This is a genomic window from Vibrio sp. ArtGut-C1, from assembly GCF_002105475.1.
Classification (GTDB): domain Bacteria; phylum Pseudomonadota; class Gammaproteobacteria; order Enterobacterales; family Vibrionaceae; genus Vibrio; species Vibrio diabolicus.
On the sequence record NZ_NCTH01000019.1, the window covers coordinates 57,672 to 100,312 of the forward strand.

A 42,641-nucleotide genomic window follows, 5' to 3' on the forward strand; every position below is an offset into this window, starting at 1 on the left:
CTTAAGCTCGGCAATGTCGATATGTTCGTCGTAAAATGGTTGATGCCAGGTGTGGTTATAGGTGGTTTTGTCGGTGCCAATATTGCTGAGTGGATCCCTACGCACTACTTGCCGAAAGTATTTGGTGTCATTGTTCTTTGCCTGTCAGTACAAATGTTCCGTTCCATTAAAGTTACGAGCAGTAAACCTATGCCGAGCAGCCCGGTGACCGTTGCGTATGGCACGGGGATTGGCGTTGTATCAAGCCTTGCAGGTATTGGTGGTGGTTCACTATCGGTCCCATTTTTAAATAAACACGGGATAGAAATGCGTAAAGCGGTAGGTTCATCTTCCGTTTGTGGTTGCGTGATTGCTATTTCTGGTATGATCGGTTTCATCTTACATGGCTATAAAGTGGAAGGCTTACCTTCATACAGTATTGGCTATGTTTATCTTCCCGCATTATTAGCTATTGCCATGGCCTCGATGCTCACAACAAAAGTGGGTGCGAAGCTGGCAACTAACCTTCCAACTGCGGTATTAAAAAAGATATTCGCGGTGTTCTTAATGTTTGTAGCAGCGACCATGCTGCTCTAAGTTTGTACCCAAGTCATTCTCGCTGAACCAAGCATCTAGAGGTTACTTGGGTATATTTATTTTGTTGTGATAAGAAGAGAATGATTTATGTCTCAGGGATATATTGAATTTCCCAATATTGATCCGGTTTTAATCTCTATTGGTCCTGTTTCGGTTCGTTGGTACGGTTTGATGTACCTTGTGGGCTTTATGTTCGCCCTATGGTTGGCGAACCGACGTGCGGATAAGCCGGGAAGTGGTTGGACACGAGAACAGGTTTCTGATTTGTTGTTCGCAGGCTTCCTTGGCGTGGTGATTGGTGGCCGTGTTGGCTACGTGCTTTTCTACAATTTTGAGCTTTTCCTGGCTGACCCTTTGTATCTGTTTAAAGTGTGGACCGGTGGTATGTCTTTCCACGGTGGCTTACTGGGTGTGATTACCGCGATGTTCTGGTATGCACACAAAAACGGGCGAACGTTCTTCGGTGTTGCCGACTTTATCGCGCCGCTTGTGCCATTTGGTTTGGGTATGGGGCGTTTAGGTAACTTCATGAACAGCGAATTGTGGGGCCGAGTAACAGATGTACCTTGGGCGATCGTTTTCCCAAATGGCGGTCCACTGCCACGTCATCCATCGCAGCTTTATGAAATGGCGCTTGAAGGTATCGTACTTTTCTTCATCTTGAATTGGTTCATCAAGAAACCTCGTCCTCTAGGTTCTGTTTCAGGGCTATTTTTAGCTGGATATGGTACATTCCGCTTCCTAGTTGAGTACGTGCGCGAACCAGACGCTCATTTGGGTTTATTCGGTGGCTTTATTTCCATGGGACAGATTCTATCCCTGCCAATGGTGGTTATCGGTGTCCTAATGATGGTTTGGGCATACAAACGTGGTCATTACAAAGACGAGTTACCACAAAAGACGAAGTAAGGTATTGGTGTGAAACAGTATTTAGATTTGTGTCAACGCATCGTTGACCAAGGTGTTTGGGTTGAAAATGAGCGTACAGGCAAGCGCTGCCTGACCGTAATCAACGCGGATTTAACCTACGATGTTGCGAACAATCAATTTCCGTTGGTCACCACACGTAAAAGTTTTTGGAAAGCAGCCGTTGCAGAGCTACTAGGGTACATTCGTGGTTACGATAATGCGGAAGATTTTCGTAAGCTGGGCACGAAAACCTGGGATGCCAATGCCAACCTAAATGATGCCTGGTTGAATAACCCATACCGTAAAGGCGAAGACGACATGGGCCGTGTCTATGGGGTTCAAGGGCGCGCCTGGGCGAAACCTGATGGTGGTCATGTTGACCAGCTACGTAAGATAGTGGATGACTTAACGCGTGGTGTTGATGACCGCGGTGAAATCTTGAACTTCTACAACCCGGGTGAGTTCCACATGGGGTGCTTGCGTCCTTGTATGTACAGTCACCATTTTTCATTGCTGGATGATACGCTTTACCTGAATAGTACTCAGCGTTCGTGTGATGTACCGCTTGGCTTAAACTTCAATATGGTTCAAGTTTACGTGTTCTTGGCGATCATGGCGCAAATCACGGGCAAGAAACCTGGTCAGGCATTTCATAAGATTGTGAATGCGCACATTTATGAAGATCAGCTTGAACTGATGCGTGATGTTCAGTTGAAACGTGAACCATTAAAAGCGCCGACGTTCCACATCAATCCAGAGATTAAATCTCTAGAAGATCTGGAAACATGGGTCACACTGGATGACTTTTGGGTTGAAGGATACGAGCATCACGACCCTATTCGTTACCCATTCTCAGTGTAACCAGTGTTGTTCTTCAAGATATGAAAAAAGCTCCGAATGGAGCTTTTTTGCTTTTTCGTACTTTGAAGGTATTACTTGAGTGCACTGACAATATAGCGGTGAATAGGGTTGGTCTGCTTCGGTGCAGACAGCGCCGGGCTAATAAACTTGGGTTGGGTGAATATTTGCTTGCTCACTAATGAGCGGATAAGCTCAAAATACTTCAGTTCTGTTTTTCCACATAGCAACAATGAAAAGTCATCGCCCAGTTTATCGTAGGCATTGAGCACCTCTCGGAACCCCCTGAGGTACAAGTAATCCTTCGTCAAACCGCCTCCTCGATACACACGAGCAGTCGTTGTAAATGCTTGAAGGTCAGACGTTTTATACTGTTCTTTTAATAGCATGAACGTATGGCGGAAATCGCGATCCTTGATCATCGACTCTACCGCCAGGACTCGTAAGGCTAATGTTCTTAGGCGTTTGATACTGAAATGTCCTGACAGATATTCACACAATATAGCCAGCCCTTCTTGGGTGTTGGTATTGGCTGGGCACCCTAAGCTCAGGACCTTTAGCGGTTGTTGACGACCATTAAGCGTAGTAAGAAGGTGTACACCCATTTCATGATGTGCGAGAGCCTCTAACTCATCGGTCGTGATGTATGCTGCGTGGTTAATTTTGACTCGAGACCCCGAAACGAGTGCGTTTGCTAACATCCCATCCAACACCTGTATTTCACACTCGTATCCATTACGTTGAGCAAAGTTTTGCATGAAGTGTGCTATCGCACGGCTATCATGCTGCGGTTTGCTCTCTTCTTCCGTGGGAAGGTGTAAAATGAAATGGGCGTTGGCAATATCTTTGGCGCTCGGCTCTCCGTAATAGCGCAAGGAGTTATAAAGAAACTCTTTTGTACCGATAGTATTCACTTGATCCAATTTATCTGCGTAAGACTGAATCACATCCGCGTACAGCTTTTGTAATTGGGTGTCTTGAATATTTTCTAAAGGCAGTTCATACAGACGTCGCTTTGCGCTGTGAGTATCTAGATTGGTAGTTGAGTATTGGAAGTTAGGCTCTTGAGAGTATTTGTTCTTAATAAAGCGCTCTCTTTCCTGAGCATAATTGAGAGGATTCACGCTACTGAGGATATCAATATCAGCAACCAGTTGAGTTAGGTTTTCGTCTATTGCGAGTAGCTGATCAGAAATAGTGCCATTAAGCTGCGTCATGTTGTCGACTCCAAATGAGGTAGCCCAGCATAAGTATGCTGGTATGGCTCAAATTATCACCAGACAACGAATTTGAACAGCGTCATTAACGCAAAAAAGGCCCCACAATGTGGAGCCTAAACAATAAGCGATGGTATGTAAGTTATTGTTATGTCGTTAGGGCTAAGATCGCGCCTGGTAAAATAACGAATACAGACATTAGGTAGCCACCGACAACAGCTTTGTTCTTGATAGCCATTTCAGAAATCATCTCAGCGCCTTTCACTGGAATTTCACGTAGGAACGGAATACCAAAGATAAACAGCGTTGCCATGATATTAAATACTAGGTGTACCAGAGCGATTTGAAGCGCGAATACCGCAAACTCACCCGATACGGCTGTTGCTGCTAGTAGCGCCGTAATACAAGTACCAATGTTTGCACCTAGCGTGAATGGGTAAATATCACGAACTTTAAGAACGCCTGTACCCACAAGTGGAACCATCAAGCTAGTTGTTGTTGATGAAGATTGTACCAACACAGTCACGATTGAACCCGATACAATACCGTGAATAGGACCACGACCAATCGCGTTTTTCAAAATTTCACGTGCGCGGCCAACCATTAGGCTCTTCATTAGCTTACCCATTACCGTAATTGCAACGAAGATTGTCGCAATACCCAAAACGATAAGCATGATGCCACCAACAGTATCACCGAATGTTGAAAGTGGCTCTTTGATTGCACCCACAACTGGTTTTGTTATTGGCTTAATGAAGTTGAAGCCTTTAATGCTCATATCGCCAGTAGCAAGTAGTGGAGAAACAAGCCAATGAGAAACTTTCTCTAAAATGCCGAACATCATTTCCAACGGAAGGAAAATAGCAACAGCAAGTAAGTTGAAGAAGTCGTGAATAGTTGCGCTTGCAAATGCACGTTTGAACTCTTCTTTACAACGTACGTGACCAAGAGAAACAAGCGTATTGGTCACTGTGGTACCAATATTGGCACCCATCACCATTGGAATCGCGGTTTCTACTGGTAAGCCACCTGCAACCAAACCTACAATAATAGACGTTACAGTACTTGAGGACTGAATTAAGGCTGTTGCCACCAAGCCGATCATTAGACCTGCAACAGGGTGAGCGGCAAACTCAAATAGCACCTTAGCTTGATCGCCAGTTGCCCATTTGAAGCCACTACCAACCATAGATACTGCTAGAAGAAGCAGATACAACATGAATGCCAAGTTAGCCCAGCGTAACCAACGAGCAGTGCTCGAAATTGGCGCCACTGTTGAAGTAGCTTGGTTCATCATAATTTTCTCCGTTGACCTTTCAGTTCATTTTTCGGTCTGTAGTTGAAACTGCGGGCGATGTTAGAGAACAAATATTTCAGTAATATTACAGATTTCTTGCTGTGAGTAATTTTTATTGTTCTTTTTGATAGTGGTGTGATTAGGGAAAAGTGAAGGTTTTTAACTGTTTGAATTTAATGAATAAATTTGGCTTTCGTTTTGTGTGGTTATTGCGTTTTCTTTAGAAAGAAAATGCGCCTCAGTTCAAATTTTATGACAGTGTTAATTTTATATATTCGGTAAAACTTATGTTTTTGTAATGTATTGTATGGTTTTGTCGAGTTTATTGTTTGTCTCTGTCACATTTGGTATAAAAAGCATCACTTTCTTTTCGGGACTTGATCATGTCACATCTAAACTACAACCATCTATATTATTTCTGGATGGTGTGCAAACAGGGCTCTGTAACTAAAGCGGCCGATGCGCTTTTCCTGACACCGCAAACCGTGACAGGGCAGATTAAAGCGCTTGAAGAACGCATGAAAGGAAAGTTAACCAAACGAAATGGTCGTACAGTTGAGCCAACTGAGTTAGGGCAACTTGTTTTTAAGTACGCCGACCGAATGTTTGGTTTGAGTTATGAGATGTTAGATATCGTCAATTACAGCCAGCACTCGAACATTCTGTTTGAAGTTGGCGTAGCCGATGCGTTATCTAAACGCTTGGTCAGTAAAGTACTAATGACGACTGTCCCGGAAGATAACAGTATTCATTTACGCTGTTATGAGTCAACCCACGAATTGCTACTTGAACGACTGTCTCAGCACAAGCTGGATATGATCCTCTCGGATTGTCCCGTTGACTCAACTCAAAGCCCTGGCCTTTATAGCAAAAAGCTAGGTGAGAGCAGTATGAGCTTTTTCGCCTCTTCTGAAATTGAAAATGTGCGTTTCCCTGAGATTCTGGAACAGAAAAAGCTTTTGATTCCTGCAAGCCGAACAGCAATGGGGCGTAAGGTTATTCAGTGGTTTGATCGTCAAGGTCTTCAGCCTAATGTGTTGGGAGAATTTGATGATGTTGCGTTGATGAAGGCTTTCGCACGGTATCACGATGATGTGATTTTCTTAGCGCCGACCGTATACATGTCGGAGATTGAGGACGACCGAAATCTACAGCTAATTGGTCATGTCGATGGGTTAAAAGAAGAGTACTACGTGATTTTTGCGGAACGAATGATCCAACACCCAGCGGTAAAAAATGTTTGTGATGCTGATTTCAGTCAAATGTTTGAGTAAACCCGTATCGTTGCGCAAATAAATAGATTACTATCAATAAAAATATAATTCTAAATAATACCTAAGTAACTCAAGATACTTGTTTTAGTGAGCAAAACTATTAATTATTGATGGCGCATCAATTCTTCACTTTGGTGGATAATATTGGTGTATCACTAACAACTAAATTAGAGGTTCTAATAATGAAGACTCTGGAAGTGTATCTTGATTTTCTTAGATATATAAATCAGTGCAACACAACAAGCTGGCCAGGGTTGGAATAAGTAAGTTGTAGCTAGAGGTCCAACACATGAATCTACAAGAAATGGAGCAGAACTCCGCAAAAGCCGTCGTGTTGCTCAAAGCGATGGCAAACGAGAGACGCCTACAAATCCTTTGTATGCTGCATAACCAAGAGCTGTCCGTGGGAGAGCTGTGTGCAAAGTTAGAGCTAAGCCAGTCGGCATTATCTCAGCATCTTGCTTGGCTTCGCCGTGATGAGCTAGTCACGACAAGGAAAGAAGCACAAACCGTGTACTACACATTGAAGAGTGATGAAGTGAAAGCGTTAATAAAAACACTGCATAGTCTTTATTGCGCTGAAAGCGCTTAGCGTTAATTACATATACCTAATATATCGTTCATTTTAGGCTGTGAATCTAACTCGTTGGAATATTTGAGAGTGGCGTTAAACTTTTGATGGTAGAGTTGTTGCGCATCGACCAATTTGCTTTGTTCTCAAGTGTTTTATTGGTGCTTTCCAGTTTGAGCTTTATAAGGTAAATAAGCTGATGCCTTTGAATAGGCGTGCAGAAAAAAGAAAAGCTGGCATTGCCAGCTTTTTTATTAAGAAAATTTTGTAGATATAAAAAAACCGACACAAGGTCGGTTTTTTCTTCACTGTAAAATCAGGACTCTATTAAAGAGCTTTGATTTGTGCAGCGAAACGAGACTTATGGCGAGCTGCTTTATTCTTGTGAATAAGGCCTTTAGTTGCCATGCGGTCTAGGATAGGTGTAACTACAGCGAATGCAGCAGTTGCAGCTTCTTTGTCGCCTGCTTCGATAGCAGCAACAGTTTTCTTCATGTAAGTACGCATCATTGAGCGACGGCTAGCATTGTGCTGACGACGTTTCTCAGCTTGGATAGCGCGCTTCTTAGCAGATTTACTATTTGCCAAGGGTCTAACTCCCAAAAACTTAGTTCTGTGACAATTTAAGGGCGAGGAATATCCCTCATTTGCGCTTAAATGTCAAATGATTTGTGCAAAAACCGATCTAAGCCAAAACAAATTTTGGTAAGAGAGGTTATCGCGGTTAAGATGGCGGGGATTCTAACAGCATTTTTATACCAATGCTAATAATTATCCGCGAAAGGCACACTTATTCCTTACAACCCGCGGATAGATTTTTGACGTCTATTTACAGCACCTGTCAGAGAAACAGTATAGGGTTAGCTGTCTTATGGTGATATTCCGAGGTTACAGTGAGTAAACGACTACTCAAGTCTGGCATGATCGTCAGTGCTATGACATTTATTTCCCGCGTTCTTGGCCTAGTTCGTGATGTTGTAGTGGCAAATTTAATGGGGGCAGGAGCAAGCGCAGACGTCTTTTTCTTCGCCAATAAAATCCCTAACTTTTTACGACGTTTGTTTGCTGAAGGAGCTTTTTCCCAAGCGTTTGTACCTGTTTTAACGGAAAGTCATGCTCAAGGTGACATGGACAAAACTCGGGAACTGATTGCTAGAGCGGCGGGTACGTTAGGGGTGATAGTCTCGATTGTTACCATTTTAGGTGTCCTAGGCTCCGGCGTGGTCACTGCAGTGTTTGGTTTTGGTTGGTTCCTTGACTGGATGCATGGTGGCCCGGCTGCAGCAAAGTTTGAGCTTGCTAGCGTGATGCTCAAAATCACCTTTCCCTATTTATGGTTCATTACCTTTGTCGCTCTATCGGGCGCTATCCTCAATACATTAGGTAAATTTGCGGTCTCCTCCTTTACCCCTGTTTTCCTCAATGTGATGATTATTTTGGCGGCGTGGTTTATCTCGCCGCAAATGGAAATGCCAGAAATAGGGCTTTCTATTGGTGTTTTCTTAGGTGGTTTGGTCCAGTTCTTATTCCAAATTCCCTTCCTTATTAAAGCAGGCGTCATGGTTAAGCCAAAATGGGGCTGGCGCGATCCGGGTGTAGTGAAAATCCGTACTTTGATGATCCCCGCTTTATTTGGCGTATCGGTCAGTCAGATTAACCTGTTGTTTGATACGTTCATCGCCAGTTTTTTGCAAACCGGTTCGATCAGCTGGCTGTATTACTCAGACCGTTTATTGGAATTTCCTTTAGGCTTGTTTGGTATTGCGATTGCGACTGTGATTTTACCCGCGCTTTCACGTAAGCACGTTGACGCACAAAGTGAAGGCTTCGCGCAAACCATGGATTGGGGGGTGCGCATGGTGATCTTGCTTGGCCTTCCTGCAATGCTTGGTCTGATGGTACTGGCAAAACCTATGCTGATGGTTCTGTTTATGCGAGGTGAATTTTCTCCTCAAGACGTACATCAAGCATCATTGTCGCTTTTTGCCTACGCTTCAGGTTTGTTGAACTTCATGCTGATTAAGGTGCTCGCGCCAGGTTATTACTCGCGTCAAGATACTAAAACGCCAGTAAAGTACGGCATCATTGCGATGGTGACCAACATGGTATTTAACGCAATTTTTGCGTACTTTTATGGTTACGTTGGTTTGGCTATCGCGACGGCACTTTCGGCGTTTGTGAATATGGCATTGCTGTATCGTGGTCTACATATCGCAGGGGTATACCAAATCACCAAACGAACCGTCTTCTTTATTATACGTTTGGTTATTGCAGGTGCGGCGATGGTGGCTGCGATCTTATGGCAATTGGAAGACATGTCAGTGTGGCTCGATTGGAGCTTTGCTCACCGCAGCGGTGTACTAGGAATGTTGATCGCTCTAGGAGCCGTGGTTTACCTAGTGGTTCTATTTTTAACTGGTGCACGCTTAAAAGACCTAAAAGCTGGGACAGACTAAGGGTGATTAGTATATAATCCGTCAGTTTCACACAGTGTAAAGTAAAAACAGAGGCAGAAAGCAGTATCCAATGGAACTGATTAGAGGCATTCACAATATCACCCCGCGACATCATGGTTGCGTGCTGACTATTGGCAATTTCGATGGTGTCCATAAAGGCCATCAACAAGTATTGCAGCAAGTGTCTGAGCAAGCGGACAGGCTATCATTGCCTTCTGTTGTGATGACCTTTGAACCTCAGCCGATGGAGCTGTTTGCCAAAGATAAGGCACCTGCACGGTTGACGCGATTACGCGATAAGTTCGTGCAATTGAGTAAGCTCGATATTGATCGCTTGCTCTGCGTCAATTTCAATCGTCATTTTGCAAGTTTAACCGCGGAAGAATTTATCCGTGACTTGTTGGTCGAGCGTTTGGGTGTTAAGTTTCTTGTCGTTGGTGATGATTTCTGCTTTGGCAAAGGCCGTACAGGTAACTTTGCAATGCTGCAGGAAGCGGGGGAAAAGTACGGTTTTGATGTCGTGAGTACCCAGAGCTTTTGTTTACAACAATTACGTGTCAGCAGTACGGCTATCCGTCAAGCACTGGCGCGTGACGATTTGCATTCCGCGCAACAGATGCTGGGAAGAAACTACAGCATCAGCGGTCGTGTTTCTCACGGAAGAAAGCTGGGAAGAACGATAGGTTTTCCTACTGCGAATATTCCTTTGAAACGCTGTGTTTCTCCGGTCTCCGGAGTCTATGTTGTTCAAGCGCTTGGCTTAGGAAATAAGCCAATTGGTGGTGTCGCTAATATTGGTCAAAGACCGACTGTCAATGGCGTTCGCCAGCAGTTAGAAGTACACTTATTCGACTTTCATGCCAATTTATATGGCAAGCAACTAGAAGTGGAACTTTTGCATAAACTTCGAGATGAGCAAAAGTTTGAGTCGTTTGAAGCACTTAAACAACAAATCGAATTGGATGCTGAAGCAGCAAGGGTGTGGCTGCGTCGGCTTAAGCGTTGAGCGGTTTATTCCACCGTTCAACATAATGTCTAATTTTCGCCCAATATAACGGAATTAAGAATCGATGAGTGAGTATAAAGATACCCTGAACTTACCTGAAACAGGGTTTCCAATGCGCGGCAATCTGGCCAATCGTGAGCCAGAAATGCTTAAGCGTTGGTACAAAGAAGATCTTTACGGTGAAATCCGTAAAGCTAAGAAAGGCAAAAAGTCATTCGTATTGCACGATGGCCCTCCTTACGCAAATGGTGACATTCATATTGGTCACGCACTAAACAAGATTCTTAAAGACATTATTATTAAATCCAAAACACTTTCAGGTTTTGACGCACCTTACATTCCTGGCTGGGATTGCCACGGTCTACCTATTGAATTAATGGTAGAGAAAAAAGTAGGCAAGCCAGGCCAAAAAGTGACGGCAGCAGAATTCCGCGAGAAATGTCGTGAATACGCAGCAGGTCAGGTTGAAGGTCAGAAAGAGAGCTTCAAACGCCTTGGTATCATGGGTGAGTGGGACAAGCCATACCGCACTATGGATTTCGCAACTGAAGCGAACATTATTCGTGCTCTTGGTAAGATCGCAAGCAATGGTCACCTGCTAAAAGGTTTCAAACCTGTTCACTGGTGTACAGACTGTGGTTCTGCTCTTGCTGAAGCGGAAGTAGAATACAAAGATAAAGTATCGCCATCTATCGACGTTCGTTTTAAAGCGGCTGACGAAGCGGCACTGTTGTCTAAGTTTGAGCTGACTGAAGGTCATGAAGGCCACGGTGACGTGTCTATCGTTATCTGGACAACAACACCTTGGACACTGCCAGCAAACCGCGCAGTATGTCTACGTGATGATCTAGAGTACGTGCTTATCCAAACAGAAGGCGACAACGCTGAGCGTATCATCGTTGCTGCTGAGCTAGCGAAAGACGTAATGGACCGTGCGGGTATCGAGCACTTCCACAACCTTGGCTTTGCTAAAGGTGCGGACCTAGAGCTTTCTCAATTCCAACACCCATTCTACGATTTCACTGTACCGGCGATCCTTGGTGATCACGTTACGACTGATTCAGGTACTGGTGTTGTTCACACTGCTCCTGGTCACGGTCAAGAAGACTTCGCGGTTGGTAACAAGTACAACCTAGAAGTAGCAAACCCAGTTGGCTCAAACGGTGTTTACCTACCAGATACAGAGCTATTTGCTGGTCAGCACGTATTTAAAGCGAACGATGCAGTAGTAGAAGTACTAAAAGAAAAAGGTGCACTACTACACCACCACGCTTACGAGCACAGCTACCCACACTGTTGGCGTCATAAGACTCCAATCATCTTCCGTGCTACACCTCAATGGTTCGTTTCTATGGACCAAGCTGGCCTACGTGCTAAAGCATTAGAGTCAATCAAGAATGTAGAGTGGATGCCTGAGTGGGGTCAAAGCCGCATCGAAGGTATGATCGAAGGTCGCCCTGAGTGGTGTATCTCTCGTCAACGTACTTGGGGTGTGCCAATTGCTCTGTTTGTTCATAAAGAAACAGCAGAACTTCATCCAAACACGCTAGAGCTGATCGAGAAAGTCGCTAAGCTGGTTGAAGAGAAAGGCATCCAAGCATGGTGGGATGTAGATGCCGCTGAACTACTCGGTGCTGACGCTGACCAATACGAAAAAGTACTCGATACGCTAGACGTATGGTTCGATTCAGGTGTCACTCACTTCTCCGTTGTTGATGCTCGTGAAGAGTACAACGGCAACAGTGCAGACCTATACCTAGAAGGTTCTGACCAACACCGTGGTTGGTTCCAGTCTTCTCTAATTTCATCTATCGCGATGAAAGACGAAGCGCCTTACAAACAAGTACTGACACACGGTTTCGTGGTTGATGGTCAGGGTCGTAAGATGTCTAAATCTATCGGTAACGTGGTTGCGCCAAAAGACGTAACTAACAAGCTAGGTGCTGACATTCTTCGTCTATGGGTTGCTTCAACAGACTACACTGGTGAAGTTGCGGTTTCGGATGAAATCCTAAAACGTAGCGCAGATGCTTACCGTCGTATCCGTAACACAGCGCGTTTCTTCCTTGCTAACCTAAGCGGCTTCAACCCTGAAACAGACATCGTTCCTGTTGAAGAGATGGTTGCGCTAGATCGCTGGGCAGTTGGTCGTGCGCTAGCAGCACAAGAAGAGATTGTTAAAGCATACGAAGAGTACAACACACACGGTGTGACTCAGCGTCTAATGCAATTCTGTTCGATCGAAATGGGCTCTTTCTACCTAGACGTAATTAAAGACCGTCAGTACACAGCAAAACGTGGCGGCAACGCTCAACGTAGCTGTCAGACTGCACTTTACTACATCGTAGAAGCGCTAGTTCGTTGGATGGCGCCAATCATGTCGTTCACTGCAGATGAAATCTGGAACGAAATGCCAGGCGAGCGCGACAAGTTCGTATTCACTGGTGAGTGGTTCGACGGTCTATTCGGCCTTGCTGAAGGTGAAGAGCTGAACAATGAATTCTGGGCTGAGATCCAAGCGGTTCGTGGTGCAGTAAACAAACTTCTAGAAGATGCGCGTAAAGAGAAAACCATCGGTGGTGCACTACAAGCTGAAGTGACTCTATTTGCTGATGACGCTTTAGCGGCGAAGATCAACAAACTTGAAGATGAACTGCGCTTTGTTCTACTAACCTCTGCGGCGAAAGTTAAGCCTCTAGGTGAGAAGACTGATGCAGCACAAGCCACGGATATCGAAGGCTTGTTTGTTGAAGTAGCAGCAGCTGAAGGCGAGAAGTGTGATCGTTGTTGGCACCACACGCCAGACGTAGGCACAATTGAAGGTCACGAGAAAATCTGTGGTCGTTGTGTATCTAACGTAGAAGGCGAAGGTGAAGTACGTAAATTCGCGTAATTGCCTAGAACGACTGAACTTTTTTTAAAATTCACAGCCCCAGTATTTACTGGGGCTGTTTGTAGGTAAAGTAATGAGTGAAAAAGCACTGTCTTTAAAGCAATCTGGTATTCGCTGGTTATGGTTAGCGGTGGTTATCTTTTTAGCTGATATTGGCATTAAGTATGTTGTAATGAACAACATGGGATATGGCTGGGCAAACCGCATAGAAATTTTGCCATTCTTTAATCTTTTGTACGTGCATAACTATGGTGCTGCTTTTAGCTTTTTGAGTGATCAAGCGGGCTGGCAACGTTGGTTATTTACAGGTATTGCTTTTATCGTTACGGGTCTTTTGACTTACTGGATGAGTAAACTACCAGCGAAAGAGAAATGGAATAATATTGCTTATGCCATGATTATTGGTGGCGCAGTAGGTAACGTATTCGACCGAGTAATACATGGGTTTGTCGTGGATTATTTGGACTTTTTCTGGGGTAATTATCACTGGCCAGCGTTCAACCTTGCAGACATGGCGATCTGTATTGGTGCCGCGATGATTATTCTTGACGGTTTTCGAAAGAAAGACGAGGCGAAAGCCTAAGTAGTGGCAGTGTATATTGCGAAAAGTTGAATAACCCTAAGCGTCGCCCGTTGATTCGAGCGACGCTTTTTATTATGTTGGAGCGCCAATCAGCATATCAATGTATAAAAAGACCAAGCTGACAGCGTAATAACCCAAGAACAAGGAAGCAGTAACGTGACAACAATAACCAATGAATCTGTAGTAACCCTTCACTTTACGATTAAAATGAAAGACGGATCGGTTGCGGATAGTACTCATAACATGGGTAAACCAGCGAAATTTGTTATGGGTGATGGCAGCTTGAGTGAAAACTTTGAGCAGTGCTTGATAGGCCTCGAAACAGGCGCACAAAAAGCGATTGAGCTAAAAGCAGAAGACGCGTTTGGCATGCCAAACCCAGACCATGTACACCATATGGATCGCACTAAGTTTGTAGGTGATGCAGAAGTAGAAGTGGGTACAATCATGGCGTTCAGTGGTCCTGATGGCATGGAAATCCCGGGCATTATTACAGAGATTGCTGGCGATTCAGTCACTGTGGACTTCAACCATCCTCTAGCGGGACAAGACGTGACTTTCGAAGTTGAAATTTTGTCAGTAGAATAGCGAACCCAATAAAGATAATTTCCATGAGCAATGAAATGAAAATCCTATTAGCTAACCCACGCGGCTTTTGTGCTGGTGTAGACCGTGCGATTAGCATCGTAGAGCGTGCGCTAGAGATGTATCAGCCACCGATTTATGTTCGTCATGAGGTGGTGCATAACCGTTTTGTGGTTGAAGGGCTAAAACAACGTGGCGCTGTCTTCGTTGAAGAGCTGCATGAAGTGCCAGACAACAACATTGTGATTTTTTCTGCTCATGGTGTATCGCAGGCGGTTCGTCAGGAAGCCAAGCAGCGAGATTTGACGGTATTTGACGCGACTTGCCCGTTGGTAACCAAAGTGCATATGGAAGTAGCGCGAGCAAGCCGCCGCAATATGGAAGTGGTTCTGATTGGTCACGCAGGTCACCCTGAAGTCGAAGGCACAATGGGGCAGTACGCGAGTGAAACCGGTGGTATGTACTTGGTTGAAACCCCGGCCGATGTTGAGAAACTGAAGTCGATCGTGAAAGATCCATCTGATCTTCATTACGTAAGCCAAACGACACTTTCTGTAGATGAAACTGCCGATGTTATCGAAGAACTACGCCGCGTCTTCCCAGATATCCAAGGACCTCGTAAAGACGATATCTGTTACGCGACACAAAATCGCCAAGATGCCGTACGTGAATTAGCGGGTGACGTAGATGTGATGGTTGTTGTGGGTTCTAAAAACTCATCAAACTCTACACGCCTTAAAGAGCTAGCTGAAAAGCTAGGGACACCTGGCTACTTAACCGACTGTCCGGAAGATATCAAACCTGAATGGTTCGAAGGCAAAACAAAGGTCGGCGTGACTGCGGGGGCATCTGCTCCGGAAGAGCTCGTTAATCAGATTCTAGAGCGAATCAAAGAACTCGTCGGTGCCGAAGCGGTCGATGAAGTACTTGGTCGTGAAGAGAATATGTTCTTTGAAGTACCCAAAGAACTGCAAATCAAGCAAGTGGATTAATCTCCATTTATCGAATATTCAAAAGGCGACCAGTGGGTCGCCTTTTTTACATCTCTCTCAGTTCATTTAGGTAATCACGAATTTGGTCTTTTCCTAAACCATCGATAATCATATCGGACATCTTCGTGATTCTTCGCTCAAGCGACTGAGCAACCCTTTCGCAATGTGCGTACACCTCTTCATCAGAACCTTCAGTCGGAAAGGCATCGACTTGCCAGTTTACTCGAACGCCCCCCGCAAGCCATTGAGGAGCTGCCTCTTGATGTAAAGAGTCACAGAGAATAATAACGATGTCAGGAAGAAACTGAGTTCGCTCCTCCCATGAATGTGTGTGGATATGTGGAATGGGAAGTTGGTGGTCATCTAAATATTTTTGCACCACCGGGTGAACTTTGCCTGTGGGATGAGAGCCACCGCTGGCGACACTAAACTCTGCTGGCAGGATATGGGTTGCGATCGACTCAGCGAGCACACTTCGTCCAGCATTGTGCTTACATATGAACAAAACTTTATACATCATCGCCTCGTCTTTTCGGAGCGTCTTATTTATACGCTAGCGGAAACTCAGCGGTGATGTGTGAACTTTTTGTGTTAGTGGCTAATGCCCAGCATCTCTTTGAGCACTTTAAGGTAGCGGCGGCTTACTGGTATCTCAAAGCCAGTTTTGGTGATGATTTCTGCTAATCCGTTTTCCAGTAATTTGATTTCGCTGATGGCCTTAATGCTGACTAAGTATTGGCGATGACAGCGTACCAGTGGGGTTTTCTCTTCTAGCGTTTTTAATGTTAGTTGAGTGCTCGCGGCTTGGCTGGTGGAACGTACATGCACGCCGCTGATGTCACTGTATGCACATTCTACCGTGTCGGTGGCCATGATGACGATACGGTTGTGCCCGATGCACGGAATCTGATCTAAAGTATCGGGCGTAATAGCAGACAGCTGTTGAGTTAGGGCGGATTGACTAATGACTTTATTTAGCCGTTTGACCGTTTTGGTTAAACGGCATGGGTCGACAGGTTTGAGCAAGTAATCAAAGGCGTTGTCTTCAAATGCTTGAATTGCATACTGGTCGTAAGCAGTGACAAAAACCACATAAGGCATGGTTTCTGGATCAAGCATTCCAAGTAGTTCAATCCCAGTGACTTGAGGCATTTGGATATCGAGAAACACCACATCAGGTTTGAGCTCGTTGATTTTTTTTAGACCAAGGATCGCGTTTGAGGCATTGCCCACTACTTCAACTTGGCCTGTTTCATCCAATAACTCTGTCAGCTCTTCACGAGCAAACTGTTCATCATCAATGACGAGTGCGGTTAACATCCAACATTACCTTTATTGCTTCAGCGTGCTTTTATGATTTTGGGGGAATGATAAAGCTCATTTTAGTAAATTGATGTGGCTCGCACGTAATTTTTAGCGATGCATCACGCCCAAATTGATTAGTGAGACGTTTGTCGACAATTTCTAAACCTAGCCCGGAGTGGTTTTCTTTTGGCGGTTCAAAACTGCCTGCATTGTCTTCGACAGTAATCAAATGACCTTGTGGGTGTGCTTCACTGTATATATGAACTTTACCACCTTCAAGCATGTTTGAAATGCCGTGTTTAATGGCATTCTCAACCAAAGGCTGGAGTGTAAAGCTTGGCAATTTGATGTCCAGCAATTCAGGTTGAATATCGATTTCAACCTCTAAGCGGTCCGTAAAACGAGCTTTTTCGATGCTCAAGTACGAGTTCACATGTGCAAGCTCTTCCTTTAGCGTCACGGTATTAATGTTCTGCTTTAAATTGCTGCGGAAGAAGTGCGATAAATTTTGGATTAGCTCGCGCGCTTTGTCAGGATCACGACGAGTAATCGCACTAATAGTATTGAGTGCATTAAACAAAAAGTGTGGATTCACCTGAGCGTGAAGCAGTTTGATTTCTGCTTGAGCGAGTAAGGCTTGTTGTTGTTGGTAATCGCCATACAGGATTTGGCTAGAGAGAAGCTGAGCTATCCCTTCCGCCATTGACATGTTGGCCGTGGAGAACAATTTACGCTTCGGTTCATACAGCTTTATGGTACCAATGACCTCTTTTCCCGCACGTAGTGGGATGATCAGCGCGGAGCCAAGTTTGCAGTCTTTTGCGATGGAACATTGGTATGGACGTTCTGCGCCATCAAGATAAATGATGTCGTTTTTCTCCATGGAGTCTAATGTGCTTTGCGATGAAATCGGCGTGTTCGGTTTATGGTGATCATCGCCAATGCCCACAAACGCTAAGATTTTTTCTTGGTCGGTAATCGCGACAGCGCCCACTTTTGTTTCTTCGTAAATAATACGTGCTATTTTCTCTGCGTTTTCGGTGTTGAAGCCGTTGCTTAGAATTCCCACTGAGCGATCAGCAATGGTGAGTGCTCGACGCGAAAACGTCGCAGAAAACTTTTCAAAGATCGCTTTTCTGTCTTGCAGGATACTCATGAACAACGCCGCACCAAATGAGTTTGCGATGATCATAGGTGCTGCAATGGCGGACACCAGTTCATAGGCTTGATCAAAAGGTTTCGCGACGGCGAGCAGCAAAATCATTTGCACCACTTCTGCAACAAACGTGACGCTGAATACAACGCTTGGATTAAACAGCAATGCGCCTTTATTTCGCTTGATAAGATAAACGTGGAGCAAGCCACCAATTACACCCTCGGCGGTGGTTGAAATTGCGCAGGCGAGGTCAGTAAAGCCACCAAGAGAGTATCGATGGATGCCACCAGTAAATCCGACGGCGAAACCTACAACAGGTCCACCAAACAGCCCGCCCATGACCGCGCCGATCGCTCGAGTATTGGCAATAGCGTCGTTGATATGCAGACCGAAATAGGTGCCGAGAATACAAAAGCCAGAGAAAAGTACGTAACAAATTAGGCGGTGGCTTAAGCGCGAAGAAATACTCAGCAAAGGTAAGATGATTGGCGTTTTACTTAGCATGTAAGCCAAAACTAAGTACACACACATCTGTTGTAAAAGGGAGATGACCAGTTCCATAGTGAACCTAACCTAGAATCAATGTTGTTATTGTATACCTAAGTAACCTTAAGATGCTTGGCTCAGAGAGATAAGAACAGCTAAGTAAATGATGCTGCGCTGTGCTTTCTGAATCTTAAAGTGACTTGGGTATAAAACAAAAAGAGCCTGCAATTGGCAGGCTCCTATCTTAGTCACTCAGATGTGACGAGTATTACGCTGTTTCTGATACGGCTTGTGGTTTCTCTTCGTCAGCCAGTTCAGTTTCTCCTTTACCCTTAGAGGTTTTGATAACGTAACCTGTCACAGCTAGGGCAAACACAATACCGACGATAGTTGATAGTTGCATTGGCAGACCAAAACCTAGCGAGCTGTTGTTTAAGATGAACGTGACACATACCGTGGTCATGAAGATAGCAGGGATAGTGGTAATCCAGTGCAGCTTGTTGTGACGTAGTAGGTAAGCGGACGCAGTCCAAAGCATCATTACTGCTGTTGTTTGGTTAGCAAAACCGAAGTAGCGCCAGATAATGCCGAAGTCTACTTGAGTTAAGATACCGCCGATAACGAACAGTGGAAGTGCCATCAGTAGGCGGTTACGTAGCGTCTTTTGTTCCATGTTGAAGTATTCAGCAAGGATCAGACGGCTTGAACGGAATGCTGTATCGCCAGACGTAATTGGTAGGATAACCACACCTAGGAACGCAAGGATACCACCGAACACACCAAGCAGACCAAATGATGCGCTGTATACCACGTTACCAGGACCACCGTTTTTCACAGCTTCTGATAGTGCGTCTAGAGAGCCGAAGAAAGACAGAGCGATAGCACACCAGATTAGCGCGATAACACCTTCACCAATCATTGCTCCGTAGAAAACGAAACGACCGTTTTTCTCGTTTTCCATACAACGCGCCATCAGTGGAGACTGAGTCGCGTGGAAGCCAGAGATAGCGCCACATGCAATAGTGATGAACAATGCAGGCCATAACGGCATGTCATTTGGGTTGAGGTTAGAGAACATGTCCGAAACTTGGAAGTCACCCATTACTGTGTGTTCGCTAGAGAAAGCAACGGCTGTCATTAGGCCAACAGACATAAAGATGAGTAGGGCGCCAAACAGTGGGTAGAAACGACCAATGATTTTATCGACAGGAACAATCGTCGCAATGATGTAGTAAGCGAAGATAGCGATAACCATAGTAGTCATGCTTACGCTCAAGCTTGTTTGATCATTGATGAGGTTAGTAATCATGCCTGCAGGAGCAGAAACGAACACTACGCCAACAAGAAGCAGTAGGACAATGGCAAAAATATTCATAAAGTGTTTTGCGCCATTACCTAGGTAGCGACCTGTGATAGTAGGTACAGATGCGCCGCCGTTACGCACTGAAAGCATGCCAGAGAAGTAATCGTGTACTGCGCCAGCAAAAATACAACCGACAACAATCCAAAGCATTGCCGCTGGACCGTATAGTGCACCCATGATTGGGCCGAAAATTGGACCAACACCAGCGATGTTAAGTAGCTGAACTAGATAAACTTTCTTTGTTGACATTGGAACGAAGTCAACACCGTCCGATTTGGTGTGAGCAGGCGTTTGGCGTTTTTCATTGATGCCGAAAATCTTCTCGACGAAAGCGCCGTAGATGAAGTATCCGCCGATTAGGGCTGCGACACAGGTTAGAAACCACATCATAGCAATTGTCCTTGGTCTTAGTTGGGTAGGGTAATTTTGTAATCTCAGGATGCATGTTATGCGTCACTAGTGTTAAATGCATTCGGTTAGTAGATGAGTGGTCGAATAGAGCACTGAGTGGTCGATATACTGCTTGAGCGGTTTTTAAAAATGGCGAACGGTTGATTGCAGTAGTGAGCGGCTGATTTGAGGCTTCAGTGGTTTAATCTGCAAGCTAAGCGGCAAACGCCAATAATTAGTGGTAAGCTTATTTTTGAAAACAATTACTTAAGGAAGAACCATGAAAAAGGCAACGTTAGGTTTGGCGCTGGCTTTACTTGCAGGATGCGCTGCAACGACGGAAGATCTTGCCAAGTCAGGAGATTGGCATCAGATCGGATATCAAGATGGTGTAGCCGGACATACATCACGCACGATGAGCGAGCTGCGTGAGTTGGGTAGCGTTAAGCAAAGTGACTACGACCAAGGTTATTTAGAGGGGCTACGTGAATACTGTAACCCTGCTTTTGCGTATCAAATGGGGTTATCTGGTCAGTATTATGAAGGAGTTTGTGAAGGTACTGAGCAAGCACAAAAATTCCGTATGGAATGGCAGCGTGGCTGGAGTGAGTACTCAAATTAATAGTCAATAAAGCCGCTGTGATACCGTCGGCATAACATAATTGTGGCAAAATTCGACTTATTAAACTATGTTCATATTGCTTGATAGTGAGCGCAGAAAAAAGGAATCACATTATGTCAACGCAAATGGCTGGTGGCTGGAGTCCATTTAATGAACTCAAAGCAGAGGATAAAGAAGTATTTGCTAAAGGTATCGAGGGGTTTGTCGGCGTCAAATACTCCCCTTTGGTTGTGGCTACTCAAGTCGTAGCCGGACAAAACTATGCGTTTTTCTGTAATGCAGAAGTTGTCTATCCTGGAGCACAACCATACCCAGCAATGGTTCATATGTTCAGCGACCTTGAAGGTAAAGTCGGTATTACTCACATTGAACGATTGAACTACTAAATTAAGCCATAAAAGGCGCCTGACTTTTAAATAAGTGAGGCGCTTTATTGATTAAGATTGATTCGCTTGATCGATCACGACTTTTCTTAAATATCCTTGTTTGGCTTTCAGTTGCTCAGTCGCGCTTTCTTTATCCAGCCCGGTTAAAATCATCAAAATAGCTAACTTGGCGTCGTAGTCCGTTTCTTTGAGAGCCGTTTTAGCCTCTTGGTTAGTACAATCTGTTGCTTGCATAACAATACGAGCCGCTCTTGCAACTAGCTTTGCATTCGTCGCTTTCACATCTACCATTAAGTTCTGATAACTTTTGCCTAGGCGGATCATGCTTGCGGTAGTGAGCATGTTCAGTACGAGCTTTTGCGCCGTCCCTGATTTTAAGCGAGTGGATCCCGTTAACGCTTCAGGTCCAACAACGGGGCTGATCGCAATATCGGCAATATCTGCAATCGGAGAGTCAGGGTTACAAGATAGTGCTACAGTGGTGGAACCAAGTTCGTTCGCATACTCTAAGCCACCAATCACGTACGGTGTCCGTCCACTTGCCGCAATACCAACGACGACATCGCGTTGTGTTAGTGCATTCTCTTTAAGATCTTGCTCGCCTAATGCAGGATCGTCCTCTGCCCCTTCTTTCGCGCGGAACATTGCCTCTTTTCCACCCGCAATAATACCAACGACCATCTCTGGATCCGTGCCAAAAGTCGGCGGGCATTCTGAAGCGTCCAAGACACCGAGCCGACCACTGGTGCCTGCACCGATGTAAAACAACCGACCTCCGACCTTAAATGCTTCCGTGATCTTATCAACGGCTTGAGCGATCTCTGGTAGCACTTTCTCGACCGCAATTGGGACGAGTTTATCTTGTTGGTTTAAACGCTGCACAATATCGAATGAAGGAAGAAGATCGATATCCATTGTTTCAGGATTTCGACCTTCAGAGACGAGGTGAGAAAGAGCCGCAATAAGCGCGTCATTTGTCATAGTAATTTAAGCCTTCGTGATTAATTTTTTGAGTAGAGTACGCCAAGTGAAGCGAGACGACTTGCCCCTGTGACTTCCGGTAAATTGCTAGGGAGGCTATGAATATAGCGCTGTGCGAGCCAAGCAAATGCCATGGCTTCCATGTAGTCACCATCAACGCCTTTTTCTGCCGTTGTCGCAACGTGCCATTGTGGCAATAACTTAGTCAATCGCTGCATTAAAAGTGGGTTTCTTGCTCCACCGCCACAGACCAATAGTTGAGGCGTGATGCCATAAGAAAACTTGTCGACTTCGTTGGCAATGGTAATCGCAGAATATTCGCAGAGTGTACGCTGTACGTTTTCGGTTGGTAAATTGTAATGAGCCAGTTGCTGATGCAGCCAGTCAATATTGAACAGTTCTCGCCCGGTACTTTTAGGTGCTGGCATGGCGAGGTAAGCTTCTTTAAGTAATTGAGTCAACAAAGTAGCGTTTACCGTTCCTTTCAGTGCAAATTGTGCATCTTTGTCGAAGCTTTGCCCAGTGTGCAGCGCACACCACGCGTCCATCAACATGTTGCCCGGACCAGTGTCATAGCCAATGACTGGTTGCTCGGGATGCAGTACAGAGATGTTGGCTATGCCACCGATGTTCAGCACCACGGTAGTGGAATCTTGCATGGCAAAGATACTTTTATGAAAAGCGGGAACCAGCGGTGCACCTTGACCACCTAGCGCCATATCTTTACGTCTAAAATCTGCAACCGTATCAATCCCTGTTTTCACTGCGATGATGTTGGCATCACCCAACTGAGTGGTAAAGGGTAACTCTCCAGTAGGTTGGTGGAATACCGTTTGACCGTGATTACCAATCGCACGAATTTGTTCCGCGACGTAGCCAGACTTATTGAGCAGTTGTAAAACGGCGTCAGCGAAGAGGTGGCCAAGTTGGTGATCCAATTCACCTATGGCTTTTAAATTTGTGGCTTGACCGGTACAAACAGATAACAGCATTTCTTTCAGTGCTGTGGGCATTGGGTAACCGTCGTGCGCAACCAGACGAACGTGCTCATCACTTATTTCAACCAGAGCGGTATCAACGCCGTCCATACTCGTTCCAGACATCACACCAATGTACAGTTCGTTAAATTTCATAGCCGATCTCGTCAATTCTTCATTCACTTATTGTAAAGCAAATCTGAAGCGAATAACCTCATCGAATACGAGATATTCAGCCGATTTTGAGGAGAAAACATGGGACCGTTATGGGTTGACGTCGCGGGTTATGAACTGACCGCTGAAGACAAAGAAATTCTGGAACATCCTACGGTTGGTGGCTTAATTCTATTTGCTCGTAACTATCATGATAGTGAACAGCTTCAAGCACTTACTCAATCAATCCGCAAGGCAGCCAAGCGCCCGATTTTGATCGGTGTGGATCAAGAAGGGGGGCGAGTACAACGCTTCCGTGAAGGTTTCTCGTTGATCCCTGCAGCCGAAGAATACGCCAAACATCAAAATGGTGAAGAGTTAGCATGTATGGGCGGTTGGCTAATGGCAGCGGAGTTGATAGCACACGACATTGATTTAAGCTTTGCACCCGTGCTCGATAAAGGTCATCAATGTAAAGCGATCGGTAACCGAGCATTTGGCGAAGATGCCGATACCATTCTTCGATTTAGCACCGCTTACATGCAGGGTATGAAGAGCGTTGGAATGGCAACAACAGGCAAACACTTCCCGGGTCACGGTGGTGTGATTGCAGACTCACATCTAGAAACACCATACGACGAGCGCAGTGATATTTTTGAACAAGATATGGCGATCTTCAAAGCGCAAATTGATGCCGGTATTTTAGATGCCATGATGCCTGCTCACGTGATTTTTCCGAACTACGACTCTCAGCCAGCGAGTGGTTCAGAATACTGGTTGAAACAAGTTTTGCGACAGCAACTCGGTTTTAAAGGCTTGGTTTTCTCCGATGATCTGACGATGGAAGGCGCTGCAATCATGGGTAGTCCTGCCGAGCGTGGGGCTCAAGCCTTGAAAGCTGGTTGCGATATGCTATTGATGTGTAATAAGCGTGAAGCACACATTGAGGTGTTGGATAACTTGCCAGTATCAACAGTGCCACTGGCGGATGCGTTACTGAAAAAACAGTCGTTTTCTCTAAGTGAGCTCAAGTTATCTCAAGAGTGGAAAGCGGCGAGTGAAGCGATGAAACGCTTGACCAGCTAAACCTCTTGTAAACGATTCAAAACACCGATTAGAAGCCAAAGTTAATTATACTTTGGCTTTTTATTTGTCTGTAAATAATAATTTACACCAAATGTTTTTTATTGTGTACGCTTGTTTTTCTTTTTTAGCCTGTTATCTTGTCGTTAAAGCTTAGTTGTCTCACCAATAATTTGGTTGGGTGTAAAAATAAATATACAGGTTAGAGTTATGCAGAAAAGTGAGTTGAGCAATATTAATATTAGCGAAGAGCAGGTTCTTATTACCCCAGAGGAGCTAAAAACCAAGCTTCCTTTGAGTGAAAAAGCGCGCCGCTTTATTCAAGAGTCTCGCCAAACTATCGCTAATATTATTCATAAAAAGGATCATCGCCTGCTGGTTGTATGTGGTCCATGTTCTATCCACGATGTGGAAGCGGCGAAGGATTACGCAAAACGTCTTAAAGCGCTCTCTGAACAACTAAGTGACCAACTGTATATTGTTATGCGTGTTTACTTTGAAAAACCACGCACCACGGTCGGCTGGAAAGGGCTGATTAACGATCCGCACCTCGATGGCAGCTTCGATATTGAACATGGTCTGCATGTTGGACGCGAACTGCTAGTGGAATTGGCAGAGATGGAAATCCCGCTCGCGACTGAAGCTCTGGACCCAATTAGCCCACAATACTTGGCGGATACTTTTAGTTGGGCTGCGATCGGCGCACGTACTACGGAGTCACAAACTCACCGTGAAATGGCAAGTGGCCTGTCTATGCCAATCGGTTTTAAAAATGGCACGGATGGTAGTTTGGCAACTGCAATCAATGCGATGCAAGCTGCGTCTTCTAGCCACCGTTTTATGGGGATCAACCGTGAGGGACAAGTAGCGCTATTGACCACTCAGGGTAATGCTAATGGGCATGTGATCTTACGTGGTGGCAAGCAAACTAACTACGACTCAGTGTCAGTTACTGAGTGTGAGCAAGAAATGGCGAAGTCTGGCCTTGATGCGTCATTAATGGTGGACTGTAGTCACGCCAACTCACGTAAAGATTACCGTCGCCAGCCATTAGTCGCGGAGGATGTGATCCACCAAATCCGTGAAGGTAATAAGTCCATTATCGGCCTTATGATTGAAAGCCATATCAATGAAGGAAATCAATCTTCTGACTTAGCTCTCGAAGAAATGAAATACGGTGTATCTATCACTGACGCATGTATCAATTGGGATTCAACTGAGGCACTATTACGTCATGCACATGAAGAGCTAGTGCCTTTCTTAGAAAATCGTCTAAAGGCTAATTAATACAGGATTTAAGGAACATCAATGGCAGTTGAACTTAACGCATTACGCGATCAGATTGATGCAGTCGACAAGCAAATGTTGGAGCTATTGGCTCAGCGTTTAGCGCTGGTAGAGAAAGTTGGGGAAGTAAAAAGCGAACATGGTTTGCCTATTTATGCCCCTGATCGTGAAGCGGCGATGCTGGCTTCTCGCCGAGCAGAAGCTGAGAAAATGGGAATTCCTCCACAGCTTATTGAAGACATTCTGCGTCGTACCATGCGTGAGTCTTATGCCAGTGAAAAAGACTCCGGTTTTAAGTGTTTGAACCCTGAATTACGCTCAGTGGTCATTATTGGTGGTAATGGCCAGTTAGGCGGCCTGTTTGGACGTATGTTCAAGCTATCTGGTTATCAAGTCAAAGTGCTTGGTAGCAAAGACTGGGAGCGTGCGGATGACATCCTAAAAGACGCGGGCCTGGTGGTGGTTACTGTGCCAATTCACCTAACAGAAGGTGTGATTGAAAAGCTAGGTAATCTGCCACAAGACTGTATTCTGTGTGACCTGACTTCTATAAAATCTAAGCCACTGCAAGCAATGTTGAATGTGCACCAAGGACCGGTGGTTGGTTTACACCCAATGTTTGGTCCAGATGTGCCGAGCCTTGCCAAGCAGGTGATTGTGTACTGTGATGGGCGTGGAAATGATCAATACCAATGGTTGCTGCAACAGTTTGGTATTTGGGGCGCGAGCTTGTGTCAGATTGATGCGCAAGAGCACGATCATGGCATGACGTTAATCCAAGCGCTGCGTCACTTCACCTCATTTGCTTACGGCATGCATCTAAGCAAAGAGAACCCGAACATTGAGCAACTGTTAAAGTTGAGCTCACCAATCTACCGCCTGGAGTTGGCGATGGTAGGGCGTCTGTTTGGTCAGGATCCAAACCTCTACGGTGACATTATTCTCTCATCGCAAGAAAACATCGACATGATTAAGCGATTCCACCAACGCTTCGGCGAAGCACTTGCGATTTTGGATAGCAAAGATAAAGCCAAATTTGTCGAAAGCTTTGAGCAGGTGAGTGAGTGGTTTGGTGATTATTCACAACAATTTATGAATGAGAGCCAAAACTTACTCAAACAGGCGAATGATAATATTCATCGCGGTTAATCGCGGGTTATCTATCCGTGTGGAGCCCGAAACGAAAAGAGCAGCTTACGCTGCTCTTTTTTGTGTCGAGAGATAAATCAGTTAGTCGCGGTATTGCTGGTATCTTCACTTGATACTGTATTGATACTGGTGTCGCGATAGGGGGAGTTGGTTAAATTGACTTGCAGACGCACGACATTATCAATCAATTGAACTAAAGGGCCCCATTTCACTTTTTTCTCTTTTTCAAATACATAATTGAAGTTTTCAGGTGTCCACTCCATCAAGTATTGAGGGTTGAGTGCTCGCCCAAGAAAGCGCACCTCATAATGCAGGTGCGGGCCAGTGGAATTACCTGAACTACCACATTGAGCAATCACATCGCCTTTACTGACAAATTGGCCGCTTTTCACTTTAAAGCGTTGTAAGTGAGCAAAGGAGCTCATAAAGCCAAATGAGTGACGAATAGTGACATAGTTGCCATAGCCACGATTACTCGGGCGAACGGTTTCCACCACTCCGTCTGCAGGTGCGAGGATTTCTTCTCCTCGTTTACAGGTAAGATCGATACCAGTATGAACGTGTCGTTTACCTGAAATAGGATTAATGCGACTGCCGTAGGAAGAAGAAATACGTTGGTATGTCACTGGGCTATCATTTGGAATCAAACGAAACATGGTTGCTCGAACTGCGGAATCGATAGCTGCTGCATCAATTCGCTCTTCTAACGCCATGTTGTTTTCATCGATCATCAGCTCTTCGTCAGCGAGACCTAGAACCGATTCGACGTCGAATACCCGTTTTCCTAATAGCTGAATTTGATTGTTTTTATCGGTCAATGACTGAGAAAGCGAGTGGTTGGTATCAAGCTGCTCTTCATAAAGCGCGGTGATTTCGGCCTTTTCACTTTCTAGTTTGGCGATGGTTTGTGTTAGTTCGTCTTTATTGTGTATCTGCTGTTGATTGAGATACCACCCGCCACCAACGACGGCGGGTAATGCCAATACCGAAGCAAATACTGCTAGGACCGAACTGCGGCCCAAATAGAACTGCTGATCGCCGTCTTTCGTCGGGATCTGCATGATGATTTTTTTAGACATAGTTATTGTTACTTAAATAGGCGTTCATTTATTTTTCTCCTAAATCAGAGATATGTTCTAACTCTCGGTTCAGAAGGTCGTTATTGCCTACATTCAATTCTATAAATCGTTTTAGTTGGCTAATGCTCTCGATGTCTATCTTGATGATCTTTAACCTAATCTCACACTTAGAAACATCCACAATTTGCGCTTTTAACGTAATCACTTGTTCGGATTGATCAAATGAAAAAGTCACATGGACTGGAAGGGCTAGATCCAAAGCCTCAGTCTCTTCCACTTTCATGAGTAAACCATGTAAGGAAAGATCTTGAATCCTAGCTTCAATTGCCAAGTCACGTTGTTCTACCTTCGCTGGCGCTTGATGGAGAATGCGTGAAAAGCGTCGTCTCTCTGCCATGTGCATTTTCTCGTCATGTCTTCAAACAGAATTGAATAGTATATCAATGCGAACAAAAAATGTTCGATTGCTGTTTGAAAAGTGTCGAGGTCGCTACAGAGTGACGTAAGTGCAATGTCATGTTCTTAACGAACGAGACGGGCTAATGAGCTCTTTTTTATAACAAAGAAAACAAAGGCCGCTATGATAGCGGCCTTTGTACAAATTACAATCAAACTTTGCGGGTTGCGATTACTTCGCAATACGCTTGTATTTGATGCGGTGTGGTTCTGCGGCTTCAGGGCCCAACGTTTTCTTCAACCAGTCCATGTACTCGGTGTAGTTACCTTCGTAGAAGTTAACTTGGCCTTCGTCACGGTAGTCAATGATGTGGGTCGCGATACGGTCAAGGAACCAACGGTCGTGCGAGATAACCATTGCACAACCAGGGAACTCTAGTAGTGCTTCTTCTAGAGCACGCAGTGTTTCAACGTCAAGGTCGTTGGTCGGTTCGTCGAGTAGTAACACGTTACCGCCCGCTTTAAGCAGTTTCGCAAGGTGGACACGGTTACGCTCACCACCTGATAGCTCACCAATGATTTTTTGTTGGTCGCTGCCTTTAAAGTTAAAGCGCGAACAGTACGCGCGAGCAGGGATTTCGAAGTTGTTGATCTTAATGATATCTGCGCCTTCAGAAATCTCTTGGAATACGGTTTTAGAATCGTCCATGCTGTCACGGAACTGATCGACCGATGCAAGTTTCACAGTGTCGCCCATTTCAATTGTGCCTGAATCTGGTTGTTCAGTACCACTTAACATCTTGAATAGGGTCGATTTACCTGCGCCGTTCGCACCGATGATACCAACAATCGCACCTTTAGGGATGCTGAATGATAGGTCATCAATTAGAACACGGCCGTCAAATGACTTCGTTAGGTTCTTCACTTCAATAACTTTATCACCTAGACGCTCACCTGGCGGGATAAACAGTTCATTGGTTTCGTTACGTTTTTGGTGATCAGAGCTTTGCAGCTCTTCAAAGCGTGCCATACGTGCTTTTGATTTCGCTTGACGACCTTTAGGGTTTTTACGTACCCACTCAAGTTCTTTCTCGATGGTTTTTTGACGAGCGCTTTCTTGAGACGCTTCTTGTTGTAGACGAGCGTCTTTTTGCTCCAACCATGAAGTGTAGTTACCTTCCCATGGGATACCTTCACCACGGTCAAGCTCTAAGATCCAACCCGCGGCGTTATCTAGGAAGTAACGGTCGTGGGTGATAGCGACTACAGTACCTGTGTAATCCACTAAGAAGCGCTCTAGCCAAGCGACAGATTCTGCATCTAGGTGGTTGGTAGGCTCATCAAGCAGCAGCATGTCTGGCTTAGAAAGTAGCAGGCGACAAATAGCGACACGGCGGCGTTCACCACCTGATAGGTGCGCAATTTTTTGGTCCCATTCAGGTAAACGAAGTGCGTTTGCAGCTCGCTCAAGTGCGTTTTCTAGGTTGTGACCATCTTTCGCTTGAATCAGAGCTTCAAGTTCGCCTTGCTCTTTTGCAAGTGCGTCGAAGTCTGCATCTGGTTCTGCGTAAGCCGCATAGACCGCATCCAAACGTTTCAGTGCGTCAGCAACGTCAGCAACCGCTTCTTCAACAACTTCACGAACGGTTTTTGATTCGTCTAATACTGGCTCCTGGGGTAGGTAGCCTACGTTTAAACCAGGTTGTGGACGCGCTTCACCGTCGATATCCGTGTCGATACCTGCCATGATACGTAGCAGTGTGGATTTACCTGCACCGTTCAGACCTAAAACACCGATTTTCGCACCAGGGAAGAAGCTCAGAGAGATGTCTTTAAGAATTTGACGCTTAGGTGGCACAATCTTGCTCACCCGCGACATGGTATATACGTATTCAGCCATTGCCGATCGTTCCTAAATTAACTGTCATTCAAACCCATCATTTTATACCAAGTGCTTTGTTTTTGTTACCGCATTGCAAGAATTTCCCTTTCGAATGGATTTCTTATTTTGAGCTGACCGGAAACTTACACGGTTAGGGTATACACTTTTGTTATTCGTTATAAATGACGAAGTGCTTTCTGCACAAGTTAGGAACTCCTTGTCTCCATCGTCTTAAAAGTTTCACGAGTACAATTTTTAATACACTAAGTTGCTTTACATGGACATCTGCATTCTGTGTAAATAGATGCATGTGTGAAAATTGCCTTAACATCACATGAACGCTAACAAAACGAGGCTTTGGGGCAGTATATGTCTGGGGAAAATGACACAAATGAGATTCAACGTATCTGAATTGGCTAAAAACGTATGCTGCGCAGCCGCGCTGTGTGCGATGAGTTTGAGTGCTAATGCCGCGCTGAGCTTGGAAAAGCAGCGTGAAGTTTATGAGCAAGCTCAAGATTTATTAGATAAAAATGACATCGACGGATACCTTTCGATCCGTCCTAAAATTTCTGACTATCCACTGACGCCTTATGTGGACTACCGAACATTTATTAGACAGTTACCGGAAAAATCACCACAGCAGGTGAACGAATTTATTTCGGAGCACGAGTCGTTTCCTTTTTCTCGTCGTGTTCGCGCTCCATACCTCAACCATCTTTATAAGCAAAAAGATTGGAAAACCATTACTGAGTTTCAAAAAGTCATTCCAAGTGGCGAGCGTTACCAATGTATTTTCTACGTGGCTCAGTTAGAGCAAGGTAAGAAAGTCGCCGCGTTTAAAGGGGCTGAACATATGTGGTTGCGTGGCAGAAGTATTGCCGATGAGTGCGATCCATTATTCGCAGCATGGGACAAGGCAGGTGAACGTACTGATGAATTGATCCTCCAGCGTATGCTACTGGCGTTTGATGCTCGTAATGGCAGTTTGATGAGTTACTTACTTAAACTGCCTAAATCCTCGCAGGCAAGGCAACAAGCGAAAGAAATGAAGGCGTTGTTTGATAACCCTTCAAGCGTTGCGGAGTTCGCGAAGAAAAAACCGGCTAATGATTTTAATCGAACGCAAAGCGAATATGCGTTGGAAAAGCTAGCTCGCATGAATACCAGTCAAGCGCAGAGTGCGTATGATGCCGTCATTAAAGGGCAGAAGTTTTCTCCAGAAAAGGCGCAAGCCCTGGCTGACTATATCGCATTTCGATTGACCCGTACTGAGTCTGAGTCACTAGCTAAGTGGCGTGATGATAAAACGAAAACCAGCCAGTACTTACCGCTCATTGAAACTCGCATTCGCTTAGCGATTCAGAACGCGGATTGGAAGGGCGTACAAGAGTGGATTGCCGTTCTCAATAAAGAAGAGCAAGCGTCGCTTCGCTGGCAATACTGGCTTGGACGAAGTGAAATTGCGTTAGGTGATGACATCGCAGGGAAACAGCGTTTAGCGACTTTGGTCGGGCAGCGAAACTTTTATAGTGTGGCAGCCGCTAATGCGATTGGACAATCAATCAAATACCCTACGCATACGGTTAAGTTTGATAAGCGAGTGGTTCAACCCTACCAAGACTCGTTAGTTCGTATTGAAGAGTTGATTGCGACGGATAAAATCGCAGCAGCGAAAAGTGAATGGGCACATTTATTGCGCCGCGTAGGGAAAGATGAAAAGGCGATGTTGGCGGCTTATGCGTCTTCTAAGCGTTGGCATAACCTAACGGTGACCGCGAGTATTCAAGCGCAGATGTGGGATAATATCGAACTGAGGTTCCCGATTGCGCATCGCTGGTGGTTTAACTTTTATGCAAAAAAACACAACATAGATCCCGTGACGATGATGTCCCTAGCTCGACAGGAAAGTGCGTTGGATGTCGAAGCCCGTTCTCCAGTTGGTGCTCGTGGTCTTATGCAGATCATGCCCGCTACAGCAAAGTACACAGCACGTAAATATAAGTTGAGTTATCAAGGTACGCAGGACCTCTACAATGTAGGTAAAAATATCGAAATTGGTAGCCATTATTTGCAAGGCTTATTAGAGGATTACGATAATAATCGTATTTTTGCTCTTGCTGCTTATAATGCAGGTCCTAACAGAGTAAAAACGTGGCGAGAGCGTACCCAAGGAAAAGTGGATGCTTATGCCTTTATTGAGGCAATTCCATTTAGAGAGACACGCGGTTATGTACAAAACATCCTGATGTTTGAAACATATTACCGTGATCTTTTGGGTATCGATGGCGCGTTCTTGAATCAACATGAGATCAATACCAAGTATTGAGTGAGGTAACTTGATGTCGCACGAACCCGAGTACAAAGACTGGCAACAGATTATTGAGCTAATTCGAACTAGCATGGACAGTGAGCAAGATGACATGCTGCTAACCATGCTGATGTCACGTGATGAGAGAGAATCATTAATATCACGCGTTAATATTATTAACGAGCTTCTTAAAGGAGAATTATCTCAACGCCAGATCAGCCAGATGCTTGGCGTGGGTATTGCCACTATTACTCGTGGCTCTAACGAGTTAAAGTCTAAATCTGATGAAGAGAAAGACAAACTCAAGGTTTTGTTAGAGCAAGTTGCGGTATCTAAGTAGCCAGTGATTCCAATTCGCTTTTAGGTATTGGTATCACAAGTGGTTAAGATAACGTGTTAAAAAGGGCGGAAATATCCGCCCTTTTTCGTACCTAGCGAATAGGATGAGCGTTATAAATTTGAAGGGAAGTGCTCAGGGTTTGTGAATGGAATCAGAGCCAGAATCAAGGCTTGATGGTAAACCGAACTTCGAGTCAGCTGGTTTTGGGTGAGCAGGCTGATGGCACCACCTTTCTGTTTGATGTTCTCGGTACCAAACACCTCATCCATGACATCTCCCAGCTCATTCGCATGCTCGAGTTTTTCCAATACTTTGGGCGGCAGCATTAAGCTCGCAGAGCGAGATTCACCGCGGTGAGTATTCGACTCAATAACCATCCACGCAAACGTCACGTTTGTTTCAATTCCCGCTTCAAGTCCGACATAGTAATCCGCGTTTGGCATCTCTACTTTTGCGTTTTTAACGCGGTTTAGTGCACCGCGATGAGTTTCTTCATCAGTCATAGGTTGATCTGCGACTTCACTAGGTACACTGACGCCGACGAAGTTGAACTCTTGGTGCGGAAATGCACTGTTAAATGCACTTTGAACGGCATTAATTTTAGCTGGGTTTAGCGATGCGATTACGACTTTTTGGGTTGCCATGATCTTTTTACTCACTGGTGTCTATTAACTCAATTTTACTTGGGTAGGCTTTACGTTCTCACTAGGGTAACAGCCTAATACTTTCAAGTGTTTAGTTATTTTTGTTAGCTCTTCTAGTGCCTGTTGCATTTCTGTCGAAGCAAGATGGGATTCCAAGTCTACGTAGAACATTTCTTCCCATGGGTTCCCCATAATTGGACGTGATTCTAGCTTGGTCATATTGATGCCGTAACGTTGCAGCACTAATAGTGTTTCAACCAATGAGCCAGCCTCTTGGGAGGTCGACATAATCAAGGTGGTTTTTGCTGGAATCTGAGTTGAAACCTCAACTGGTTTGCGAGCAACCACGATAAAACGAGTATGGTTCTCAGTTTGGTTTGCGATGTTGCCTTGAATTGCTTGCAAGCCGTATAGCTTCCCGCTTGATGCATTACCAATTGCAGCAACATCATCACGATCCATCTCTTGGACTTTTTGCATTGCATCTGCCGTGCTGGCGCAAGACTCCAGTTTTACACCTTTCATGCGGCTTAAAAACTCACTGCACTGTTGGTGTGGCTGAGGATGTGAATACAGCGTTTTAATGTTTTCCAGACGAATGTCTTTTTTCGCAACCAAGCAGTGCTCGATTGGTTGAGTTAGCTCTCCAACGATGTACAGCGTCGTGTGTTGTAGTAGGTCATACACTTCATTAATAGAGCCTGAACTGGTGTTTTCGATAGGCAGAACACCATAATCAGCATGGCCCGATTCTACTGTTTGAGTCACTTCTTTGAAGTGTTCGCAGTTGAGCTCGATAAGTTCTGTATTTTTACGGCTGAAGTATTCGCGGCTTGCCAAGTGCGAGTAAGAGCCTTTGGCTCCTAAGAAAGCGACGCGAGCAAGTGGCTTACGACTTTGTTGCGGGTTAACGAGGTTTTGCAGGTAACTTTGCTGAAGAAGCACAGAGTCTTCAATGATGGTATGGAAAAGTTTAGTGATGTACTGCGCGTCGAGTTCGTATTTATCTCGGCCATTAGAAATCAGCTTAACTAATAGTTGTTGTTCTCGAACGGCATCACGAACGGGTTTTGAGGTTTGTACTTTGCTTTTGGCTACTTCAATGCTGAGTTTACGGCGCTCAGACAATAAGCTGAGAAGTTGGTCATCTAGCTCATTCAAGCGCAAACGAATTTCTTCGAGGGAAATAGGTTGGTCAGTCATCAATTCTTTCCTTATAAAAAAGCCTCCCGATTTGGGAGGCTTTCTGTTTGTTTTTGACTTTTCTTTCACAAACGAGTTCGCCCCTCCGACTATGGGAGGAAAAAGAAGTCAAAAATAAACAGTGAGGTTAAATGCATAAATAGTGCTTAATTTATGAGTGTTTAAACACAATAAGCAAGGCAGGGGAGAGCGTCAAGCAAAAAAATAGCGCCTTTCGGCGCTATTTCCTCAATCTGGTCAGTTTACTCTTCTTCTTCCACTAGCTCAGGCTTATTTGCACGTCGAGCTTCAGGTTTGTGGGTCAGCTTGTTCAATTGTCGTTCTAGTTTTTGCTCCACTTCGTTGATAGCTGCGTAAAGATCTTCGTGAGTTGCTGAGGCAATGAGCTGGCCTTTAGGAACTTTAATAACCGCTTCGAATTTCTTCTGTTTGTTTGGTTCCTCACTGAAAGTTGCTTGGCAACCAATTAGGTCTACTTGCCATTTCTCCAGTTTTTTAAACTTGCTCTCAATATGAGCTCGGATTGCAGAGGTGATTTCGATGTTTTTGCCAGTGATATTCATTGTCATAAGTGTTTTTCCTCTGTTGCATCCCTCATGGGTTGAGTTCAGATTACCGCTTTAAGTATAAAAAAATGTGACTCAGATCATTATTTTGTTCGGGTTTTTTATGATGAAAAATGAATGTGATCTCACTCAAGATCTGCTGAGATTTATCGTGAAATTGCTTGTTATCGGTTAGTAAATCCGTAGATTGGATAGAGTGCTCAGCTGAAAACCTCTTCGTTTTTAGGGAAGTTTTACGGCCTAATATTAGAGGTGGTTAAAATTTAACTATACGTAAAGTGTGATGACAGTCACTGAGTCTCTCAGACGAATTTATTTACAAAGCCGCTTATTGTACAAGCGGCTTTTTTGTGTCTGGCGTTTGACTGACTTTTCGTAGCGGTATCATGAAGAAGGGATCCTTTGGAGCCAGTGATACCCGCTCTAGACTTTTGACTTGGTCCAAACTTTCTAGCTGTTTGTATATAACGTAATAGCGATTAATGCTTGTGACGTACCCAACCGTTGAGCTTAAACTTTTCCGCATAACGACTTCCACGTTATTGAACCAAATATTAGGATCGTAGCCTTGCTGGGCTGCACGTTTACGAATTCGTTCTACATTCCCGGGGCCAGCATTGTAAGCCGCTAAGGTAAAGTAGAGTTTATTTTCCGCCGTAATAGCAGGATCACTGAAGTACTGTTTACGCAAAAATGCTAAATACTTCACGCCAGCATGAATATTGTTTTCTAGCTGCCGAACGTTTTTGATATTGATATTAGGGTCTCGAGCCGTGCTGGGTAGAACTTGCATTATGCCGACTGCACCTCGACTTCCAACGAGGTCGTTATTAAAGCCGGACTCTTTATAAGCGACGGCTGCGATCAGTAGATAGTCGATATCGTACTTCTCACCATAGCGTGAAAACAACGTAGCAAGCTTTTCTAGTTGAGCAATTTTGTTGGGGTTAAGGGCTTTGTTTAGCCAACCTGTGTTATCGATGTATTTTCCGTAAATGACGTTACCGAGCAGTGTCCCAGAACGAGATTTCTGAATAAACTTGTTCACGACGGCTTTCAAACTTGGGCTGTTTTCCCGCATTGCCCAAGCGATTTTACCATTTTCACGAATAGGGATTTCTGGGTGAGCTCGAATATCATCCATCACTTTCAGCCAAAGTTTGGCTTTATGACTATCGAGAACAATGGCTTTGACGTAGCCGTTATTGAGCATCCCAACCAGTTCGTAGTCTTGCAGTGTTTCTTCAATAAAATGTACGATAACGGGTGGCAAGCCTTTTTTATTTAGCTTCTTATTTAGTGCTTGAATACTCTCAAAGTAGCTAGAACTGGCACGTACCCAAACCTCTTTGCCGCTCAGTTGCTCAATGTTAGTCATGGCTGGTGTGCTTTTGTTCGTGACTATCCACTCGTCAATACCAGTAAGAATGGGTGAACTAAAATCGACTTTCTGTTTACGTGTGTTGGTAATGGTCAGATTGGCGACGACTAGATCACCGGAGCCATTTTCTAAGGCTGGCAGAAGTTGGTCACGGGCTAGAGGAATAATTTGTACGTTAAGTTTCGGTTTGAGCTTACGAAGGTCTTTTTCGAAATGCGCCAGGAGTTCTGCACCTATTCCTTTTGGTGTACCGCCCTCAATGTAATAGAAGCCTAGATCAGCAGAAACGAGGACACGTAAAACATTCTTCTCTTTAATAACATCGAGATCCCCAGTGTAAGGAGGTTGCTTGAGTGGTGATATTTGCAGTGCGCAAACGGAAGCAGACAATAAGAGCAGCATAACTGCGCATAGCTTAGGTATCGTCACGTTCACATCCTTTTATAAAGGGGAGGGGAACTTTAAGCATATGTAGAGCCCCGTAGATCATCAAGCAAGGGCAGAACACGCTATTGCGGGTAATAAAAAACCGCCACGGTAAAAACGGTGGCGGTTTAGTTTGAAGCGGCTCAGTTACTTCACAGGGTTGAGCTCGATAAGCTTTTCAGTTCTTGCTACGGCGTCTTCCAAACCGAGTTGCTTGTAGGCCTCTAGCTGGATAGTCAGTGACTTACGTGCCGCTTCGGTGTCTGGGAATGCTTTTTGTAGCTCTTGACTGCGATTAATTGCAGCTACCCAGGCTTCACGGCGGAGGTAGAAGTCAGCCGTCGCTAAGTCATAGTTCGCTAGGCGGTTTTTCAGCGCAACCATGCGTTTTTGTGAATCTTGTGCGTATGGGCTGTTCGGGTAGCGTTGAAGCAGTTTTTTGAAGTCATCAAACGCTTTTTTTACTGGCTCAGGATCGCGATCGCTTCGATCTACGCTGAACAGATCATGCATAAAGTTACGATCTTGCGCCATATGGCTTAGGCCGCGCATGTACAGTACCCAGTCCATTTTTTCATGGGTTGGGTTTAAACGCATAAAGCGAGAAATGGTTGCCAAGCCCAAAGCAAGGTCGTCGTTTTTGTAGTACGCATAGATTAGGTCAAGCTGCACCTGTTCTGAGTAGGCACCGAATGGGTAACGTGAGTCTAATGCTTCCAGTTTCTCAATTGCAGAAAGCCAATTACCACTTTGAAGAGAAATCTGTGCGTCTGCATACAGTTCCGAAGGCGGCACATCAGGAACGATTTCTTCTTTGCTTGCACATCCAAACAGAAGGGATACCGCTAAAAGGCCTGTTAAAGTCTGACGTTTCATATCAGGAGTCTGTTCCTTGAATCTAAATATTTCTTAAGCTGCCGTTACTTTCTTTCCAGTAACAGATACAATGACGTAATAGTCTATTTTTTCACAGTCGTGAGCATTAGTCTCACAGTTTTTAAAAAAGTTCGATATGGCTCAGCAGATTGTATTAACAAATACCGTAAAAGATAGCCAGTTAGGTCAACGTTTAGACCAAGCTATCGCCGAATTATTCGCGGACTTCTCTCGCTCGCGCCTGAAAGAGTGGCTGCTTGATGGGAAAGTTCAAGTTAATGGTGAAGTTGTCACCAAACCTCGCACCAAAGTAATGGGTGGCGAGGAAATTACATTGCAAGCCGAGTTAGAAGATGAAGAACGCTGGGAAGCGGAAGATATCCCGCTAGATATCGTTTTTGAAGATGACGATATTATCGTTATCAATAAGCCTCGTGACTTTGTGGTTCACCCAGGTGCCGGTACGCCAGATGGTACAGTGCTTAATGCGTTGTTGCATCATTACCCTGATATCGCAGAAGTGCCTCGTGCGGGCATTGTGCACCGTCTGGATAAAGACACAACGGGGCTGATGGTGGTGGCGAAAACTGTACCAGCACAAACTCGCCTGGTTCGCGCACTGCAAAAACGTAATATTACTCGTGAGTACGAAGCAATCGCTATTGGTCGTATGACAGCGGGTGGTAAAGTGGACCAACCTATTGGTCGTCATTCTACCAAGCGCACGCTTATGGCGGTAGCACCAATGGGTAAACCAGCGGTAACGCACTACCGTGTCGCTGAGCGTTTCCGCGAACACACACGTATCCGTCTGCGTCTTGAAACGGGTCGTACGCACCAGATCCGTGTGCACATGTCTTACCTTCAGCATCCGCTGCTCGGTGATATTGCATATGGTGGACGTGCTCGCATCCCGACAGGTGCTTCTGAAGAGCTAACGGCAATGATCCGTGGCTTCGATCGCCAAGCATTGCACGCCGTAATGCTACGCTTTGAACATCCAATTACGGGAGAAGTACTTGAGTTCCATGCCCCTGTGCCTGATGACATGGTGGCGATGACTGAAGCGCTTCGTCAAGATACGGAAGAGCACGGTTTACCGGAAGAGTTCTAAGATGAAGACAATCATTCCGAATTGGCGTGCGCCTAAAAATGTCAAAGCTTTTGCCTCAACACGTATAGGCGGTTTTTCGACAGGCCCTTATCAAGGGCTAAATTTAGGTACTCACGTTGGGGATGATTTGTCTTTAGTAGAGAAGAACCGAGCTTGGTTGGCGCAGCAGGCGAACATGCCAAATGCGCCAATCTGGTTAAACCAAACACATTCGACCGTTGTGGCTCAAGCAAATGAACCAACAACACAAGTGCTTGATGCGGACGGTGTCTTTACTTCGTCAAGCCATGTTGTTTGTTCAGCGATGACCGCCGATTGTCTACCTGTATTATTGACGAATACACAAGGCACGCAGGTCGCTGCCGTTCATGCAGGTTGGCGCGGCTTAGCAAATGGTATTGTCGAAAATGCATTAGCGTTGTTTTCAGGTGAAGTGATAGCGTGGCTTGGCCCTGCCATTGGATCTCAAGCCTTTGAAGTGGGTGAAGATGTTCTGCAAGCTTTTGTTGATTTTGACTCACAGGCGCATCAAGCATTCACCCCACGCGATATCGACGGCAAATGGCTTGCTGACATGTCGGTGCTGGCAACGCAACGTCTAAATCGAGCTGGTGTGACACAAGTGTTTGACTCTGGACTTTGTACTTACCAAGATAAAGCCTCTTTTTATTCGTATCGCCGTGATGGTAAAACTGGTCGACAAGCCACCTTTATTTGGATTGAAGATTAGTTGTAAGCACTAAAGTGCCAAGATGCATAGTGCTATTTTTGCAAAGCTATCTTTATTCATTCACTCCCTTGAAATTCCTCCTCTGAGTATCCATCTTTCTAACTGTCAAAAGAATTTCCTTTAGTTGAGGTTAGGAAGGTAGATATGCGTCTTGATCGATTCACAAGTAAGTTTCAAATCGCTATCTCTGATGCTCAATCACTAGCGTTAGGGCGCGATCATCAATATATCGAGCCAGTTCACCTCATGGTGGCTTTGCTTGACCAAAATGGCAGTCCAATCCGTCCATTGCTTACTATGCTGGATGTGGACGTAACGCATTTACGCTCTAAATTGAGTGAAATGCTAGATCGATTACCAAAAGTCAGTGGCATCGGTGGAGATGTACAGCTCTCTAGTTCGATGGGCACGTTGTTTAACCTGTGTGACAAAGTGGCGCAAAAGCGTCAAGACTCCTATATCTCGTCTGAAATCTTCCTGCTTGCTGCTTTAGAAGATCGCGGACCATTGGGGCAATTACTCAAAGAGATCGGTTTAACAGAGCAAAAAGTTAGCCAAGCAATCGAAAAGATCAGAGGTGGTCAAAAGGTTAATGATCCGAATGCAGAAGAGCTTCGCCAAGCATTGGAAAAGTTCACCATTGACCTTACCGAGCGAGCAGAACAGGGCAAACTGGATCCGGTTATCGGCCGTGATGATGAAATTCGCCGTACCATCCAAGTATTGCAGCGCCGTACTAAAAACAACCCAGTGATCATCGGTGAGCCTGGTGTGGGTAAAACCGCAATTGTGGAAGGCTTGGCGCAGCGAATCGTTAATAACGAAGTGCCAGAAGGTCTACGCGGTCGCCGCGTGCTGTCATTAGATATGGGTGCACTTGTTGCTGGCGCGAAATACCGTGGTGAATTTGAAGAGCGTTTAAAATCAGTATTGAATGAACTTGCTAAAGAAGAAGGTAATGTCATTCTATTTATCGACGAGCTCCACACTATGGTTGGTGCGGGTAAAGGTGAAGGCTCAATGGATGCGGGGAACATGCTCAAACCTGCTTTAGCCCGTGGTGAACTGCACTGTGTTGGCGCAACAACACTGGATGAATATCGTCAGTACATCGAAAAAGATGCGGCGTTAGAACGTCGTTTCCAAAAAGTGCTGGTGGATGAGCCGACCGTTGAGGATACCGTGGCGATTTTACGTGGCTTGAAGGAGCGTTATGAGCTTCATCATCACGTTGAAATTACTGACCCAGCGATTGTTGCAGCGGCGAGTTTGTCACATCGTTATGTTTCTGACCGTCAACTGCCAGATAAAGCGATCGACTTAATCGACGAAGCGGCTTCAAGCATTCGTTTACAAATTGACTCTAAGCCAGAGTCATTAGATAAGCTTGAACGTAAAATCATCCAACTTAAGATTGAGCAACAGGCGCTTAGTAACGAGCACGACGAAGCGAGTGAAAAGCGTTTGAAAGCGCTTAATGAAGAACTCAATGAAAAAGAACGTGAGTACGCTGAACTAGAAGAGGTTTGGAATACAGAAAAAGCCGCACTTTCTGGCACTCAACATATTAAGTCTGAGCTTGAACAAGCTCGTATGGATATGGAGTTTGCTCGCCGAGCTGGTGATCTAAACCGCATGTCGGAACTTCAATATGGTCGTATTCCTGAACTTGAGAAGCAGTTAGATCTTGCAACCCAAGCGGAAATGCAGGAAATGACACTATTGCGTAATAAAGTAACCGACAACGAGATTGCAGAAGTACTTTCTAAGCAAACTGGCATCCCAGTATCCAAGATGCTAGAAGCGGAAAAAGAGAAACTACTTCGTATGGAAGACGTACTGCATAATCGTGTGGTAGGGCAAAGCGAAGCGGTCTCTGTTGTATCGAATGCCATTCGTCGTAGTCGAGCTGGGCTTTCTGATCCAAACCGACCAATTGGCTCCTTCTTATTCTTAGGTCCAACTGGTGTAGGTAAAACAGAGCTTTGTAAGACACTTGCGAGCTTTATGTTCGACAGCGAAGATGCGATGGTCCGTATCGACATGTCTGAGTTCATGGAGAAACACTCAGTGGCAAGATTGGTTGGTGCGCCTCCAGGCTATGTCGGATATGAAGAGGGTGGTTACTTAACGGAAGCGGTTCGTCGCAAGCCGTATTCGGTAATTCTGTTAGATGAAGTAGAGAAAGCGCATCCGGATGTATTTAACATTCTGCTGCAAGTTCTCGATGATGGGCGTTTAACGGATGGTCAAGGTCGTACTGTTGACTTCCGTAATACGGTTGTGATCATGACATCGAACTTGGGTTCATCTCGTATCCAAGAGAATTTCGCAACATTAGACTATCAAGGTATCAAGAGTGAAGTAATGGATGTGGTTAGCAAACACTTCCGTCCTGAGTTCTTGAACCGTGTTGACGAAATCGTGGTGTTCCATCCACTTGGTCAAGAGCACATCAAGTCCATCGCTTCTATTCAATTAGAACGTTTGGCGAAACGACTAGAAGAAAAAGGATATCAACTAGAGGTTTCTGACAAAGCACTCGATTTGATCGCTCAAGTTGGTTTCGACCCTGTATATGGTGCGCGTCCTTTAAAACGCGCAATTCAACAGAATGTCGAGAACCCATTAGCCAAATCGATTCTTTCTGGTGAAATTGTTCCAGACAAGAAAGTGCAGCTAATCGTTACTAATGACCAAATTCGTGCCCATCAGTAATTGCACGGATACAATAAGAAATGAGATAAAAATCACATTCAAGGGGCCATTTGGCCCCTTTTCTATAATGTTTTAGAGCCTCTTGCCTGTTTTCTGTACGAATGAACTAAAAAGGTGAGTTTTTTTTAAAAATGCACTTGTGTTCCTTAATGAACGCCCTATAATGCGCCTCCGTTGTCAAGGGAAAGCAAGTTAAGTGACGTCTAGACAACAAGGCCAGTGAGTTAAGAATTAACTCGCAGATAAATAACTTAAAAAAGTGTTTGACACGATAAGTTATCTAGCTAAAATGGCCGTCCACTTTGAAGAGAAGTTCAAAGTGTGCTCTTTAAAAATATAGACCTATCAATCTGTGTGGGCACTCGTTGATGATAATCCAATTAGATACCTCGGTATCAAATTAGGTTTCAATGATACGAA

Annotated in this window: 38 protein-coding genes and 1 other annotated feature (1 of these 39 only partly in view); of the genes, 21 read left to right on the forward strand and 17 right to left on the reverse strand. The window is 44.9% G+C overall.

The window, feature by feature from the left end:
• The 3 genes from B7360_RS16020 to B7360_RS16030 form a co-directional block, all read left to right on the forward strand.
• Window positions 1–576, forward strand: the 3' portion of a protein-coding gene (locus B7360_RS16020) for a sulfite exporter TauE/SafE family protein (protein ID WP_006743341.1). It extends 216 nt beyond the left edge of the window; only the last 576 of its 792 coding nucleotides appear in the window; the start codon falls outside the window, past its left edge; its stop codon occupies window positions 574–576.
• A gap of 87 nt (window positions 577–663) precedes the next feature.
• Window positions 664–1,485 carry a prolipoprotein diacylglyceryl transferase gene (gene lgt / locus B7360_RS16025; protein WP_005381948.1) on the forward strand — a complete coding sequence of 274 codons (822 nt, stop codon included), beginning with the start codon at window positions 664–666 and terminating at the stop codon, window positions 1,483–1,485.
• Window positions 1,486–1,494: 9 nt separating this feature from the next.
• On the forward strand, window positions 1,495–2,346 hold the full coding sequence (locus B7360_RS16030) for a thymidylate synthase (protein WP_005381947.1): 852 nt from the start codon (window positions 1,495–1,497) through the stop codon (window positions 2,344–2,346).
• 71 nt (window positions 2,347–2,417) lie between these two features.
• Here the strand turns inward: B7360_RS16030 and B7360_RS16035 are convergent, their stop codons facing one another.
• Both B7360_RS16035 and B7360_RS16040 read right to left on the reverse strand, forming a co-directional pair.
• Entirely contained in the window at window positions 2,418–3,560 is a 1,143-nt protein-coding gene (locus B7360_RS16035) for a flavohemoglobin expression-modulating QEGLA motif protein (protein WP_085343984.1), read from the reverse strand.
• Window positions 3,561–3,708: 148 nt separating this feature from the next.
• Window positions 3,709–4,854: a Na/Pi symporter gene (locus B7360_RS16040; protein WP_031780616.1), complete on the reverse strand. Its 1,146-nt coding sequence runs from the start codon at window positions 4,852–4,854 to the stop codon at window positions 3,709–3,711.
• A gap of 386 nt (window positions 4,855–5,240) precedes the next feature.
• On the opposite strand from B7360_RS16040, the gene nhaR reads away from it, so the two are divergent.
• Entirely contained in the window at window positions 5,241–6,131 is an 891-nt protein-coding gene (gene nhaR / locus B7360_RS16045) for a transcriptional activator NhaR (RefSeq protein WP_005381942.1), read from the forward strand.
• Window positions 6,132–6,420: 289 nt separating this feature from the next.
• The gene (locus tag B7360_RS16050; RefSeq protein WP_005397309.1) at window positions 6,421–6,723 is read left to right on the forward strand and encodes a metalloregulator ArsR/SmtB family transcription factor; all 303 of its coding nucleotides are present in this window, start codon (window positions 6,421–6,423) and stop codon (window positions 6,721–6,723) included.
• Between the two features lie 306 nt (window positions 6,724–7,029).
• On the opposite strand, the gene rpsT is transcribed toward B7360_RS16050, so the two are convergent.
• Complete coding sequence (gene rpsT / locus B7360_RS16055) at window positions 7,030–7,290, reverse strand: 30S ribosomal protein S20 (RefSeq protein WP_005381938.1); 261 nt, start codon at window positions 7,288–7,290, stop codon at window positions 7,030–7,032.
• Between the two features lie 305 nt (window positions 7,291–7,595).
• Between rpsT and murJ the strand changes: the two genes are divergently transcribed.
• The 6 genes from murJ (at window position 7,596) to ispH (ending at window position 15,217) form a co-directional block, all read left to right on the forward strand.
• Window positions 7,596–9,158, forward strand: coding sequence for a murein biosynthesis integral membrane protein MurJ (gene murJ, locus B7360_RS16060; RefSeq protein WP_074192056.1), 1,563 nt, complete (start codon window positions 7,596–7,598; stop codon window positions 9,156–9,158).
• A 70-nt stretch (window positions 9,159–9,228) separates the two neighbouring features.
• Window positions 9,229–10,164 (forward strand): bifunctional riboflavin kinase/FAD synthetase, encoded by a 936-nt coding sequence (gene ribF, locus B7360_RS16065; RefSeq protein WP_085343985.1) that lies wholly within the window; start codon window positions 9,229–9,231, stop codon window positions 10,162–10,164.
• A 64-nt stretch (window positions 10,165–10,228) separates the two neighbouring features.
• On the forward strand, window positions 10,229–13,057 hold the full coding sequence (gene ileS, locus B7360_RS16070) for an isoleucine--tRNA ligase (protein ID WP_085343986.1): 2,829 nt from the start codon (window positions 10,229–10,231) through the stop codon (window positions 13,055–13,057).
• A gap of 73 nt (window positions 13,058–13,130) precedes the next feature.
• Window positions 13,131–13,640: a signal peptidase II gene (gene lspA, locus B7360_RS16075; protein WP_005397302.1), complete on the forward strand. Its 510-nt coding sequence runs from the start codon at window positions 13,131–13,133 to the stop codon at window positions 13,638–13,640.
• 156 nt (window positions 13,641–13,796) lie between these two features.
• Window positions 13,797–14,228, forward strand: coding sequence for an FKBP-type peptidyl-prolyl cis-trans isomerase (gene fkpB, locus B7360_RS16080; RefSeq protein WP_012842130.1), 432 nt, complete (start codon window positions 13,797–13,799; stop codon window positions 14,226–14,228).
• A 23-nt stretch (window positions 14,229–14,251) separates the two neighbouring features.
• On the forward strand, window positions 14,252–15,217 hold the full coding sequence (gene ispH, locus B7360_RS16085; protein WP_047009110.1) for a 4-hydroxy-3-methylbut-2-enyl diphosphate reductase: 966 nt from the start codon (window positions 14,252–14,254) through the stop codon (window positions 15,215–15,217).
• Between the two features lie 46 nt (window positions 15,218–15,263).
• Here ispH and B7360_RS16090 read toward each other — a convergent pair whose 3' ends face one another.
• The 4 genes from B7360_RS16090 to B7360_RS16105 form a co-directional block, all read right to left on the reverse strand.
• Window positions 15,264–15,737 (reverse strand): low molecular weight phosphatase family protein, encoded by a 474-nt coding sequence (locus tag B7360_RS16090; protein WP_054867285.1) that lies wholly within the window; start codon window positions 15,735–15,737, stop codon window positions 15,264–15,266.
• 71 nt (window positions 15,738–15,808) lie between these two features.
• Entirely contained in the window at window positions 15,809–16,537 is a 729-nt protein-coding gene (btsR, locus tag B7360_RS16095; protein WP_006743107.1) for a two-component system response regulator BtsR, read from the reverse strand.
• Window positions 16,538–16,568: 31 nt separating this feature from the next.
• Entirely contained in the window at window positions 16,569–18,239 is a 1,671-nt protein-coding gene (locus B7360_RS16100; RefSeq protein ID WP_046873944.1) for a sensor histidine kinase, read from the reverse strand.
• 193 nt (window positions 18,240–18,432) lie between these two features.
• On the reverse strand, window positions 18,433–19,917 hold the full coding sequence (locus B7360_RS16105; RefSeq protein ID WP_005381914.1) for a carbon starvation protein A: 1,485 nt from the start codon (window positions 19,915–19,917) through the stop codon (window positions 18,433–18,435).
• 280 nt (window positions 19,918–20,197) lie between these two features.
• Here B7360_RS16105 and B7360_RS16110 point away from each other — a divergent pair, with 280 nt between their 5' ends.
• Both B7360_RS16110 and B7360_RS16115 read left to right on the forward strand, forming a co-directional pair.
• Window positions 20,198–20,539: a DUF2799 domain-containing protein gene (locus B7360_RS16110; protein ID WP_085343987.1), complete on the forward strand. Its 342-nt coding sequence runs from the start codon at window positions 20,198–20,200 to the stop codon at window positions 20,537–20,539.
• 113 nt (window positions 20,540–20,652) lie between these two features.
• A complete protein-coding gene (locus tag B7360_RS16115) occupies window positions 20,653–20,925 on the forward strand; it encodes a hypothetical protein (protein ID WP_012842127.1) in 273 nt (90 codons plus the stop codon).
• Window positions 20,926–20,976: 51 nt separating this feature from the next.
• On the opposite strand, the gene murQ is transcribed toward B7360_RS16115, so the two are convergent.
• Window positions 20,977–21,906, reverse strand: coding sequence for an N-acetylmuramic acid 6-phosphate etherase (gene murQ, locus B7360_RS16120; RefSeq protein WP_085343988.1), 930 nt, complete (start codon window positions 21,904–21,906; stop codon window positions 20,977–20,979).
• 20 nt (window positions 21,907–21,926) lie between these two features.
• Entirely contained in the window at window positions 21,927–23,039 is a 1,113-nt protein-coding gene (locus tag B7360_RS16125; RefSeq protein WP_085343989.1) for an anhydro-N-acetylmuramic acid kinase, read from the reverse strand.
• Between the two features lie 99 nt (window positions 23,040–23,138).
• On the opposite strand from B7360_RS16125, the gene nagZ reads away from it, so the two are divergent.
• The 3 genes from nagZ to tyrA all read left to right on the forward strand — a co-directional run bounded on the left by nagZ (window position 23,139) and on the right by tyrA (window position 26,555).
• Window positions 23,139–24,122 carry a beta-N-acetylhexosaminidase gene (gene nagZ, locus B7360_RS16130; RefSeq protein ID WP_085343990.1) on the forward strand — a complete coding sequence of 328 codons (984 nt, stop codon included), beginning with the start codon at window positions 23,139–23,141 and terminating at the stop codon, window positions 24,120–24,122.
• Window positions 24,123–24,329: 207 nt separating this feature from the next.
• Window positions 24,330–25,406: a 3-deoxy-7-phosphoheptulonate synthase gene (locus B7360_RS16135; protein ID WP_005397501.1), complete on the forward strand. Its 1,077-nt coding sequence runs from the start codon at window positions 24,330–24,332 to the stop codon at window positions 25,404–25,406.
• Window positions 25,407–25,427: 21 nt separating this feature from the next.
• Window positions 25,428–26,555, forward strand: coding sequence for a bifunctional chorismate mutase/prephenate dehydrogenase (gene tyrA, locus B7360_RS16140; RefSeq protein WP_065645177.1), 1,128 nt, complete (start codon window positions 25,428–25,430; stop codon window positions 26,553–26,555).
• 77 nt (window positions 26,556–26,632) lie between these two features.
• On the opposite strand, the gene B7360_RS16145 is transcribed toward tyrA, so the two are convergent.
• The 3 genes from B7360_RS16145 to ettA all read right to left on the reverse strand — a co-directional run bounded on the left by B7360_RS16145 (window position 26,633) and on the right by ettA (window position 29,930).
• Window positions 26,633–27,634 (reverse strand): M23 family metallopeptidase, encoded by a 1,002-nt coding sequence (locus B7360_RS16145; protein ID WP_085343991.1) that lies wholly within the window; start codon window positions 27,632–27,634, stop codon window positions 26,633–26,635.
• Between the two features lie 28 nt (window positions 27,635–27,662).
• Window positions 27,663–28,031, reverse strand: coding sequence for a PilZ domain-containing protein (locus tag B7360_RS16150; RefSeq protein ID WP_085343992.1), 369 nt, complete (start codon window positions 28,029–28,031; stop codon window positions 27,663–27,665).
• Between the two features lie 231 nt (window positions 28,032–28,262).
• Window positions 28,263–29,930, reverse strand: coding sequence for an energy-dependent translational throttle protein EttA (gene ettA, locus B7360_RS16155; RefSeq protein ID WP_005381894.1), 1,668 nt, complete (start codon window positions 29,928–29,930; stop codon window positions 28,263–28,265).
• 364 nt (window positions 29,931–30,294) lie between these two features.
• Between ettA and sltY the strand changes: the two genes are divergently transcribed.
• Window positions 30,295–32,241, forward strand: coding sequence for a murein transglycosylase (gene sltY / locus B7360_RS16160; protein WP_085343993.1), 1,947 nt, complete (start codon window positions 30,295–30,297; stop codon window positions 32,239–32,241).
• Window positions 32,242–32,254: 13 nt separating this feature from the next.
• A complete protein-coding gene (gene trpR, locus B7360_RS16165) occupies window positions 32,255–32,563 on the forward strand; it encodes a trp operon repressor (protein ID WP_012842123.1) in 309 nt (102 codons plus the stop codon).
• 110 nt (window positions 32,564–32,673) lie between these two features.
• Here the strand turns inward: trpR and yjjX are convergent, their stop codons facing one another.
• The 5 genes from yjjX to B7360_RS16190 form a co-directional block, all read right to left on the reverse strand.
• Window positions 32,674–33,207 carry an inosine/xanthosine triphosphatase gene (gene yjjX, locus B7360_RS16170; RefSeq protein WP_005397487.1) on the reverse strand — a complete coding sequence of 178 codons (534 nt, stop codon included), beginning with the start codon at window positions 33,205–33,207 and terminating at the stop codon, window positions 32,674–32,676.
• A gap of 24 nt (window positions 33,208–33,231) precedes the next feature.
• A complete protein-coding gene (gene pheA, locus B7360_RS16175; protein WP_005397485.1) occupies window positions 33,232–34,410 on the reverse strand; it encodes a prephenate dehydratase in 1,179 nt (392 codons plus the stop codon).
• Between the two features lie 12 nt (window positions 34,411–34,422).
• Window positions 34,423–34,544 (reverse strand) — a sequence feature (Phe leader region).
• A 108-nt stretch (window positions 34,545–34,652) separates the two neighbouring features.
• Complete coding sequence (hpf, locus tag B7360_RS16180) at window positions 34,653–34,979, reverse strand: ribosome hibernation-promoting factor, HPF/YfiA family (protein ID WP_005397484.1); 327 nt, start codon at window positions 34,977–34,979, stop codon at window positions 34,653–34,655.
• 325 nt (window positions 34,980–35,304) lie between these two features.
• A complete protein-coding gene (locus B7360_RS16185) occupies window positions 35,305–36,759 on the reverse strand; it encodes a lytic transglycosylase F (RefSeq protein ID WP_085343994.1) in 1,455 nt (484 codons plus the stop codon).
• 171 nt (window positions 36,760–36,930) lie between these two features.
• Complete coding sequence (locus tag B7360_RS16190) at window positions 36,931–37,659, reverse strand: outer membrane protein assembly factor BamD (protein ID WP_005385927.1); 729 nt, start codon at window positions 37,657–37,659, stop codon at window positions 36,931–36,933.
• A gap of 136 nt (window positions 37,660–37,795) precedes the next feature.
• Between B7360_RS16190 and rluD the strand changes: the two genes are divergently transcribed.
• The 3 genes from rluD to clpB all read left to right on the forward strand — a co-directional run bounded on the left by rluD (window position 37,796) and on the right by clpB (window position 42,221).
• A complete protein-coding gene (gene rluD / locus B7360_RS16195) occupies window positions 37,796–38,773 on the forward strand; it encodes a 23S rRNA pseudouridine(1911/1915/1917) synthase RluD (protein ID WP_085343995.1) in 978 nt (325 codons plus the stop codon).
• Window position 38,774: 1 nt separating this feature from the next.
• Window positions 38,775–39,503 (forward strand): peptidoglycan editing factor PgeF, encoded by a 729-nt coding sequence (gene pgeF, locus B7360_RS16200; protein ID WP_085343996.1) that lies wholly within the window; start codon window positions 38,775–38,777, stop codon window positions 39,501–39,503.
• 144 nt (window positions 39,504–39,647) lie between these two features.
• A complete protein-coding gene (gene clpB, locus B7360_RS16205) occupies window positions 39,648–42,221 on the forward strand; it encodes an ATP-dependent chaperone ClpB (protein WP_005397478.1) in 2,574 nt (857 codons plus the stop codon).
• Window positions 42,222–42,641: the final 420 nt, after the last annotated feature.

Coding starts and splice junctions, on each gene's coding strand:
- lgt (WP_005381948.1), top strand. CDS start 664: ATGTCTCAGGGATATATTGAATTTCCCAATATTGATCCGGTTTTAATC.
- B7360_RS16035 (WP_085343984.1), bottom strand. CDS start 3,560: ATGACGCAGCTTAATGGCACTATTTCTGATCAGCTACTCGCAATAGAC.
- B7360_RS16040 (WP_031780616.1), bottom strand. CDS start 4,854: ATGAACCAAGCTACTTCAACAGTGGCGCCAATTTCGAGCACTGCTCGT.
- nhaR (WP_005381942.1), top strand. CDS start 5,241: ATGTCACATCTAAACTACAACCATCTATATTATTTCTGGATGGTGTGC.
- B7360_RS16050 (WP_005397309.1), top strand. CDS start 6,421: ATGAATCTACAAGAAATGGAGCAGAACTCCGCAAAAGCCGTCGTGTTG.
- ribF (WP_085343985.1), top strand. CDS start 9,229: ATGGAACTGATTAGAGGCATTCACAATATCACCCCGCGACATCATGGT.
- ileS (WP_085343986.1), top strand. CDS start 10,229: ATGAGTGAGTATAAAGATACCCTGAACTTACCTGAAACAGGGTTTCCA.
- lspA (WP_005397302.1), top strand. CDS start 13,131: ATGAGTGAAAAAGCACTGTCTTTAAAGCAATCTGGTATTCGCTGGTTA.
- ispH (WP_047009110.1), top strand. CDS start 14,252: ATGAGCAATGAAATGAAAATCCTATTAGCTAACCCACGCGGCTTTTGT.
- B7360_RS16090 (WP_054867285.1), bottom strand. CDS start 15,737: ATGATGTATAAAGTTTTGTTCATATGTAAGCACAATGCTGGACGAAGT.
- btsR (WP_006743107.1), bottom strand. CDS start 16,537: ATGTTAACCGCACTCGTCATTGATGATGAACAGTTTGCTCGTGAAGAG.
- B7360_RS16100 (WP_046873944.1), bottom strand. CDS start 18,239: ATGGAACTGGTCATCTCCCTTTTACAACAGATGTGTGTGTACTTAGTT.
- B7360_RS16105 (WP_005381914.1), bottom strand. CDS start 19,917: ATGATGTGGTTTCTAACCTGTGTCGCAGCCCTAATCGGCGGATACTTC.
- B7360_RS16110 (WP_085343987.1), top strand. CDS start 20,198: ATGAAAAAGGCAACGTTAGGTTTGGCGCTGGCTTTACTTGCAGGATGC.
- B7360_RS16115 (WP_012842127.1), top strand. CDS start 20,653: ATGTCAACGCAAATGGCTGGTGGCTGGAGTCCATTTAATGAACTCAAA.
- murQ (WP_085343988.1), bottom strand. CDS start 21,906: ATGACAAATGACGCGCTTATTGCGGCTCTTTCTCACCTCGTCTCTGAA.
- B7360_RS16125 (WP_085343989.1), bottom strand. CDS start 23,039: ATGAAATTTAACGAACTGTACATTGGTGTGATGTCTGGAACGAGTATG.
- nagZ (WP_085343990.1), top strand. CDS start 23,139: ATGGGACCGTTATGGGTTGACGTCGCGGGTTATGAACTGACCGCTGAA.
- B7360_RS16135 (WP_005397501.1), top strand. CDS start 24,330: ATGCAGAAAAGTGAGTTGAGCAATATTAATATTAGCGAAGAGCAGGTT.
- tyrA (WP_065645177.1), top strand. CDS start 25,428: ATGGCAGTTGAACTTAACGCATTACGCGATCAGATTGATGCAGTCGAC.
- B7360_RS16145 (WP_085343991.1), bottom strand. CDS start 27,634: ATGTCTAAAAAAATCATCATGCAGATCCCGACGAAAGACGGCGATCAG.
- B7360_RS16150 (WP_085343992.1), bottom strand. CDS start 28,031: ATGGCAGAGAGACGACGCTTTTCACGCATTCTCCATCAAGCGCCAGCG.
- ettA (WP_005381894.1), bottom strand. CDS start 29,930: ATGGCTGAATACGTATATACCATGTCGCGGGTGAGCAAGATTGTGCCA.
- sltY (WP_085343993.1), top strand. CDS start 30,295: ATGACACAAATGAGATTCAACGTATCTGAATTGGCTAAAAACGTATGC.
- trpR (WP_012842123.1), top strand. CDS start 32,255: ATGTCGCACGAACCCGAGTACAAAGACTGGCAACAGATTATTGAGCTA.
- yjjX (WP_005397487.1), bottom strand. CDS start 33,207: ATGGCAACCCAAAAAGTCGTAATCGCATCGCTAAACCCAGCTAAAATT.
- pheA (WP_005397485.1), bottom strand. CDS start 34,410: ATGACTGACCAACCTATTTCCCTCGAAGAAATTCGTTTGCGCTTGAAT.
- hpf (WP_005397484.1), bottom strand. CDS start 34,979: ATGACAATGAATATCACTGGCAAAAACATCGAAATCACCTCTGCAATC.
- B7360_RS16185 (WP_085343994.1), bottom strand. CDS start 36,759: ATGCTGCTCTTATTGTCTGCTTCCGTTTGCGCACTGCAAATATCACCA.
- B7360_RS16190 (WP_005385927.1), bottom strand. CDS start 37,659: ATGAAACGTCAGACTTTAACAGGCCTTTTAGCGGTATCCCTTCTGTTT.
- rluD (WP_085343995.1), top strand. CDS start 37,796: ATGGCTCAGCAGATTGTATTAACAAATACCGTAAAAGATAGCCAGTTA.
- pgeF (WP_085343996.1), top strand. CDS start 38,775: ATGAAGACAATCATTCCGAATTGGCGTGCGCCTAAAAATGTCAAAGCT.
- clpB (WP_005397478.1), top strand. CDS start 39,648: ATGCGTCTTGATCGATTCACAAGTAAGTTTCAAATCGCTATCTCTGAT.